The organism is Persicirhabdus sediminis, assembly GCF_016595495.1.
In the GTDB taxonomy this organism is placed as follows: domain Bacteria; phylum Verrucomicrobiota; class Verrucomicrobiia; order Verrucomicrobiales; family Akkermansiaceae; genus Persicirhabdus; species Persicirhabdus sediminis.
The window spans coordinates 56872-114542 of the sequence record NZ_JAENIM010000008.1; the positions used below are offsets into that span (position 1 = coordinate 56872).

Below are 57671 nucleotides of genomic sequence, written 5' to 3' on the forward strand. Positions count from 1 at the left end.
CACTTCGGGGTGGGAAATCTTCGTTGTCTCAGTCCAGTCATCTAGCGGCTCGACGATGCCGCGGCCAAACACATGGCTCCACAGCCGGTTGACGTAGACGGTGGTGAAATAGGGATTGTCGCGCGCGCTCAGCCAGTCGGCAAATACTGCGCGTCTATGTTCTGGCTGGAAATCAGCTGGATTATTGCCAAACAGCACCGCTGGGGTGACTTTTTCTCCAGGCTCACCGTCGTTGTATTTGTAGTCGGCTGGCAGTTTGAGTGCTTTGCTTGGATTTTCATAAATCGCATCCTTCTGCACATCTTTAAATAATGAGGAGAAATTTTTGTAGAGCACTTTGCTGCCGCGCGCGCCATTGGAGTTTTGCCCTTTACTAGCTTTAGGCGCGTTACCGACATTGGGCCGTTGGCTTTTCACCATGGCGGCGACTTGATCTTTGGCTTTCTCGCTGCGGTACTCGGTGCCAGCGGCAAAGGCAGCCATCTGGAAGTACTCTTTTTGCGTCATGTTCTCGAATGGATGGTCGTGGCACTGGGCGCAGCCAATGCGGTTACCTAAGAAAATCTGCACGGTATTGCTCATATTATCCAACAGCATGTTGCGGTCGCGTAGGTAATAACCAACCGCTGCATTTTCCGCAGCGTGGCCAGACGCCTTGAGCATCTCGCGCACCATTTCATCGTAGGGCATATTATTTTCCACAGCGTCGCGCAGCCACAGGTTCCACGCCAGCCCGCTGCTTTGGCCGCCGCCGGGGTTGGTTTTCACCCGCAGCAAATCAGCCCACATGTTGAAGAGGTGGCTATTCATTCCCGCTGAGCCGACGAGCTGGTTGACTAGACTGACGCGTTTATCCACGTCTGGGTCAGTTAAAAACTGCTTGGCTTCTTGGTGGGTGGGAATGCGACCAATGATATTGATGTACGCGCGGCGCAAAAAGGTGGCGTCATCGATCAGCGCGTTGGCGGTGACTTGATCGCGCTGGTTGGCCTTTTCCATCAGCAAGTCGAGGTTGAGAACGTGCTCGGTCACTTTGCTGTTGGCCATCTCCGCATGCAGCTGCAGCGGCTGGATGAATATGAGAGACAGGGCGAGTGCCTGTTGGGTGAATTTTAGGGTATCCATTGTACAGAGGTGGGTGGCTCAGTGGGGCTAATGGGCGGGTGAATAATTTAGCTTAACATTATATTAACGGTCATACAGATGGAAAAGTTGCGAAAAAAAGAGCCCGCTGGAAGTCAGCGGGCTCGCAAAATGACGATCAATTTCGCTAGTTTGAGGGCTATTGCTCAGCTCTGAGGAAGACTAGCTGGCCGTCCTTGCTAGACGCTGCATCGTAGACGTAGCCAGCTTCAGAGAAGTTTTTTAGCTCAGCGGGATCGGTGATTTTATTGCGGATGGCCCACGCCGCCATCAGCCCGCGCGCTTTCTTGGCGTAGAATGAAATGATTTTGAATTTGCCATTTTTCTCATCCTTAAAGACCGGCGTGATGATGGGAGCTTGCAAGTTTTTTGGCTGAATCGCTTTGTAATATTCGTTGGATGCCAGATTGACCACCGCTGGGTTGCTTTGGCCTGCGAGTTCGGCATTGAGCGCGTCCGTCAGCTGGCTGCCCCAGAATTTGTACAAATTCGCCCCGCGCTCATTTTCCAGCTTGGTGCCCATTTCTAGACGATAAGGCAGCATCAAATCCAGCGGGCGCAACATGCCGTAAAGGCCTGAAAGAATGCGAATCTGCGACTGCGCGCTGGCCAGCTCGTCGGCATTCCAGCTGGCGACGTCGAGCCCTTGGTAGACATCACCTTTGAACGCAAAGATAGCTGGGCGACCTTTTGGCGCGGTGTAGTTTTTGTGCCATTGCTCGAAGCGGCCAGCATTGAGCTCGGCGATTTTCTCTGACACTTTCATCAGCGCGGAGATTTGCTCCGGCGCATACTCAGCCAGCTGGCTGGCTAGAACCTCCGAGTCGTCGAGAAAGCTCGGCATACTGGCGGTCAGCTCGGGAAGTGGGGATTCGTAGTCGAGTGTCTTAGCGGGTGAGAGTAAGAAAATCATGCTGCTAGCAAAGCGCATCTATCTGCATTGTCAATGCAGGCTTTTTGGCTGATAGATGTTAGCCAGCGGGCTAAGCAGCGGAAAAAAAAAGCACTCGAGGGAATCATTACCCCGAGTGCTCGCAAATCTAGCTGGACTAGATCCAGCTGGCTGGAGAAGTTCTATCAGCTAGCCGCGGCGACGTCTAATCAGCGCGATTCCGCCCAGCGCTAACAAGCTCATGCTTGTTGGCTCAGGGATAGGATTAACAGAATCCCTAGCCTCCAGCTGGAATGATTGCCCGTAACCGTAGTTTAGATCAGAGATATACTTTTGCTCGCCTACTAATAACTCACCAACAGTGTTTTCCTCATCAACAGAGTATTCTGATAGATCCAATGTGGAGCCAGCCTGATCATGGAACACGGATGCTCTATATTTGTAAATCAAGACTTCTGAAGAGGACTCAAAAGTACTTCCATTGCCGATAAACAAATAGATACTTTTTCCATAAAAGCCATCGCCTTTTGTTATGTCTTGCTCTGTTGTGAAGTTATATAAACCAGGATTGCCATCTCTAGCGGTTTCTCCATCATATCCGAAAGCTGAGGTTTCGCCAACTTGATGGAAATGTTCGGCGAGCGTCTTAATGGTGGTCTCTTTGTCTTCGATTTCATCGTCCGCGATACCAAAATAACCGATACCAATGACGCCTGAGCCCTCCTCCATCGGCTTGTCTTTACTGTCAGCGATGCCGCTATACTTGGGGTTAGTGTTATATGGGTCCTCTTCTGCGTTGTAGATTTTGAATGTCACCATGGCTGCATTAAGAGTTGTTAGTGTGGTGATGAAAACAAAACCTACCAAGAGATTTTTTAGTGCGAATTTCATAGGATTTTTTGATATATAAATTAATAGACTGTCTATCTCTGCTCTAGCTGATGCATTTTGCTGGCTTAATGATGCTTTCTCCAAGTGCACAACTTAGTGCATTGGTCTGGTGCTTGGAGGATGCAAATTTTTTAGCAAGCGAGTGAGACTAAACCGCGTCACCTCTAATTCCTTTTTTGTTAAAAATGGCGACAAGTCAAATCAAGAAATAGAATACTTTATTTACAGGTTAAACGCTTGTAGTTGTGAGGAATAGTGGGGCAGACTGCCTGTAGCTCAATCAGCTAGGATTATGGGCAGAAAAAAGCACTCGAGGGAATCAATCCCCCGAGTGCTCGCAAATCTAGCTGGAATCCATCCAGCTGGCTGGAGAAGTTCTATCAGCTAGGCACGGTGGCGCAAAATCAGCGCGATCCCACCCAGCGTTAGCAAGCTCATGCTTGTTGGCTCAGGAACAGGGATGGCAGCCAGCCGTAAGGTCAGCTGACCATCGTCGTTTTGCTGGCTCTTGTAGCGGATATCTGAAACTAACAATTCGGCGACGGTGTTTTTTTGCCGATAGCTATTTGCAGCAAGGTGGTTGGTGGCGCCTTCAGAAAAAAGCTGGGTAGTTTCAAATTTATATAAAAGGACCTCCTTCATTTCATTGAAGCTGTCTTCGCAGTCTTCGCTGCCGATAATGAGGTAAACATTATCACCATGAAGTGGGTCATTTTCTACCATTTCTATATTTGCGGAAAAATCAAATCTTCCGGGGTCGTCTGAGTTCGACGCTCTGCAGTCGCGGCGTCGGTTGAAAGTAGATGTTTCACCTGCTTGCTGGAAGGCTGCCGACAAAGTCTCCACCGTGGTATCTTCTGATCTTTCGTCATCGTCACTAATATCAAGGTAGTCGATGCCAATGGCTCTTGTATTGCTAGGAATCAAGCCGCCGTCACTAGCTGCGGTGCCGTTGTCTCTGTTATTAGATAGCTGAACGTTGGTTACCGTTATGGTCGCGGCATTTGTAATTGCTAGACAGCTAAGCGAAAACAAACCTACCAAGAGTATGATTGCATATTCTTTCATTAACTTTGATTAGATGAAGTTGTAAATTCGAAGCCTTCGTCTATATTGACTGTCTATTTTTATGAATTAGAGCAAAAGGGAACTTGCACCTCATGATAGCCTCAATAGCTTAGGTTTCTTATTTGGGGGTACAATTTTCTAATCAAGTGGGGTTGACTAAATCGTTGTGGTGGCGGGCGCTTATTTGTTAAAATTCATGCTTTAGTCAATTCTAGAACCGTAAAACATTGTTTGAAATAGGAAACGCCAGTTTGGTGTTATAGCGGGGCTTAACGATTGCGCCTTAGCCTTATATGCAGGCACAAAAAAGCACCCGAGGGAATCATTCCCCCGAGTGCTCGGAAATCTAGCTGGCATAGATCCAGCTGGCTGGAAAGTTAGGCAAGTGCCTTGTTCCACTCAGCGATGCGGTCAGCCTGTGCAGCAAAGAGCGCGTCAGTAGAACCGTGGATTTCGATAGACTCGATCTTGTCGCCTTGAGCGATAGAATCAACAACGTCCTGACCTTCAGTAACCGCGCCAAATACTGTGTGGCGACCGTCGAGGTGTGGAGTAGGGCCGTGTGTGATGAAGAACTGTGAACCGTTAGTGTTTGGTCCAGCATTGGCCATTGAGAGGATACCTGCTTTGTCGTGTTTGTACTCAGCTGGCTTGCATTCGCACTCAAACTTGTAGCCTGGGCCGCCCATGCCTGTACCAGTTGGATCGCCACCTTGGATCATGAAGTTTGCGATCACGCGGTGGAAAACGATGCCGTCGTAGAATCCTTTGCTCGCCAGGTTAAGGAAGCTGGCGCAAGTCACTTGCATGTCAGCTGCAAACATAGTGAGTTTGATGGCGCCCTTGTTGGTTTTGATGGTGATGTCGATATCTTGGATGTCGCTCATAGTGCGCTGAGAAAATCACAGATCGGCCAGCTTGAACATGAAATTTTTATTTCTCCCCGCTGTGCGAATGATCCAGCTGTTTAGCGATTTACTTCTGCATCAAGTACAGCCCGCACGACGGGCAATGCTCAGCGGCATGTTTGCTGCGCAGCAAGGGTGTTTTTTCTGAAATGGGCACGCCGCCAAGAAGCATTTTGCGTGCCTTTGACTGCGACTCGCCCATCCAGCGTATGCTCGAGCTGGAGATCAGGTGGCCAAATTCCATCGCCTTGCCGCACTGCGGGCATAGCCGCTCCACGCTTGGGTCGGCGCTGGGCGTGGTATACATGGCTTCGTCTGAACTATTTTGCATGATGAAAATGAAAGCTAACAAATACGCCAGCTGCAGTCGATAGTGAATCTCCAGCTAGCTGGGAAGTTCAAGTCACGCTTGGCTTGAGGCGAAAGTGCCTTTGGCTGCGAGCTAGGCTCAGTGTTTACAACTTGTGAGTCAGCTAGCTATCAATGAGGAGTGCCTACTGGCTGGAACTTTGGGAAGTTCAGTTGTGCTTTCTAGCGTATAGTTCTTCTTATGTACTCGACGTACATAGTGCCCAGCATCTCTTCACCTGAGCTGAAGAACTCGTCTACATCTCTGGTCAACAACTCGTATTCCTCAGGCCGCTCCTCCATGAACTTATAAAATATATCTTCACGATCCTCTTGAGATTCAGGAAACTGCCCATCTGGAAAAATTCCACAAACGCTAGCTAGCTTGAGCCTAGAACCTTCAGCTCCTATTTCATCAAGAATGTTCATGAACTCTGGGAAGTGATCTCCGCCAGCTCCTACGATATACAGGTCTATACCCGTGCCATTAATATCCATGAGAAACCATGATATTAACCATACAGCCTTAGATACTCTGTCCAAGTCATCCACGGTACAGCCTGACATTATATATCGTTCATCTACATAATTTGCCGTGAAGGAAAAACCTTCCTTGATAAGCATTTCAGCTGTTTCGTTCATTCATTGTGAAAATTTAAGTTTTTGTCATTTTGCGGAGGAGCTCCAGCCAGCTGAGAAGTTTAATTCACGGTCGGCTTGAGGGTGAAGAGCCCCTTGGTGGCGTGGTAGGCGTCGCGCATTTTCATGGTTTTGAATTCGTGGCCAGCGCCCCATGAATCACTGAAGATGATTTTCTCTTGGTCATCGTTGTAGCCGATGATGATTCTCATGTGGCCGCCTTGTGTTTGTGGGTTCAAGTTAGGTTCTTCTTGGTATTTGCCTAGCTCGAGCGACCAGAGCAATGGCACGCCGATGTTGATAGAGTCGCGGATAGCTTTGAGGACACGGCGTTCGTCTAGCTCTTTGCCTTGGTAGTAGACATCGCGTTTTTGATCAACAGTGACCATGCGCCCGTTAGACCCCATCATGCCAATGATTTTGAGTCTGGTTTTGAATCGGTAATCGATGTCGCCGAGTGCGTCTGCCATTTTTAATGTATTGGTTCCCATCTGCGGGTCGGCATTGGTGATTTGAGCGAGTTGGTGCATGTCTGCGCCAATGCCAAAATGTTCAAATAACCGCTGTACGGAGGCGACCACACAGTATCCTTTGCGGCCCTGGTCAACCATAGGAATGCCCTTGATGAAGACGTTGCCTTCCTTGTCTTCGACGAGGAAATCTTTGAGTTTAGATGATTTGATAGATGCGCCACCACGGGAGTTGAGCATGGAGGCAGCCAGCCCGCTGCGGGCAGATTTATTGGCGACTCGGAGACGCAAAAATTCGGGTGTTTGTGATCCTAGTGCGCCCTCGTTGTATTCGAGCAGGGCGATGCCTTTGGGAGAATTCCAGCTGTATCCTTCGGTGAGTAGCCCGTTTCTAGGATCTGCTTTGCGTTGGTTAGGCCTGCATTGCAGCGCTTCGCCCATGCTTTTACCAGTGAGCATGTAGATTTCGTTGAGTTTGTCGCTGGAGATTTCGCCCATGTCACCGCGGTTGTAGATTGAGAAGGTGACGAGGTTGAGTTTATCATCAGCAAAATCGACAATGACTTCTTCGACTTTGAGTTTTTTATCAAACAGGTTGAGAACGATTTGCCCATTACTATGGGTGATGCTGTTCATCTTTGCGCGTGATTTGTCCGCGGTGAGCCATTTGTAATATTTCGATTTTCCCTTAGCGAATTCTTGCTCAAATTCCTCACTCGTCATTTCCCAGTTGCTTGGGAAATTAATCAATTCGTCCAGCGGCACGGAGGTTTTCTTTTTCCCGGCAATGGCGTGACTCAGCTGGAGGATGATTAATAGTGGTAGAAGGAATTTTAACATGTGAGTATTTGTATTTGTGTTCTTGCTAGATTTCTAACGAATCTAGCGGATTGACTCAAGTGAGAATAACAGTTTGCTCAATATCGAGCGTTTAATAATAGGGTGAGCTGGGGATATGAGAACAAAAAAAGCCTCGCTGGAAATCCAGCGAGGCTTGGTAAATTGTGATGAATTGGCGATTAAGCTTTTTCAGGCACTTCTTTTTCGATGCCTTCGAGCTCGTCGTCGTCATCGTGTTTGGTGATCTCAGCACGGAGGTCACCACCTTTGCGGCGGCTCCAGACGTAGACGACTGGTGCAGCGATGAAGATGGATGAGTAAGTACCGATGAGCACACCAATCATGATGGTGTATGAGAAGTCGCGCAGACCTTCACCACCGAAGATGAAGAGCACCAGAACAGCCACGAATGTGGTGAATGATGTCAGCACGGTACGTGAGAGCGTCGCGTTGATGGCGAAGTTCATGACATCTTTGATGCCGCCATCTTCTTGGTTGCGCAGTTCCTCACGAATACGGTCAAATACAACGATGGTATCGTTAATTGAGTAACCGGCGATGGTGAGGAAGGCACCAACGTGGATCAATGTAAGCTCTCCGCCTGTGAGAACGATGATGCCCAAGGTGATGACCAAATCGTGGAACAGAGCGGCACAAGCACCGAGTGCGAATGAGAACTCAAAGCGCAGGGTGATGTAGATGAGGATAGCAATGAGGCCAATGCCCAGCGCGCTAAGCGCGGTGATGAGGAATTCTCTACCCATAGTAGCACTCACCGTATCTTGGTCCGGCTGGTGGTCGGTAGCGATTTCGTCGTAGTTAGCCTGCATGAACTCGATGACCTTGTCTGTGTCAGCTGTTGCACAGCGAACTGAGAGGATGTTGAGGCCAACGTTAGTGGTCTCTTCCAGAGCGGTTACAGATTGAGTCAATTCGAGAGCATTGAGTTTGCTCTGAGCTTCTTCAGCGAGGATGTGGTCTTCGCCGAGGTCGAAGTGGATGATGGTACCACCAGTGAAGTCGATACCGAGCGCACTGTTACCTTTGACACCTACGCCGCAGACACTGCCGAGGAGAAGAACTCCTGAAATCATAGCGGCGATACGGCGCTTGCTGAGGAAGTCGAACTTACGCTTAGGAATGACATTGAGGAAGGTCATCTTGTCCTTGAGCAGCTTGGCGTCAGCCGCCCACCAGAAGAGTACGCGAGTGAACAGCAGCGCTGCGATCATGGATGCGATGATACCAATTGTCAGTGTCACGGCGAAACCTTTCACAGTACCTGAAGCACGCCAGAAAAGGATACAAGCAGTGATCAGGGTGGTGATGTTGGCGTCGAAAATCGCTGAGAATGCTTTTTCGTAAGCCACTTCGATAGCGTTTTTGAGTGACTTGCCATTGGCGAGTTCTTCACGCAGACGTTCGTAGATGAGAACGTTAGCATCAACGGCGATACCAATTGTCAGGATGATACCTGCAATACCTGGAAGGGTGAAGGTGAAGCCAAACAGAGCCATGGCTCCGAACAGGATAATGACGTTGAGAGTGAGGCCGAGAAGGGCGATCACACCAGCGAATCTGTAGTAGATCAGCACAAAGATCATGGTCAGCAAGAGACCTGCAATACCTGCGTAGATACCTTGGCTGACGGTAGAAGCACCGAGGCTAGCGGATACTGAGCGCATCTCGTCTACCTGCAGTGGGTTTTTCAGCGGGTTCATCAGAGCTGAGGACAGCGCCTGTGCTTCTTCGATGGAGTCCATGCCAGAGATCTGGAATAAAGAACCAAAGACACCATTGATGGATGGAGCTGAGAGAACTTCGCCATCGAGAACGATAGCCATACGTGTGTGGCCGATGTTGGCTGCACGTGTGGTAGCAAACATGAGGTCGCCACCTTCGCCATTGAGCTCTACTGCAATTTGGCCAGCGTCAGCACCATAGAGTGCTTGAGCGCGGGTGATGTAGGAACCATCAATAACGATACGGTTTCTGAGAAGTAGGTCTTCAGTTATCGCGCGACCATCTCTGTCAGTATTCTTGTACTGGTAGAGTTTGTAGCCTGGGATGATGTTGGTTTCTGGATCAGCAGCTACTTCTGGAGCTAGCGTGCTTGATTCTTCGTGAACCAGACGGATTTCCAGCTTCGCCACTTGCTCGAGCACGGTGCGAATTTCTTCGGCACGGCCTGGTTCCACACCTGGCATTTGCACGATGATGCGGTCGGCACCTTGCTGCTGGATAATGAGATCTTCAGTACCCATGCTGTTGAGGCGCTTCTCGATGGTGAGAATCGCTTGCGTCACCGCGTCAGCTGTGAGCGGCACAGGTTTGCCTGCTTCGTCGGTATTTGGCTGAACGCGCAGAGTGAATGAGGATCCACCAACCAAATCAATACCACCTTTAAGGGATGAGGCTTCATTGAAGGACTTTTTGCCTGAGAAGAGGTCGCCCATTTGACTAGAAGTCGGTGGGATCACGGCAAAGATGGAGAAGACGGCGATCATGGCCACGATGATGGTGCCCAGATTACGTTTGCGTTTTTGAATCTCGGTAGCGAAGTACCAGAAGAACAACCCAAGGAGCAAGAGTCCTGAAAGGAAGATCATCAGTCCGTCACCGGAGAATGTGTTAGCTATTGTCATGTGTGATTAGCAATGATTGCTGGTTGATTTATCCAGATGAGCTGACCACATAGCAGTTTGTGAGGCCTGCGGCTAGCTGGAAAGTGTGTATGATGGGCAAAAATTATTTTTTTGCGCCTTTCTGAGCGGCTTTTTCAGCGCTAGGGATGCTGGCGATGGCAGTCTTATCAAATTCGACATTAATGCCTTCAGCTACTTTTACAGAAACGGTGAGCTCGCCAATGCTGTGAACGATGCCGTGCATGCCTCCTGCGGTGACGACTTTATCACCTTTTTTCATCGCCTCGACGCGCTGGCGCAGTTCCTTTTGGCGTTTTTGCTGTGGGCGGAATAATACAACCCACATGATAACAACCATAACAATCATCATGATGAATGTGTTGGTTGGGTCTCCCTGTTGGCCTTGGGCTAGTGTTGAGATGATCATGCTCATATACTTAGTAGTGTTATTTTAAATTGGTTAGTTCAGCTGGGAATACGCGTGCACACGTCCTCCCGCCATGTGATTGAGGCGCAAAAGAAAATGCTGGTTACGCGAGGAAAGCAATCTCAAACTGATGATTTCCATGCGCCCGTGTGGACTCAACGAGTCGACTACGTTGGGCAAATCTACGATTTTGCATGATAACGCGCATTAAACGCATCTTTGAACTCAGTGAAGCGGTCGGCTTCAATCGCCGCGCGCGCGTCTGCCATCAGGCCTAGGAAGAAGTGCAAGTTGTGGAACGATAGCAAGCGTGCGCTTAGTAATTCCTTACTTCTGAATAGGTGGCGGATGAATGAACGAGAAAATCTTGCAACGTGCGGGTGGCTGGTTTCACACAGCGGGCGCTCGTCGAACTCAAATTGTTTATTTTTGATGTGGATTGGGCCGTCGAGTGTGTACGCCAGTCCGTGACGGGCGACTCGAGTTGGCAGCACACAGTCAAACATATCAACGCCTTGGCCAATCATTTCCAGCAGCTGCGGCGGTGTGCCGAGTCCCATCGCGTAGCGTGGTTTGTCAGCTGGCAGGTGAGGGGTGGCATTTTCAATTGCGCGGAACATCTCGTGCTCGGGCTCGCCCACGGAAACGCCGCCGATGGCGTAACCGTCGAAGTCCATGGCGACCAGCTCTTTAGCTGAGCGCTCACGCAAGTCGGCGTAGATGCTGCCCTGGACGATGCCAAAGTGCATCTGCTTGCCATTGCCTGATTTTGGTTCGTTAGCTACCACCCAGTCTTTGCATCGCTGCGCCCAGCGGGTGGTCAGCTCGAGTGATTCAGTAGCGTATTTCTCATCACACGGGTACGGCGGACATTCGTCAAAAAGCATAGCAATGTCTGAGCCGAGCACCGACTGAATCTGCATGCTGAACTCTGGCGTGAACATCATCTTGGCGCCGTCGATGTGGTTGGAAAAACGCACGCCTTCTTCAGTGATCTTGCGCAGCTTGGCTAAAGACCAGACCTGAAAGCCACCAGAGTCGGTGAGGATAGGTTTGTCCCAAGTAGAAAATCCATGCAAACCGCCAAATTTCTCAATCACATCCAGCCCTGGGCGTAAGTTAAGGTGGTAGGTATTGCCCAAAATAATCTGCGCACCCAGCAGCTCGACTTCCTCTGGGTGTAGTGTTTTCACCATGCCCTGTGTGCCTACTGGCATGAAAATAGGCGTCTCGATGGTGCCATGCGGGGTGACGAGTCGGCCACGCCGCGCTTTGGTTTTGCTATCGGTCTTTAGAAGTGTGAATGACATGGATTCGCTGAGCTCTCTGCTTTGATGCTCTGAGCTAGCGCCGCAGGCATCGATTGGCTAGCCTAATGTGCGTGCGGGGAAAGTCGAATCTTTTAAGCCAATCGCAGGTGGCCATAGACACAAGCGCCGCCAGCCAGCTGGAAATGGTCCAGCTAGCTGGCATGCCAATCAAGTCTACCATTGATCTCTACAGGCTGGGAACGTAGTGGATCCATCCTTGCACCAGCGGGTGAGCCGCTAGCTGCAGACCCAGCCAGAAGACGGCGAGCCAAAATGCCAGCTTGCCGACGATTTCCAGAAAACTATGCCGCGGAACTTGCAGGTAGCCAGTGGGCGAGCAGATCATGTGCATCAGCAGGTAGAGGTTATAAATTGGCACCAATAAGCCGATGTTGGCTTTGCGGGTATATCCTAAGTTCTGCAGCCGGCTGGCGCACACCATCAAGCTGACGGCGACAATGGCTGCCACACCAGCGTAGAAAATCAGCTGATTAGCTGGTGACCAAACCATCATGGCATAAACCAGCGCGGGAAGAATAAGACAAAGGTAGGCATTGTAAGAAAACCTGCCGATGCCACCGTAGTCGATGCACAAGCTCTCGTAGCCAACTTTATCTTTCAGGTAGACTTTGTGGCTATTTGAGTGCGGTGCTGGTTTGAAGTTTCCCAGCGAAGTCGCTGGCACCCATCCGTGCATGCCGTCGCGCCAAACCATAACTTCTTCATATAATTGGCGATGGTGAAATTTTCGTTTCAGCTGCTGTTCTGAGAATGGGCCAAATTGTTCATTTTGGTGCATGAGATACCATTCCTTTTTCTTGGCGGGGAAAATGTGGGGGTGAGCCAAGAATTCACCTACTGAGTGAAGACTAAGTTGCATTGTTTTTGGGGGTTGGTTTATTTTGTCTAAGTGCAGACAAAAGAGTAGTTTAGGGCTAGTTGGTGGGAGGGTCAAGCTAGGAGCTGAAAATTCAATCTGAACATGAATTATTCATGTAGAAGAATAAGTAAGCGATTTGGGGGTTGAAGTTTTGAGCGATTTGGTAATGATTGGCCGCGATGAGTTATCAACCTTTAAGCGGGAAGACGGCCGTAGTTTTCGGCGTAGCAAATAAGCGTAGCATTGCTTATGCTGTGGCTAAGGCCTGGCATGATGCTGGAGCGAATTTGATTTTGAATTACCAAGGTGAGCGCAACAAAGATAGCGTTGCTAAAATTGCTCAATCTTTGTCCGAAGATATTCCTGTCTATCCCTGTGATGTGAGTAGTGATGTTGAGTTGGATGAATTCTTCGAAAATGTGAAGAAGCATTCCGACACAATCGATATCGTTCTGCATGCCGTAGCATTCGCGCCACGCGAAGCTCTGGAAAACCCATTCATCGAAACTTCTCGTGAGGCGTACTCAATCGCTCACGACATCAGTGCTTATTCACTAGTTGCCATCGCTCAGCGCGCTGAGACTATGATGCCTAGCGGTGGTAGCATCCTTGCGATGAGCTACTACGGTGCTGCTAAAGTTATTCCACGTTACAACGTGATGGGTGTTGCTAAAGCTAGCCTCGAAGCCAGCACTCGCTACCTCGCTGCTGACCTCGGTGCCAAAAACATCCGCGTCAACTGCGTTAGCGCTGGGCCAGTTAATACACTTGCTGCTCGCGGCATCGGTGGCCTTAACCTCATGCTCAAGCATTACGAAAAATTTGCTCCACTTGGCCGTACTTGTACGCTCGAGGAAATTGGTGCAACTAGCCTGTTCCTCGCTACTGACGGAGCTGGCGGTATCACTGGTCAGACAATCTACGTCGACGGTGGTTACGAAATCAACGGCATGACTCTTGAAGAAGAAGTCTACCCAAATAAGTAAGTATTAGTTTGAATTAGCGTAGTATTCATCAGCTATGAGCCATTGGTATTACGCTAAAGACCAACAACAGCTCGGACCAGTTAGCCAAGAGGAACTTTCCTCAATGCTGGCACGAGCTGAATTATCACCTAACGATCTCGCTTGGACGGATGGAATGGCCGAATGGCTGGAAATTGGTAAAATTTCCCAGCTGGCCAGTCCTCCTCCTTCGCAGACAATTCCTCCGGCGGGCAAATTAGACCCGCCAGCTGGATCCATTTCTAGCGGATCCGCCGTGCCTACTTCGGCAGCTTCTCCCTATCAGACTCCCGTTAGTGGCCATGCTTATGCTCCGGGGAGTACGATCTATCAGCCACGTCCGGTGCAGTCAACCAACTCACTGGCCATTACTTCATTAGTGCTGGGCTGTTTGAGCCTAGTCGCCTGCGGTTTTTTATCCTCCATTCCGGGCGCAATTTGCGGGCACATCGCCCTTAGCCAGATCAAGCGAAGCTCACCTGAGCAGCCGGGCAGGGGCCTAGCCATCACAGGGCTTGTGCTCAATCATATTGTCAATGCTCTCTTGTTGTTAGTCATTTTGTTTTTCCTTGGCATGATGGTCTTAGGTTTGTCGCTGAGTGCCTCCGATTTTGAAAATCTCAATATCGACGACTCGGACTCTATTGAGGACTTTTTAGACAGCGAGTCTGAGCGCTTGATAGACGAAGGCGAAGCAAACTAATTAATGGAAAACTGGTATTATGCCGTGGACCAGCAACAGGCTGGTCCTGTTAGCCGAGAAATCATATTGGCGAAGTTAGATAGCGGTGAGCTGTCAGCGGATGACCTGGCTTGGAATGACAGCATGGACGAGTGGCTGGAAATTGGCAAAATCCCTCGGCTAGTCACGCCGCCATTTGTATCTTCGCCTCCAGCGGTGCCTGTGACTCCCTCGGCTAGTGCTGGTAAGCCTCCACATACAGGTTCGGCTGTGCCGCCTGTGTCCACTGCCGCGCCCGCGCCAGCTGCAGTAGCCGCGCAGCGTAACGGCGATGCCAGCTTGTCGCCTTACCAAACGCCTAAAACCGTTGGCCAAACTAATGTCTATCAGCATGGCCAAGCGCGTAAAACTAACGGCTGTGCCATTGCTTCAGTAATCTTAGCTTGCATTAGCCTATTGTCCTGTTGGTTTTTTAGCTCCATTCCGGGAGCGATTTTTGGCCATTTGGCACTCCGGCAGATCAAACGATCTTCGCCACCGCAGCCTGGCCGCCGGCTTGCGATAGCGGGCTTGATTCTCTGTCATTTAGTAAATGTGATGACCTTAGCTGCTATTTTCTTTGCTATTGGTGCTTGATTACTAGAATCTTAATGCCAGCAGCTAATCAATGGCCAATAGACACAACTTTGTTTAAAATTTAGATTACAATAAGATCATGAGTGAATGGTATTACGCAAAAAACCAGCAACAGCTAGGACCCGTTAGTAAAGACGAATTGTTGGCGAAGTTAGAAAGTGGCGAGCTAGCTGCTACAGATCTAGCATGGACTGATAGTATGGCTGAGTGGACTGCCATTGGTAAAATCTCCGCACTGCAGAGCGCCGCGGCAGCGGCTGTGCCACCTCCATCGGCATCACCAGCCAGCGCCGCATCAGCCGTGCCCGCTGCTGAGAGCACTCCCTATCAATCACCAAAAACATCCGCGGAGAGCGCTGCGCCTAGCTACCAGACTCCCGCACCACCAGCTGGAACTAACGGATTTGCCGTCACCACATTGATCTTAGGTTTTCTAGCCGTGATCTGCTTAGTGGTTTGTATTGGCCCGCTATTTGGCATCGTCGGTATCGTTTTTGGTCACATTGCCCTAGTGAAAATCAAGCACTCTGAGCCACGTCAGAGTGGCCGCGGACTAGCCATCACCGGTCTGGTTCTGAATTACCTCAGTGTGCTAGCGTGCGTTGTCATTGCTGGTTTCTTCTTCTGGCTGTTTTCAGGTATGGAAACTACTGGCCCTGACGGTCAGCCACTTCCTGAAGATGAGGTTATGGAAGTTGTTCTAGATCGGTTTGAGGAGGTATTTGGTACCGAAATTACCGAAGAAGTTAGACGTAGTGTGGAGCAGGCAGAAGCTGAAGCAGCCGAAGAGTCGGGCGAGGAATCATCAGCGCCGGCTCAACCAGCCGCTGACGAATAATGATGAAGGCGCGCGTAGCCTATCTGCTAGCGCCCGTGTGGCTCGTTCTGCTGCTTGGCATCCTCTATGGATTTGCTAAGTGGCAGCAAAAAGTCATGCCCGCATGCATGCTGCGCGAGCTCACTGGCTGGCAGTGCCCTGGCTGTGGCGGCACCCGCACTGCTAGGGCCATTTTATCTGGCCAGCTAGATCAGGCCTTGCAGCTGAATCCACTTCTAACGATCTTATTTGCCGCCGCCGTTTTGTGGAGTCTCTGGCTGAGTGTCGTGCACGGCATGCTCGCTAAACCGCGGGCTCATAAACCACTCGCTGGCGCCGTGCCTAGCTGGTCGCTCAATGGCAAAATCCTAGGCCTAACTCTAGCCATAGTTGTGCTCTTCGCCCTAGCTAGAAATTTCATCTAGCAATCGTCTGCCGAAGGCTTTGGAGTGCGGCGATCCTTCGCCGCTTTTTGTGGCGCTGGCGGTATTTTTTTCATCCTAACGACAGTCTAGCTGGGTGTGATGTTTTCAGCCACGATCCATTCTGCCTTCGGCAGATCATTGGTTGGTTGGGCTGACCACGGGTTGCACTCGCTAGGGCTCGTTGACCCGCGGCTAAAATCTTTAAACCCTCCGGGTTTGAGAATGGAACTGGGCTAGAAAGTTTCCAGCTAGGAGGTGGGGCTGCTAAACATTGCGCTGGCTGGAATATGTTTCGCCCCTTCAGGGCTTGGGTTTGAGGGTGGCGTTTTCCTAGGGTTGCGTTGCGCCTTCGGCGCTGCCTTACCCTAGGCTGGGCTGTTATACGCCTTCGGCGTCAAACCGAGTAATGGGTGAGATCGGAATTGGGCCAGCTAGGAATTGAGCCAGCTAGGAATTGGGCCAGCTAGGAATTGGGCCAGCTAGGAATTGGGCCAGCTAGGAATTGGGCCAGCTAGGAATTGGGCCAGCTAGGAATTGAGCCAGCTAGGAATTGAGCCAGCTAGGAATTGGGCCAGCTAGGAATTGAGCCAGCTAGGAATTGGGCCAGCTAGGAATTGAGCCAGCTAGGAAATTGAGCCAGCTAGTGGCTGGTGGATAGGCAATGTTTGGCGGAGTTGACTGTCGTCGGTTTTTGTATTCCAGATTATCGTTTAAGCTCTTGCTAGAGCAGTTTTTTCTATCTATGAAATTATTAGCTTTGGTTGCTGCTAGTTGGTAGCCTGAGGCCTTGATGATTATCTAATCTATTTGAAGCAAATGAATCTATCTATCGACAACGAGTCAGCCATTTATCTCATCGGACTATCAGTTTTGGCCGTCTGTCTCATTTACCTAGCGGTAAGAATTTTTAGAAGCGGGGGCATCTATCGACCTCTGTTTGTCTCGTTGCCGCTGGCGATGATGTCATTAGTATTTTTTTGTGGTCCTTTGACTGAAGTTAGAGCTGATGAGGCGTCTACGGATGATGTGGCGAAGGATGAGCTTGGCGGTTTATCAGTGACTCTTAGAGTGCTACCTCAAGCTAGCTGGGGCGATGAGGTAAAGCCGCTTGAGGCCGACGCGGTGAGCCAAGCGATTCTCACCATCGAGCAGCGCCTCAATAGCAGGGGTACTGAAGATCTGATCATCCAGCAGGAAGGTGCCGACCGCATCATGGTGCAAATGCCCGGTACTGAATTGGCTGAGGTAGAGGCGGTTCGCGTTTTGCTTGAGAGTATCGCTAAGCTGGAACTCCGTCTGGTTCACGAGGAATCACGCACGCTAGCTCCAGAAGTAGCTGCCGATCCACAAACCAACCTCATTCCTGGCTACAAACTCTATCATTACGAATCGACGGATAGGGATGGTAACGCAGTCACCGAAGACCTTCTGCTCAGAAACCGTACCGTTATTGATGGCTCCTACATCACCCGCGCTCAGGCACTTTATGGTGCTTATGCCGGTCAAATCGTAGTTGAGCTTAATGATGAGGGTGGTGAAATTTTGTTAGCTACAACCAAGAAAGCCAAGCCTGGGCAGACTCGTATGGCGATTGTGTTGGACGGTAAAGTGCTTTCTGCTCCGTCTATCAATGGTGTTTTTGGTTCTTCATTCCAGATCTCTGGCATGGACTCGCTCGAAGAAGCTCAGGCGCTGTCCGCTGCGCTGATGAACCCGCTGAAAAACCCTGTGACTATTGAAGAAGTCCGATGGTTGCCAGCGAAGTAGTAGATAGTTAGATCGGTATCTAGCATGAGTGAGAATATCTACAGCCCTCCAACAGCACCCGCTGAGCGACTTCGAAAGCGCAGTGCGAAGAAACTAGCTGTTTCTATTTTTGTGGGTGGGTTCATCTTATTTGTGCTGAGTTTGTTGCCAACTTGGAATTTTTCAGCGGAGATAGTTATAGCGTCTGAAGTGAATCCACTTTGGACGGAAGGTGGCGAGGTGATAGACTCTAACATGGGTGAGGGATTGGACTCGCTTGGCTTCACCTTCACCACAGGTATAGGGGCCGAGACTGAGGCTGGTCTTTGCTTTGGTGATTTCTCTGTAGATGAATATTGGGTGATTGAATATATGGCTGCGAGCAAACAGGTGAGAGCTAGTGCGTGGCTTCCTGAACTGAATTGGCTAGGTCATGTGTGGGCGAGCTATCGCTTTAACAAATTGTCTGAGACATTGGAGGAACATCTAGCTGGTGAGTGAGGATTTTTTGTTCAGGTTGTTAAGCAAGTTTATGAATGCGGAAGGAATTGAAATGTCTAGGCAAGGTAGCAAGTGTTGATGAAGCAGTGGATTAAAATAACTATCTTTGCCTCGATATTGTTGGGGGCTAGTTTGGGTCTTTTTTTCTATGTAGACTTTGTGCGTGCCGAGAGGGCGCGTATTTTTGCTGATGGAGATTTTGGTTTCGAGCTGATAGGTAATGAGGATGAATTCTCATATTTTGTAAATGCGCTAGCTTCTCATGCTGTCTCCAAGCCAGGGGTGTCTGGGCCGATTTATGAAGTTCCTGACTTGGGGGATTTTTGGCAAAAGAACAAAGATGGGATGCTAGGGGAATGCTATTTCTATCATCGGGTGATTGGAGATGACTATTTGATAGAAATTCCATTTGGCCGGCATGGTGTCTGGCTGATATCAAATATTGAGCTGGAGAAATTAGAAACGCCTGTAGCTGAATACAGTCAGCTGGTGCCATCTAGGCGTTTCGGCAAGGTATACTGCGCGAAGGCAAGGTAGGCGAAGTGAGCTATCTCGCCCCTTCAGGGCTTGGTAAGTTAGGAAAATTGGTTCCAATCCAGCGGCGTGTTTCAGACTCACGGTCCATTCTGCCTCCGGCAGATCATTGATTGGTCGGGCTGACCACGGGTTGCACTCGCTAGGGCTCGTTGACCCGCGGCTAAAGTCTTTAAACCCTCCGGGTTTGGCAATGGAGCCGGTCGTTCTGTGAAAGAATGCCAAGACTAACTTTAGCCGTAGTTCTTCTATTCACTCTAGCTAGAAATTTCATCTAGCAATCGTCAGCCGAAGGCTCTGGAGTGCGGCGATCCTTCGCCGCTTTTTGTTGCGTGTGCGGTAGTTTTTCATCCAAGGTCAGTCTAGCGGATTGTGATGTTTTCAGCCGTACGGTCCATTCTGCCTCCGGCAGATCATTGTTTGCTCGGGCTGACCACGGGTTGCACTCGCTAGGGCTCGTTGACCCGCTGCTAAAGTCTTTAAACCCTCCGGGTTTGGCAATGGAGCCGGTCGTTCTGTGAAAGAATGCCAAGACTAACTTTAGCCGTAGTTCTTCTATTCACTCTAGCTAGAAATTTCATCTAGCAATCGTCTGCCGAATTCATCTAGCAATCGTCTGCCGAATTCATCTAGCAATCGTCTGCCGAATTCATCTAGCAATCGTCTGCCGAATTCATCTAGCAATCGTCTGCCGAATTCATCTAGCAATCGTCTGCCGAAGGCTCTGGAGTGCGGCGATCCTTCGTCGCTTTTTGTTGCGCGGGCGGTATTTTTTCATCCTAGGGATAGTCTAGCGGGGTGTGATGTTTTCAGCCGTACGATCCATTCTGCCTCCGGCAGATCATTGTTTGCTTGCGCTGACCACGGGTTGCACTCGCTAGGGCTCGTTGACCCGCGGCTAAAGTCTTTAAACCCTCCGGGTTTGGCAATGGAACTGGGCTAGAAAGTTTCCAGCTAGGAGGTGGGGCTGCTAAACATTGCACTGGCTGGAATATGTTTCGCCCCTTCAGGGCTTGGTTTTGTGTCGGGCGTTTTCCTAGGGTTGCGTTGCACCTTCGGCGCAGCCCTACCCTAGGCTGGGCTGTTACACGCCTTCGGCGTTAGGCTCGTGTAATTGTTTAGCTAGCTAGACATTGAGCTGGCTGGAATGAGCTGGCTGGAATGAGCTGGCTGGAATGAGCTGGCTGGAATATGTTTCGCCCCTTCAGGGCTTGGGTTTGAGGGTGGCGTTTTCCTAGGGTTGCGTTGCGCCTTTGGCGCTGCCTTACCCTAGGCTGGGCTGTTATACGCCTTCGGCGTTAGGCTCGTGTAATTAGTTAGCTAGCTAGGAAATGAGCTGGCTGGGAATGAGCTGGCTGGAAATGAGCTGGCTGGAAATGAGCTGGCTGGAAATGAGCTGGCTGGGAATGAGCTGGCTGGGATGAGCTGGCTGGAATGAGCTGGCTGGAAATGAGCTGGCTGGAAATGAGCTGGCTGGAAATGAGCTGGCTGGGAATGAGCTGGCTGGGGGTGTTAGGGGAGGTTTTGTGGTCACGGTTGAGTTTCCAGCTAGCGGAGAATTTTCCTCTAGCTGAAAACTGAAAGCAGCTCACCAGTCTCGGAAGACTGAACTACGATCACTGGTCACTGCACACCGATCACAGTACACTAACAATCTACCTAGAAGGCATTTGTTGGAGTGTGAATCCTTTGAGGTATTCGGTCTCAGGGATGGCGGGGATGACTGGGTGGTCGAGGCGCTGGCCGTGAGTTTGGATGAGGCGTAGTGAGCGTTTGGCGTCGACGGATGCGTCGACGATGTTTTTGAGGAACAGCTCGCGGGTGGCGTGGTGTGAGCAGCAATAGGTGCTGAGAATGCCGCCTTGCTCTAGTAGCTTGATGCCGCGCAGGTGGATTTCTTTGTATCCACGCATGGCGTTGCTGAGCGTTTTTTTGTTTTTGGTAAATGACGGCGGGTCGAGAATGATGATGTCGAATGTTTCCTCACAATTTTTCAGGTAGTCGAAGGCATTGTGGGCGATGGCGTTGATTTCTACACCATTGAGTTCGGCATTGCGCTGGCACTGGGCGATGGCTGATTCTGAGACATCGACGGCGGTGACGCTGGCTGCTCCGGCTTTGGCGCAGGCGAGGGCAAAACCACCTTGGTTGCAGAAGCAGTCGAGTACACGTTTGCCTTTGGCGTATTTGGCGATGGCGGCGTGGGCGTCTAGCTGGTCGAGGTAGAGGCCGGTTTTTTGTCCGTCTAGCAGGTCGATTTCAAATTTGATGCCATTGGCTTCGATAATGAATTGGCCTGGGTTTTCACCGTGGACGAGAGCGACTTCTTGTGGGATGCCTTCGGCAATGAGAGAAGGCGCATCGTTGCGCAGGATGATGGATTTTGGTGCAAGCTGCTCGACGAGTGCTTCGACGATGACTTCGCGCACGTTGTACATGGCGAGTGTGAGTGTCTGCAGCACGAGGTGGTCGCCGTAGCGGTCGACGACGATGCCAGGCAGGGCGTCGGATTCACTCCAGACGATGCGCGCGAGCTCGGGGTCGAGGCCAGCTGATTTGCGGTATTCGATGGCTTGGCCGATGCGGCGGGTGAAGAACTCGAGGTCGAGTTTTTGTTTGCGGCGCGAGAACCTGCGCGCCACGATTTGTGAGTTTGGATTGTAAATAGCGGTGCCCAGCGGGCGATCGCGGAAGTCTTTCATCGAGATGACATCACCAGCTTGTGGGTTGCCAAATGTTTTTCTGATCTCTGATGCGTAGACCCAGTCGTGTCCGTGGAAGATGCGCGAGCGTGGTTTTACAATGATACCTGCCATGGGGCATGATGTAGCACGGAATTTCCCCGCTGGCTACTGTTGAATTTTGAGCAAATTTTCAGCTGAATGCAGCCAGCTGGATATCTTCATAGAGGCAAGATTGACAAAAACTCATCCAGCCTGCATTTTGTGATGAGGCATTTGACGATGGGTAGAGATGATATCATGTATGCGATCGCGCGGATCGACTTGGCAAAGGTGGCTAGCTTTGGCTGGCAGGTCCGTATGCAGCGGCGCGGCGTGAAGTATGGGAAATTTTTCTCTGATCGCAGTTATGGTAGCCGCGAGGGATCATTGCGTGCGGCTCAGCAGTGGCGCGATGCCTTGGTGGCTGAGCTGGCCTCGCAGACCCGCGTATGCACACCGTCGCCACGCAATCGCAGTGGGGTAGTGGGCGTGTCTAAGGTGAGTGTGATAGGCGCCAACGGGAATCATTATTTTTTCTGGCAGGCGACGTGGTCACCGGAGCCGGGACGCCGGCGATGTGTGAAATTTTCCATCCAGCGCTACGGTGATGATGAGGCATTCCAGCTGGCGGTGCAGGCGCGTGAGCGCGGTGTGCAGTAAGTAGGAGTTAATTTGTGTTTCTTCAAATTCAACATTTGTTAAATGTGATTTGATTTTTCCAGCGTGCTGATGAGCAGTCTTTTAGGTGGCTTGGATTTGCTTTTTTTTGTGATTTTCTGAGCATGAGTTTTGGGAAACTGATTGCAGAATAGTGAAGTTCAGCGTATGGGTTTTGGCGTCTGCTGTGTGCGTCAGATATTGGTAGCATGCCCGAACCGATGTTTACGTCCTGGGGGCGGCCCCGGCTATAGAAGATCATGCCTTGTCAGGAAGATCGACTTGTGACGGATGTCCCCAACTTGATGAGTTACGGGAACGTGGCTCTGCACCAATGACGGCACGGCGGATTTTTTATTTTCCAGCTGGCGGTAGACAATGGTCACGGCTTTGAGCTGGTGATTGACCAGCGGGATCCAGCTAGCTGGCAGGCATTAATGCAGATCTCAGCGCATTATTTTATCGTAAATCGGCCTCAATCCGTGCTTAAACGTGGCCGTGTTCGCAGAGAAGCAAAAGGTAGAGACCCAATTCGTAGAGTTTGGTAGCATCGATGAGCCTATCGTCTTGCGCCGTGGTGGTGAGTTGCCGGGTATCCGGTTGGCTTACGAAATGTGGGGCGAGATGAATGAGGATAAGTCGAATGTGATTTTGCTTAACCACGCACTTTCTGGCTCACATCATGCAGCTGGTTTCAACCCAGCCATTCCTGAAGTGGGTGAGCTGTGGCAGCCCGAGCTGGAAAATGGCTGGTGGGAAGATTTTCTCGGGCCAGGCAAAGCGCTAGATACCAATCGCTATTGTGTGATTTGCCCTAACTACCTTGGAGGTTGTTATGGCACGACGGGGCCGGCATCTATCGACCCGCGCACTGGTAAAGAATACGGATCTAATTTCCCTCATCTAGCAGTGGCTGATCAGGCAGATATTCAGGCACGTCTGCTAGACGCGCTTGGCGTGAAGCGACTGAAGGCAGCTGTGGGGCCATCTGTAGGTGCGCTGATCACTCTAACTTTTGCGACCCGCTATCCAGATAAAGTGGAGACGGTGATTCCGATGTGTGGTGGCTTTAAGACGACGGTGTATAACCGACTGATTTTGTTTGAGCAAATTCTAGCGATTGAGAATGACCCGCATTTTAATGGTGGTGATTATTACGAGGGAACTAAGCCAGATTATGGATTGGCGCTGGCTAGAATGATTTCGCATAAGACATTTGTGCATCTCGATGCCATCGAGCGCCGCGCGCGCAGTGAGGTGCGTCAAGATACCGAGACTCTAGCGTGGTACAAAGTACAGGATACTTTCCAGAGCTATATGCTGCATCAGGGGAAAAAGTTCGTGAAGCGCTTCGACGCCAATACCTACCTACGCATCATCGACATGTGGTCTAACTACGATGCGGTGAAGGAAGGTGATGCCGAGAGCCCAGCTGATTTGTTTAAAGCCTGCGCTGAGAATAATCAGAAATTCCTCATCTTCAGTATCGACTCAGATTTTTGTTTCTACCCTGAAGAGCAAGCTGAGCTGGTTGCCCATCTGGAAAATAGTGGGGTGAAAACCATGCACATCACGGTGCACTCAGATAAGGGGCACGACTCGTTCCTGCTGGAAAATGAGTTCTATACTCCACATATTTCTTACGCACTAGCTTCGAGTTAGGTCTGGTGATTAGATTCTTGATGACAGCTGTAAGTGCTTGTGCAATAGTTACCTATTATGCAGGCAAATTTACACGAACCGATAGAGTCTCTTTTATGTGCTCCGCTGACAACGAAGCGGCGCTTTTCTGATTGCCTAGTAGCCAACCACACCTTGCACGAGTTTCTCGAAAATGAACTCGTTAGAGCTGGCTTCGAAATGGTAGACGACGCTCATTCAACCGAGCGTACATTGCATTTACCTCTGGATCATTGGATTGATGTGGGCGCGCTCTGCATGCTAACACGCAGCACCGAGCCAACTAGTTTGTTTGACTCGCGTGGCGACCTCGTTGCCTGGCGCGGGCATAAAGATCCACGTCAGTGCACGGGTAAGATGGTGACGGAGGCAAATTGTTTCCGCATTCGTTACGCATGGGATTTCCTCCAGCTGAATGAGGAAGTGCTAGATGTTATGGGGCTGAGTGATATTCGCGGTGAAATTAGCCAGCTGGCTGAAGTGCGAGGCAACCTCTATCTTGGTAACGGTTCAGTAGTCCAGCCAGGCTGCTTTATTGAAGGAAATGTGGTGATTGGTGAGAACTGTGTGATTGGGCCTAACGCCTATATTCACGGTAATACTAGTATTGCTGATAATTGCCATATTGGTCACGGTGTAGAAGTCTCTAACTCAGTTTTTTATGAACACGTCACGGTGGGTCATAACGTCTACGTTGGCGATAGCATTGTAGGTAATCATGCTCTGCTAGGAGCTGGCACGGTGCTTTCTAATAAACGCCACGACGGTAGAAACCAGCGAGCATTGATTCGTGGGGAATTGATTGATACCGGTCGCCAAGAGCTCGGTGCAATTATCGGCGACGGCGTGCGAACTGGCGTCAATACTACGGTATTTCCCGGTAGAAAGATTGGCAATGGCCGCACCACCAGACCCGGTGCTTTGATCGAACATGATATGATGTAAATTTCTCTCTATACCTGAAATTGAGAAGTGTGATTATTGATACAAAAATGAGATTGTTTATTTGTTAGGTTGTGTTCTCAGGGATGACAAAGCAGCTTGTAGGCCAATAACTGTAACTATCCCTGATGAATAATAATTTCTCATGTAAAATCACCTTGACGAGCATCGCCAGCGGAATTTTAGCCGTGGGCGCGATTTCCGCAGCGTCTCGACCGAACTTGGTATTCTTGTTAGCTGATGATATGGCATCGGCCTCAGCTGGCTGGATGGGCAATGAACAAGCGAAAACTCCGCAGCTGGATAAGCTGGCGAGCGAAGGGTTAGTTTTGCGCAACCACCATAATACCACCTCTATCTGCATGGCTAGCCGGGTGTGTATCATGACGGGGAATTATGAATTTGTTCACGGGGTAAATTTTGGCCGCGGCAAATTAAAAAAGGAACAATGGGCGCTAACGTACCCAATGTTGCTGAAGCAGGCAGGCTATCGGGTTGGCTTTGCTGGAAAATTTGGTTATTCAATCTCAGGGTTGAATAACCCGGATGATTTCGGCAAATTGAAAGACTATCCAGTGAACGAATTTGATTGGTGGGCTGGCTGGCCGAGTCAGGGGACATATAAAACAGCTGGAAATGAATACCTCAAACAATATGCCGAGAAGTACCCACATTCGACACGTGCGCTGGGCGCGGCTGGGGCGGATTTCATCAGTGAGTCAGTAGCTGCAGGCAAACCGTTCTGTCTATCTATCAGCTTCAAGGCGCCGCACAGCCCGATGTCGTCGGATCCATTTTTCGAGCAGGTTTACGAGGGAGTTGTTTTTAACAAACCAGTAAATTACGGCAAAGAGGGAAGCCAACATCTAGCTCCGCAGTCAGGGCTTGGCCGCCAGCGCTCGATGTTCAAATCTAGCTACGAATCTGACAAGGACTTCCAGAAGACGATGGGTATTTATTTCCGCCAAGTCTACGGCGTGGATTATGCCGTTGGCATGATTCGTGATTCCTTAGAGAAAAATGGCGTGGCGGACGAGACCATTTTGATTTTCACATCAGACAATGGATACTTTTTGGGCTCACATGAATTTGGTGGAAAAGTTCTCCCTTATGAAGAGGCCACCAAGGTGCCGGGCATTATTTATGACCCGACACGCAAGCATTCTCATGGCAAGCAGACGAATGGGCTGACGTCGGGAATTGATATGGCGCCAACTTTGTTAGCATACGCTGGAGTAGAAATTCCAGCTGGCATGGATGGCAAATCATTGATCTCCGTAGTTGAAGATGAGAACTACCGTGTGCGCGAGGAACTCTATCTGACGCAGGTGTGGAACCAAAACCGTGATGATATCATTGGGGCCCTCACCGTGCTCACAGAGAAATACCGCTATAATTACTGGTATTATGCAAATGAGAAAATGCCTCCATCTGAAGAGTTATTTGATAGAAAAAATGATAGCCACGAAATGACTAACTTGGCGAGTTCGCCTGAAGCGACACCTGCACTCGAAGAGATGCGCGCGCGCTATGACGCTAAGCTCGAGTTATGGAAAAAGCGCCGCAATCCAGATTATGGATATGACCGCTATGATGTACTCGCTGATCGTAATGTGCCATGGCAGGACAAAGAGTTCATTGCCAAGTTTATGGACTATGATAGCAAAAAGAACGTTAAAGGTGAAAAGAAAGTCAAAAAGGTTAAGTGATGGGCCAGATTTGGTAACAAGAGTTGCAAAATCGGAGGCGTATCAAGCTCCAGTACTCTAAATCTTGAACAATGAAACTTAAGAAAAAACTTATAACCCTAGCATGTGGCTTGCTAACGATGGTGGCCCATGGTGAAAACCAGCGTCCTAACGTTCTGCTGCTCTTTGCTGATGACATGCGTGCAGATACGATCAACAACCCTGAGGTGCTTACTCCTACTTTAGATAAGTTAGTGAGCGGTGGCTTTGTTATTGAGAGCCTGCACAACTTTGGTGGTAACACAGGTGCTGTTTGTATCCCTGCGCGTAACATGCTGATGACTGGTAAGTCATGGATGCGTTTTGATGCGGGTCCTCGCGATAAAGGTTTAGGGGCAACTTTACCAAAAGCATTTAAAGCGGCTGGCTATCAGACATGGTACCGCGAGAAGAGTGGTAAATCTAACCTTCCTCACATTCAGAAGCAGTTTGATGAATATGCTGATATTCACATGGTGAGCGAACTGAGAACTGGTTACGCCTGCCGCAACGTTGCTAACGAAGCAATCGAGTACATTGAAACAGGCCGCGATAAAGCTAAGCCGTTCTTCATGTACATCGGTCTGCCTGCTCCACACGATCCACGTTTCAATGCTCCTGAGTTTATCGAGTTGTACAAAGACAGAAAGGTTTCACTGCCAGACGATTTCCTGCCAATGTACCCATGGAACCCATCAGACAAAGCTGTCTACGTTCGTGCTGAGCACCACACTGCATGGCCACGTGACCCAGAAGTAATGCGCGGACACATTCGTGATTATTACACACTGATCACTAACATGGATTACGATCTGGGTCGTATTATCAAATCTCTGGAAGAGCAGGGCATTAGAGACAATACAATCATTCTGTTCAGTGCTGACCAAGGTCTAGCAGTTGGTAGCCAAGGCATGATGGCTAAGCAAATGACACATAGTAGTTTCCAACACGTACCATGTATCTTCAACGCTCCTGGCCTGGAAAAAGGTTCATCAAAATCACTGGGTTACACCTTGGATCTATTCCCAACATTGTGTGAGCTAGCTGGAATCGACGCGCCTGAAAACATTGATGGCAAAAGCTTAGTTCCAGTCTTACGCGGTGAGAAAGAAATGGTCAGAGACCGTCTGTTCTTCGCTATGTACAATAACCAGCGCAGCCTCCACAAAGGTGATTGGAAATTGATCCAGTATGCTGAAATCAACAAGACTCTGCTTTTCAACAAAGCTAAAGATCCATACGAAACTGAGAACCTTGCTGATAACCCAGAGTTTGCTAGCACAGTTACAGCTATGATGGAAGAGCTCCGCGCTGAGCAGGGCAATTGGGGTGATGAGGCTCCTCTGACAGTTGACAATCCACGTGACCCAGTATTCGTGGTCAACAAGAAGAACGCTGATAAGGCTGCTAAGTACCCACGTGAAAAAGTAGGTGGATTGGCTCCAGAATGGAAGCCAGGTAACGAAGTTGACCTATCAGGACCTGAGTACCGTCAGTAATTGCTGAGCTTACGCAATTTTCAAAATTAGCCTGTTGGCAATTAGAATAGACCAACAGGCTAACTAATGAGCTAATGCTCAAGCTGGTGACGATTGATTCGTTGCTGTGCTTGGGCATTAGCTTTTTTATTTTCCGTGGGATAAAAGCTTGGTCGATCTGGCTGTTATGCTTAGCTGTGGCTAATGATGAGTTCATTAGTAAGTGTGCATGAGGCTTGGACGAAGTTAGCCGAGAGAGTCGATAAGCTCGACTCCGAGCTGGTAGATATCACGCATGCACATTCACGAGTGCTGGCGGAGCCAATTTTGGCTGATCGACCATTGCCGCCATTTGATCGTGTGATGATGGATGGCATTGCTATTCGACTGGCTGATTATTCTGCTGGCCAAAGGAGCTTTGTTATTGATGGCCTGCATGCCGCTGGTGATCCGGCGGTGATGCTTATTGGTGAGGCGCTGGAGGTGATGACGGGAGCGATGCTACCGTCTGGCGCTGATTGCGTGATTCCCTACGAGTTGGTTGACCTCGCTGGTGGCGTGGCTCAGCTGGACGATGGCATGCCATTACAGCCGATGCAGAATATTCATCTAGCAGCTAGTGATAGTCCAGCTGGTGTGAGCATTGTAAAATCTGGCCAGCTGATTGGGTCCGCGGAAATTGGTGTTGCGGCTTCATGCGGCGCCAGCCAGCTAGCTTGTTATAAAATCCCAAGCTTGGCGGTGGTGACTACTGGCGACGAGCTGGTTGATGTTAGCGAGAAGCCACTGGCGCATCAGATTCGCCGATCTAATGGATTGGCAGTGAAGTCGGCATTAGAGGCTGAGAAGTTAGCGGCGGTTGATTGTTTGCATTTGGCTGACGACGCTGAGGTTCTAGCTGAGTTTGTAAATTCATCGGACCACGAAATGTTAGTTTTTTGTGGTGGCGTTTCTAAGGGAAAAAAAGATTACGTTCACCAGGTGTTGAGCGAGCTAGCTGGCGAGCCGATTTTTCACGGTGTTGCGCAACGTCCGGGCAAGCCGATGGGATTGTGGCAGCTGGCTGATGGGCGCCTAGTGGTGGCGCTTCCCGGTAATCCAGTAGCGGTGTTAGCTGCGATTCACGTTTACCTCAAACCAGCTCTGAACCTGATGCGTGGGGTGGTGGTGAATGCGCAAATGGTGAGGCTCAGCGAAGAATTTAGCGGTCATGCTGCATTTATTTTTCATGTGCCAGTAGCTGTGCTTGGAAATGCTGGCGTGGTAAAGGTTTTGCGGGCAAAGAATTCGGCTGATTACGCGGCAGCTGTTGGTGCTGATGGCTTTGTCTCAATTCCAGCTGGCGGCGCTGGTTTCAATCAATCTGTGCCGTGGTTTAGATAAGCTGTCTAGCTGCTGCTGTGCTTTCTGATACCATTAGAAAATTGTCAGCTTATGGTTAACGTTAGATGGCTGCAGTGTATAGATAGTTAGCATATGGCAACTTTAAGAAAACTACAACGTACGCTGGCTCTCGGCGCGATGATGCTTGGTGTGAGTTCTGCGATGGCAGCGGATAAGCCGAATCTGATTTTGATGATGGCGGATGACTTGGGCTGGGGAGATACTGGGTTTAATGGCAATACCATCATTAAGACTCCGACTCTGGATAAGATGGCTGCTGAAGGCGCGGTGCTAGAGCAATTCTATGCAGCTGGCCCAGTTTGTTCTCCTACCCGTGGCACATTTCTCACGGGTCGGCATTTTTGGCGTTACGGGATTTGGACCGCTAACAAAGGTCATCTACCAAAAGAAGAAATTACTTTAGGAGAAGTTGCTCAAGCGCAAGGGTACATGACCGGTCACTTTGGCAAGTGGCACCTAGGCACACTCAGCAAAACCATGTCCTCTAAAGGGCCTGGCCGCAAACCTGAGATTAACTATGCACCAGCGTGGGAGTACGGTTATGATAAGACATTTGTCACCGAGTCCGCTACGCAAACATGGGATCCGGGTGAGGGTAAGCGCAGTAGAAATAATCCATTTTTTGAAGATGGCGAAACCACCATGGAAGGTTTGAAGGGCGGTGACGGCCACGTGCTGATGAGCCGCGTGATTCCTTTCATCGAAGATGCGGTAAAACAGGACAAGCCATTCATGGCGGTGATTTGGTTCCACGCGCCACACGCAGATGTGCTCGCTGGCCCTGATTATTTAAAAATGTACGAAGAGTACGGTACCTCTGGGCATTATTACGGCTGCATCACCGAGATGGATGATTCTATTGCCCTCATGCATGCGAAGCTCAAAGAGCTCGGTGTTTACGACAATACCATCCAGCTGTACACCAGTGACAACGGACCTGAAGGAAAAGATCCAAAGCCGGGCTCAAGAGCTGCTGGCGTGACTGGCGGACTTAGAGATCGCAAGCGTTCTCTGCATGAAGGTGGTGTGCGTGTGCCTACTGTAGCGGTTTGGCCAAATCACATCCAAGCTGGATCTACGATCAAGGTAGCTGGATCAACCATGGATATTCTGCCAACGGTTGTGAGTATTCTTGGTTATGAAATGCCAGATGATCGTCCGCTTGACGGCATTGATTTGACGCCAATTCTCAAGCAAGATGTGACTGAGCGCAGCAAGCCAATTCCATTCCGCTATGGAAGTACCTTTGGTCTGATCAAAGGTGACTACAAGCTGCTTACCAAATCACTAGGTGATTGTTCCCAAGACGAGCTGTACAACCTGAAAGAAGATCGCGGCGAGCAAAACAACATCGCGCAAGATAATCCAGAGCGCATTGCTGCGATGAAAAAAGAGATGGCAGCCCTGCAAGATTCATTTGCCAATAGCCACTCAGGTAATGATTACGTTGGGGTTGATTATTCTCCTGATTCTGAGTTCAAGCCAATGGGCGCTGAACCCGCAAAAGCTGGTAAGGAAAAAAAGAAAAAAGGTAAGAAGTAATCAGCTATATAGGTAATATAACGACAGCTGTATGACGGTTCATCGGCTGGACCTATAGATCAAAACAAGCCTCAAAAAACCATGAGGGTGGCGGGATATAATGACTTCCGCCGCCCTTAGTACGATATGAAAAAGAACTTATTAGCACTAGCTGCAGCGGTGAGCTGTAGTTTCAGCCAAGCCGCTGAGAAACCAAACATTGTCTTCATTTTCACCGATGACTACTCGTACGAATGCCAAGGGCATTTGGGCATGGAGGCTATTCAAACTCCTAACCTCGACCGTCTCGCCAAAGACGGCACGCAGTTTACCAACAGCTACAACATGGGTGCGTGGGCCGGAGCCGTCTGTGTGGCTAGCCGCACGATGATCAACTCAGGCGCCTTTGTGAACCGCGCTCAGAAGACGATTGTGGAGCAACCGCAGTGGGCTGAACTGATCCGCGATGGTGGTTACAAAACTTACATGACCGGAAAATGGCATGTAAAAAAGGAACCTGCATTTGATGTTGTCAAAGACGTGCGTGGTGGCATGCCAAAAGGATCTGGCTACAACCGCCCGGTGAGCCGTGAAGATTTTGAAAATGGCTGGCAGCCGTGGGACATCGGCGAAGGTGGATTCTGGAAAGGTGGCACTCACTGGACAGAAGTAGTTGGTGATAACAGCGTGGAATTTATCAATCAAGCAGCTGAAGAGGAGAAACCATTCTTCATGTATCTTTCCTTCAACGCACCGCATGACCCACGCCAGTCGCCTAAAGAATACGTCGACATGTATCCTGTCGACGACATGAAGGTGCCGGTGAACTATTTGCCAGAATACCCGTACCGCAAAGAAATCGGCCTGCCTGATAATTTCCGCGACGAGCGCCTCGCTCCCTACCCGCGTACCGACTTTGCCGTGCAGGTGCACCGCCGTGAGTATTTTGCCTCCATCACCTACCTGGACTACCACATGGGGAGAATCCTAGACGCGCTCGAAGAGCACGATATGATGGACAATACCTACATCATCTTCACTGCTGACCACGGATTGTCTGTCGGTCACCACGGACTGCTCGGTAAGCAAAACATGTACGAGCACAGCATGCGAGTCCCCTTCATCGTCAAGGGACCTGGCGTGGAAAAAGGCAAGAGCATCGATACGCCAATCTACCTGCAAGACGCCATGCCAACCACACTTGAGTGGGCTGGTGTGGAAATTCCCAAGCATGTCGAATTCAAGAGCGTGAACGCGCTGATTGCAGGTGAAGCAACTGAGCATTATCCTGCGATCTACGGCAAATACATCAACTTCCAGCGCATGATCCGCAAGGGTGACTGGAAACTCATGATGTACCCAAAAGCGTCTAAAAAACTGCGTCTCTTCAATCTCGTTAAAGATCCTAACGAGATGAATGACCTCGCTGATAACCCTGAGTATACCTCGAAAATTGAAGAGCTCAAAACCGACTTCAAAGCACTTCAGGACGTCATGGGCGACGAGCTGGATCTAGACAATCCAACAGCACCACGCGCCAAAAACAAAAAATAATCAGCTAACTAGCTGACAAATAAATCTGCTAAATGCCCAGCTTGCCTATCAAGCTGGGCATTTTTTGTGTATCGTTTCCAGCTCGGCGGAGACAAAAAAATCCCGGCTTCGTGATGAAGCCGGGATGGATGTTGGATTGATCTAGCTGGAATATCTAGCTGGCTTAGTTAGCCACGATATTGACGAGGCGGCCAGGCACCACAATCACCTTGCGGATGGTTTTGCCGTCGATGAACTGCTGCACGTTTTCGTGTGCTTTGGCGAGTTCTTCGATGTCTTCTTTAGCTGCATCTTTGGCGACGGTTAGGCGAGCGCGCAGCTTGCCATTCACCTGCACGATGAGCTCGATTTCGTCTTCTACCAGATAAGCTTCATTGCACACTGGCCAGACTTGCTCGGAGAGCAGCTCGGCATCCAGCTGGAATTTCTCACCGAGGCGAGCGTAGACTTCTTCAGCGAGGTGCGGAGCAAATGGGCTGAGGCATTTGAGCAGAGTGACGATCAGCTCTACAGGCAGCTGCTTGGCTTCACCGAGTGCTTTGGTACAGATCATCATCTGGCTGATCGCGGTATTGAAACGCAGTGTTTCGATCGCTTGGCTGACCTTCTGGATGGTTTCGTGAACTACCTTAAGCAGCTTTTTATCAGCGCATGGCTCAGCAGTGAGCTTGTCGCTCAGCTGGTATTCGCCCGCTTGGTTTTTCTCGATGGCGAGGCGCCAGACTTTTGCGAGGAAGCGGGAAACGCCTTCGACGCCTTTCATCTGCCACGGCTTCACTTGCTCGAGTGGACCCATGAACATTTCGTAGAGGCGCAGTGCGTCCGCACCGTACTCAGAGACCACGTCATCTGGGCTGACTACGTTGCCAAAGGATTTGGACATCTTACGGTTCACTGGTTCCAACTCGATGGAGGAGCCTTTTTCTGTGAATTTGTTTCCATCAATAACGATGTTTTCCAATTCCACTTTGACAGCTCTGTAGTCAGTGTCAGATCTACGTTCTTTAAAATGGACGACTTCACCCGCTGGGTCAGTGTAATAGAAATACTCGGTTTCACCGAGAATCAGTCCTTGGTTCACTAACTTCTGGAATGGCTCGATGGTATTGACGTGTCCGAGGTCGAACATCACCTTGTGCCAGAAACGTGCGTAGAGCAGGTGGAGCACGGCGTGCTCAGTACCACCAACGTAGAGGTCGACGGCGCCTACTGTGTCGTCGCTGCCACCCATCCAGTATTCTTCGGCTTCTTTAGAAATGAAGCGCTCGGTGTTAGTTGGATCGCAGTAGCGCATGTAGTACCAGCATGAGCCAGCCCACTGTGGCATGGTATTGGTTTCGCGCTTGGCGGTTTCGCTGTAGTTGATCCACTCGGTAGCTTTTGCTAGAGGACCTTCTGGTGAGCCAGTTGGTTTGAAATCATCCATCTCTGGCTGGAGAACTGGTAGCTCGTCGTCGCTAACAGCGCGGTGCTGGCCGTCTTCCCAGAGGATTGGGAATGGCTCGCCCCAGTAGCGCTGGCGTGAGAATAACCAGTCGCGCAGCTTGAAGTTCTCCTTAGCTTCACCTTTGCCTTCAGCTACTAACCATTCGATCATTTTAGCTTTGGCTTCGTGAGTGGCTAGGCCGTTGAGGAAATCAGAATTGATAGCTACACCTTCGCGAGTGAAGGCTTCTTCGAGCTCGCTGCAGCATGTCGCGCTGTTGCCGCCAACGGAGCTGGCGTCGGCAACTACTTGCATGATTGGTAGCTGGAATTTGGTCGCAAATTCAAAGTCGCGCTCGTCGTGAGCTGGCACAGCCATGATGGCGCCGGTGCCGTAGCCCATCATCACGTAGTCAGCGATCCACACTGGGATCTTGCTGCCGTTGACTGGGTTGGTGGCGTAGGCTCCAGTGAACACACCGGATTTGTCTTTGTTGAGGTCACCGCGCTCGAGGTCGGATTTCAGCGAGCAGGCTTTGATGTAGGCTTCTACTTCGGATTTCTGCTCAGCGCTGGTGATTTCAGCCACGTATGGATGCTCAGGTGCGAGCACCATGTAGCTAGCGCCAAATAAGGTGTCTGGGCGAGTGGTGAAAACGTCGATGTCGTGGCCGTCGATGTCGAAGGTGACTTCAGCACCTACGGATTTGCCGATCCAGTTTTTCTGCAGCAGCTTGATGGACTCAGGCCAGTCGAGCTGGTCGAGTTCGTCGATCAGGCGGTCAGCGTATTTCGTGATGCGCAGCATCCACTGGCGCAGCGGGCGGCGCTCGACGGTGTGGCCTTTGGATTTCCACTCGTCGACTTCTTCGTTAGCTAGAACGGTGCCGAGATCTGGCGACCAGTTAACTGGGGCTTCGCTGATGAAGGCGAGGCGCTCGTTGTCGATTTCTTCGCGGCTGAGGCCTTTTTCTTCCAGCTCGCTGATTGGGCGTGCTTTGTTGGTTTCGGCGCAGAAATATGAATTGTACAGCTGGAGGAAAATCCACTGTGTCCAGCGCACGTAGTTTGGCTCTGTGGTATTGATTTCACGATCCCAGTCGTAGGCGAAGCCGAGTGATTTCAGCTGGCGGCGGAAGTTATCTACATTCTGCTCGGTGGTGATGCGTGGGTGCTGGCCAGTTTTGATGGCGTATTGCTCAGCAGGCAGGCCAAATGCGTCCCATCCCATTGGGTGGAGCACGTTGAAGCCATTCATGCGCTTGTAGCGGCCGAGGATGTCAGTAGCGGTGTAACCTTCTGGGTGACCGACGTGGAGGCCGGCGCCAGATGGATACGGGAACATATCTAAGACAAAGTACTTTGGCTTGCTGGCATCGAAGTCGGCATCACCTGGATTTGGTGTGCGGAATGTTTTTTGTTCGTCCCAGCGGGCTTGCCACTTGGGCTCGAATTGGTCGAATGGAAATGGTTTGGACATAGTGGTGTCGATTTGTGGGCGGGAATGTATCGCATCCGCCACGGTGGTAAAGAAAAACCCACTCAAGCGGTGATGCTTTGAGTGGGTTGGTGAATTTCTAGCTAGCTGTGAATTACAGCGTCTCAGGGTCGACAACTTTATCCCAGCCACCTTGCAAGTAGCGGTAGGCAATGATGTAGCTGAGCGTGGCGGTCGGGATGGCCCACAGCAGGCCGATACCAAAGCACAAGGCTCCGAGGAAGATCACGATTTGGGCGAGGATGTTGAGGCCAAATAGTCGCCACCAATTGCCTTTGGTAATTTTCCAGCTGTAGATGAGTCCAGCAATGGCGCCCATTTTGTATTCAATGATAGCCAGCGGGAAGAAAATGCAGCGGACAAAGATGAGCAGGGTGGGGATGACTACCGTCAGAGTCGCCAAGGAGATACCGCTGGCAATCAGCACATAAGGTGGAATTCCTAGATCAGTAATTGATGGTAAGCCGATGCTTAAAAGTACCGCGATGAACGCACCCGCAACGATGAGTGGGAGCAGGTATAAAAATGAAAAGAGGATGTAGCCAACGAGTACGGCGAGCACGCGACCTGCTTGAGTGAATAGATCGAGCATGCCGGCTTGCTGGCCTTTGACCAGATGGAGACAGAAGTTAAGAAAGCCCAGCGTGAGGTAGATGGGCAAAATGAACATGGCTGCCGAGATTAAGCTTTCAGCGAGCAGTTGTTGATTGTTGATCTGTCTATCCTGCCAGGTGGATTTCATATTCTCGATGATCTGGTCGAGACCGCTAGCATTTTTGCCCTCGGTATCTGCTTGGTCATCACTAGCGTCAGCTGGAGCTTCTGCAGGTGTGCTGGCCATAGCTGGAGCTGCGTTATTGGCAGCTGGAGCTGGTGGAGCTGCGGATGGGCTCGCTGGCTGGGTGTTTGCTGGCCCAGCTGGAATGACTTCTGGAGCGGCTGGTGCCGCTGGGCTAGCTGGCTGAGCGGTGGATTGGCTGGCTGTCGTGGGCTCTGCCGCTGGCTGATTTTCTCCAGCGATTTGTTTATTGGTTGGGTTGGCCCTATTGATGGTCTCGGCGGCTTCGTCTAGCAGGTCGCTTTGTGGTGGTGTGAAGTTGCCCGATGGCAGCAAACCAAATGAGGTGACGGCGATGCCGGTGCCTATGCTGAGTGCGGCAATGGCCATTTGCTGGAGAAGTAGCACTCCCCAGAAGGTGAAGAATTTTCTTTTAGCATATCCATAAGCGATGCTGATGCAGCCAGTGACATCTAATAATACTGGCTCAGGTGGCAGGCCGTCTTCGGTTTCGTGAAACTCTGAAATGATTTGAGCTTCTGGGCTGCTGTATGGATCTGCCGATGGCTGGGTATTGAGCGCTTTCTTTTGCTTTTTAGCGGGCTTGGGCGCTTTGGTCGCAGGGGCAGCGGGTGGTGAGGCGAGGGTAAATTCTTTGAGGCTATTGGGTTTTACCCATTCGGCCATGCCTTTTTTCCAGACGAGGTCCTGATCAGGGTTGAGTCGGTTGCCTTTGATCATCGACTGCAGCTGTTGCAGTGACACGGGGCCGTCTTGTGTGCCCCCTTTGGCGTAAAACCATTCTTCCTTCGCTTTGCTCATGTATGTGTATTCGAGTTAGGGTTGGACAGAAGCTAGATCAGCCGAGATCAACCCAGGGGAGATCAGACAGGCGACCGCCGGGGCGATGCACGTAGCTTTGTCTCGATTATATGTAGTTTTAGGGGTTGCGGCGATAACTTCCTCGTAATGAGACTCAAACGTTGTTTGGGTTTTGTTACTTAAAAGTAAAAGGAGAGTTATTTTTTTCAATGAGAACCTCAGATGGCAGACGCGAGGGGTAGACGCTGTCTCTTTTGGAACGAGTTGCTGGAGCCGTGAATGCCCCTCATTTGCTACTCGAACCAGCTATCTTCAATGCACTTCATTGTTTGTCGATCTGACTAAGATATTTACGAGAATAAATAAAAAAGCCCATGCGTCGATGATTATTGACGCATGGGCTTATGGAAAACTAAAGGGTTTAGTCTGACTGCTTGAGCATGTGTGGGTGACGGCGGTGCGTGCCCAGAATCTAATTGCTCGAGCTAGCTAGTTTCTTAGAAGTGGATGGCGTGGCCGTCCGCGTCTAGAGTAGCTTCGTGTAAGGCTTCAGCCAGTGTTGGGTGGGCGTGGATGGTGGAGTGGATCTCCTCAGTGGTGCACTCGAGCTCGAGAGCGAGGCCCATTTCTGCAATCAGCTCAGTGGCGTTGTCGCCAATGATGTGAGCGCCGAGAAGCTCGCCGTGTTCTTTGCCGTAGATGAGTTTTACAAACCCTTCCGCATCACCAGCTGCTTGCGCTTTGCCGATGGCTGCAAATGGGAATTTGCCCACTTTGTATTCAACGCCTTCTTCTTTGAGTGCGCGCTCGGTTTTACCAACGCTAGCTACCTGTGGATGGCAGTATGTGCAGCCTGGGAAGTTGCCCACTTTGCGAGGTGCATGACCATCTACAAAGAGACCTTCAACACACTGGATCGCTTCGTAGCTGGCGGTGTGTGCCAACCATGGTGGACCAGAAATATCACCTACTGCGTATACATTCGGGATAGAAGTTTCGTAGCGGTCGCCGATTTGGATAAATCCACGATCTGTAAGAGCTGGCTGCTCGCCGCCAGGAAGTACTGGCTGCACGCCGATGGCCACGAGGCAAACATCAGCAGTGAGAGTTTCGGCGCCTTTAGGGCCTTCTACTTCGATAGTCACGCCATTGCCATCTTCGCTGGTGCTGACCACTTTGGTATCAGTGAGGCAGCGGATGCCTTGTTTTGTGAGTGATTTCTGCAGCTCTTTGCCAATCTCGTCGTCTTCTACAGGAAGTACCTGAGGCAGCATTTCAACGATAGTTACCTTGGTGCCAAAAGCATTGTAAACATAAGCAAACTCAACGCCGATGGCGCCAGCGCCGATGACGATCATTTCTTTTGGTTGCTCAGGCAGAACCATAGCTTCTTTTGAGCTGATTACGGTAGTGCCATTGAATGGGAATGGTGGCAGCTCGCGGCTCTTACAGCCGGTAGCAATCATCACGTTAGCTGTCTCGTAGACAGTGGACTCGCCATTGGCGTCTGTCACGGCTACTTTGTTGCCATCAATGATGGAGCCGTAACCTTTGATGTAGTCGATTTTGTTTTTCTTGAAAAGAAACTCGATGCCGCCAGCGAGACGGTCAGAAACTTTGCGTGAACGACCAATCACTGATGACCAGTCGTACTCTAGGTTGTCGAATGAAAGGCCAAACTCTTTACCCTTCTTAGTAAGTGTCTGGTATAGCTCGGCATTCTTAAGAAGTGCCTTAGTTGGAATGCACCCCCAGTTAAGGCAAGTACCGCCTGCGCGGTCTGCTTCTACTACAGCTACCTTTTTACCCAGCTGGGCACCGCGAATAGCTCCTACATATCCTGCAGGGCCTCCACCAATAACAATGAGATCGTATGACATGATAGTGAAAAATTTGTGGTTCGAATCAAATTCTGCGCGAGACAGTGGGCGAGGTGGTAACAAAAGTCAACAACCGGATGAATCAACAAAGCCAGAATCTGTCGCTGCAAATTCTGGCTTTTTCTTCGCTCTGTTTGCGAATGATCGAAATTATCGTTCTAGTGGGGCAAATTAGGCGCGCGAAGCAATGCCCATAAGCGCGTAGGCGAGCTTTGCCGCAGTGTAGTCGCAGCTGTGTAGCTCAGGTCTTGGCGCCAGCTCAACCACGTCAATGCCGAGGATTTTGCGTCCACCAGCAGTGCAGGCTTCCACCGCATCTAGCGCTTGCCACCAAGTGAGACCACCCGGCTCAGGCGTGCCAGTAGCAGGCATCAACGAGGCGTCCAGCCCGTCGACGTCAAAGCTGAGGTAAATATTCTTAGGGAAATCTTCCGGCAACAATTCAGCAGGGATGCCATTTTTAGCGATCTCACGCGCGTCGAGGTAGCCGACACCGCGCTTGGTTCTTACTTCAATCTCTTCTTTGCACAAGTTGCGGATGCCAATCTGGAAAAGCGGAATGTCGAGGTCGAGAATGCGGTGCATCACCGATGCGTGGCTGTACGGGTCGCCATTGTAATCTTCGCGTAGGTCAGCGTGGGCATCAATCTGCACGACGCCAAAGTCACGGCGAATATTTGCTAGCGCGCGCACCGGTGCCTGCGTGAGGCTGTGCTCGCCACCGAGAACGACAGGGATTTTGCCCATATCAAATACGGTCTTGCAGGTTTTCTCGATGTTGCTGAGCGCTTGCTCAATCTTGCCTGAGCAATCAACGGCAGGAGTGGTGAATAGACCGAGGTCGCCAGGGTAAGATTTGCCGTCGAAGGCCTCCAGCTGATACGCAGCATTTAAGATAGCCTGTGGGCCATTTGCTGTTCCCGCACCGTAGCTGACGGTTTTCTCTAGGGGCGCAGGAATGATGTGGAAAAGAGCATCTGCTGGGCTAGTCGGCTCGTATTCTGAGCTCAAGAAATAAGAATGAGTGCTTTTTGACTTACCGTGATAGATCATAATTTAATATAGGTCGGCATTCCCCTAGCAAAAATAGCGCCAAATCCCTGACAGTCATTGAACTGTCAGCATTTTTCGTTAATGTGCATGGGGAATTCGATTTAGCAGATACGGGTTTTCTTACCGTATTGCAAACTTATCTTTCGCGATTTTATCTGCCGCCAGCCATGCATAGAAATTTTAAAAAATAGCCAGTTTATTTTACTGCAATTGCGAGCACCCGCTGGCTCATGGATTCATTTCTGCGCGTATCTTGCTGCGGTTTTTTTAAAATTTCCCCCAGCTAGAGGTGTGGCTAACAGCTGAGAAAAAAAGTATACCCCAAAGCGTGGTGGCCAGCTTACTCGTGGCTAGTTGTTAGTATATGTGCTGAGACGCTTGTTTTTGTGATGATTGAGGGCGAATAGCTGGCTAATTCCAGCCATCTGTATGTCGGCTGGAAAAGGGTCAAATATACCATATGTTGTATTGTGAATAATTTGTGGATACTACATGGCCATTTTTTGGTAGCATTTATCAACAAGTTCATGCAACGTACCTAGCCTTGAGGGCGGGCGAGAAAACAAGCATTTCTATCCCGCTAAGCTTCTGCGAGTCCCGCAGAATCCGCTCAATCACCCTATCCCACCAGACAATGGCAGACATCATTAAAGTTACCCTAGGCGATCGTGTCTTCGAGTTAGACCGCGAAAAAGCTGAAGAAGGCTACGCAGCAAAAAAGGTGATCAATGGTCGCCAATCGATGTTTTTTAATATTCTGCCGCTCAAGTACACCTGGGCATACAATCTGTATAAACAGATGAAAAATGACCACTGGGAGCCAGCTGAGGTGAACCTGACCCAAGACGCTGTGGCGTGGAAACAACTGCCTGCTGAAGCTCAAAAATTGGTAAAAATGGCGCTCGGTAGTTTTGCTTTGTCGCAGAACATTTTTGCATCTCAGGGTATCTACGTGCTGCGCGATCTCGTCACCGCTCCCGAGCTGAAGCTAGTATTTGGCCGCTACGTTCACGAGGAAAATACCCGCAGTGACGTGCTTGTTTACCTATACGGATCGCTCGGGCTCGACCCGCTAGAATGCCAAGACCTCGCATCCGCCTCAGGCCATCACCGCCAAGTGGAAGAATTTGCCCAGCAGAATATCAGCCAGCTGACCCGCAACTCCGATACCAAGGAGCTAGCTAACAAGCAGGCATTTGCGCGCAACCTTTTCCTCTACAACCAATGTCTGGAGGGCACACAGTTCTTCAGCCAGTGGGCATGTTTGTTCTCACTCGCATCGCAAAACAAACTTCCAGGAGTCGGCCAAATCCTCAGCAAACTATTACAAGATGTGCTCTACCGCATCGAGCTGTTCAACCAGCTGCTCAAAGAACTCGTCTCAGAAAATCCTGAGCTGTGGACAGAGGAATTCCAAGCTGAGCTCGTCGACATCATGAAACAAGCCGTCGAGCTTGAGCAACAACTCATCAGCCAACTTCCAGTCGATAAAGTTGGTTTGCAAGCTGAAGCACTCAGCCAGTACATCGAGCACCTCGCCGATGAACGCCTATCCGCTTGTGGGTTAGCTCGCCAGTACTTCCACCATTCCAGCCCGCTGCCGTGGCTGGACGAACAGATCCACATCAATACAGGCACTCGAGTCGCTCCAGTTCAGACGGCTGTGTTAGATGCTTTCGACGACGACGACCTCTAAGTTTTTCCCGCACAAACTAACTGAACTCAAACGAGATTCCCTATCATCATGTCAAAACTCAACGTACAACTTGACGATCATTCGATCCCGCTCGACGAGAGCAAGGCAGCTGAGCTGCTAAGCGCGAAGCGTGTGATTGGTGGTCAAACCGTTCGAGGATTTGGTCTCCTGCCACTCAAGTACCCTTGGGCGTGGGAGATTTATTCCGATATGCGAGCGAACCACTGGGAGCCAGAAGACATCCCGATGCAGAAAGATGTTGAGCAATGGCGCAGCAACGAAGTTTCAGATGTTGAGCGATGGATCATCAAAATGGGCATCGGTTATTTCTCCGCAGCTGAAGGCATTGTTGGAGATAACATCATCCACGTGATTCGCGATCAGGTCACAGCTCCCGAGTTAGAGTTAGTATTCCGCCGCCACGCCCATGAGGAAAATATTCATGCCGATTCATTAGTCTACATGGTGAGCTCGTTAGGCCTCAACCCACACGAATGCGAAGCCATCTTTGAAGGCGTCAAAACCGTGCAGGAAAAGACCGACTTTGTTGTCTCTAACTCGCGCTCACTGCGCCGTGACATGGACATGTCACTAGTGGAGAATAAACAAGCACTAGCCCGCAATGCTTTCATTTTCGGCCAATGCATGGAAGGCACTCAGTTCTATGGATTGTTTGGCATGATCCTCTCTCTCTACCGGCAAAATAAATTCCCAGGCATCGGCCAGATGTTCCGCTACACGCTGCGTGATGAGTCTAACCATATCGAGCTGCTGCGCAACTTGTTGATGGATCTGGCTAACGAAAACCCAGAAATCTGGACTGACGAGTTCAAAGAAGAACTGCGCCAGACCATGGCCGAAGCTACCAAGCTGGAGAAAAATTTCATCCGCGACTGCCTGCCAGTTAGTGCTGTTGGATTGTCTATCGAAGACTTCCACCAATACATCGACTACATCGCCGACCGCCGACTCGAGTCATGCGGGCTCGAGCCACTCAACGACCAGCTAGAAAACCCATTCCCGTGGCTGGCTGAAATGATGGACATCAAGAAGGAGCAAAACTTCTTCGAAGGCCGCGTCACCGAATACCAAAAATCCACCGCCCTAGGCAACATCGACGATGATGATCTTTAGGATAGTGATTAGTTTTCAGTGTTCAGTTTTCAGACTGCCTTAAGGCGCATCTGAAACGCTAAGCTAGCAGAGAGATATCCCCATGTCCCTACACACTTTTGAAGACCTCGAAGTATGGAAACGAGCCTCTCGTCTGGCTGTGGATGTCTACGTTGCTACCTATCAATCTAATGATTTTGGCCTAAAGAACCAGATGCAGAGAGCTGCGGTTTCTATCCCATCGAATATTGCGGAAGGCGCTGAGAGAGACTCAGCTGGAGACTTCATTAGATTTCTCAGAATAGCCAAAGGGTCATGCGCTGAGCTAAGAACCCAGCTATATATTAATCAAAAAGCCAGCCAAGAGTTGGCCATTTCACCATTCAACAACATTGATCAGCTAGTTCGAGAAACTAAGGAGATAGCATCAATGTTACATGGTTTAATTCAGTCCGTTCAAAAAAACAATACCTCCAAATAAGACAGCAGTGATTCTGAAAACTGAACACTGAAAACTAACAAACCTGCCCACATTCCTATAAGCCAATGTACCGTTCCATATCACTCGAAGAAGATTTAGCCCTGAAGCGCGTTATCACTGATCGCGGAAATTCTAACTCAGACAGATTCGACTGGCGTAAAGCGCTGGGCGATAAAGTGCCTGAGCGCGTGGCTCAAATCTGGGTGACTCGTGGACAGCAAGAAAGCGAACTTTGCCTCACCGAACTCGCTGAGACCATCGGTACTGCGCTGGCTAACTTGCTAGAATCTCGCAAGCAATCTGAGGAAGCCATCTACAGTGAAGAAAACTGCCTGTTTGTTTCTAACGTGGCTCATTCAGTTGCCAAGGCTCTGACGGATCAGGTGCAAGACGGCGGCCAGCTGAGACTTTCTCAGCACGATCTATATTTGTTAATCGAGCGCGCATTGATTGAAAATGACGCACACGATGTAGCCAAGTCATTAGTCTTTACACGTTCGCTAGAAAAGAATGGCGAAGTGATTGTTAGCGAGGAGCCACAGGAAATGCCTGTGCGTCTGATTCGCCGCAATGGCAAAGTCGTTCCATGGAGCCAGACAAAAATCGAGATTGCGGTGCGCAAGGCATTGCTCTCTATCAAAGAAGACCCAGAAGTAGCGGTAAAAGTAGCCGCGGGCGTGACTGAAAACATCCGCCTCGGTGACCGCGCCTTTGCTCACATCGAGTACGTGCAAGATCTCGTGCAGGAAGAATTGATGCGTCAGGGGCTATTCAAAGCTGCTGAAGCCTACATTCTCTATCGTGCCCAGCGCGCACAGATGCGCATTGATGAAGCTCCAGTAGACGACCCTAACCAGGAGTCTATGGTGGTGGTGACTACCAAAGATGGATCGACTGAATTTTGGGATGGCACAGAGCTCAAGCGCCGTATCGAGTTTGCCTCAATCGGTCTGGACCTATGTCTCAGCCCAGCGCAGATCGAGCAAGAACTACGCCGTTCTGTGGGCGCGGAAATCACAGCAGCCGATCTCAAATCAACCATCACGCTGAATGCCAAATCACTCATCGAGCGTGATGCTGATTTTGCTAAATTTGCCGGTCGCATTCTACTCAGCTACATCTATGAAGAAGTGCTCGGCTGGGATATCGTCAAAGACGGCATCAGCGGGCTGAAGGCTGTGCACCGTGAAGGGTTCAAAAAGTATATCCAATACACCGTCGGCATTAAGCGACTTTCTCCTAAACTGATAGAAAAGTACGACCTCAACAAACTGGCTGACGCGTTAGATCCAACAGCTGACCTCGACTTTGACTACCTCGGTGTGCAAACTCTCTACGATCGCTACCTGATCGTCGACAAAACTCAAGCGACTCCACGTCGATTAGAAACCCCACAGTTTTTCTGGATGCGTGTGGCCATGGGCCTATTCCGCGCTGAAAAAGAAAACCGTGATGAGTGGTGTATCCGCTTGTACTCACTCTACAAAGGTCGCCGCTTCTGCTCATCCACGCCTACCTTGTTTAACTCCGGCACACTGCACAGCCAGCTGTCATCATGCTACCTCTACAAGGTGGACGACTCTATCGAGAGCATCATGATTCGTGGCATTGCTGAGAATGCATTCCTATCAAAATGGGCTGGCGGGCTAGGTGGCTCATGGACAGCTGTGCGCGGCACTGGTGGTTACATCCAGGGCACTAACGGTGAGAGCCAAGGCATCATCCCATTCCTCAAGCTACACAACGATCAGTTAGTAGCTGTTAACCAAGGCGGTAAGCGCCGTGGCTCTGGCTGTGCCTACCTCGAGAGCTGGCACAACGACATCGAAGATTTCCTTGAGCTGCGCAAAAATACCGGCGACGAACGTCGTCGCTGTCACGACATGAACACCGCTAACTGGATTCCAGATCTGTTCATGAAGCGCATGGAAGCTCGCCAAGGGTGGACACTTTTCCGCACTAACGATACGCCAGACCTTCACGACCTCTACGGCAAAGCATTTGAGCTGCGCTACATCGAGTATGAAAAGTTAGCCCAAGAAGGAAAAATCTGGAGCAAGCAAATGCCAGCGATTGAGCTGTGGAAGGGCATGCTGAAGATGATTTTCGAAACTGGCCACCCGTGGATTACATTCAAAGATCCATGTAACCTGCGCTCACCGCAAGATCACGCTGGTGTGATTCACAGCTCTAACCTGTGTACTGAAATCACCCTGAATACTTCGGACGAAGAAACCGCTGTGTGTAACCTAGGTTCCGTAGTTCTCGATAGCCACATCACGGCTGATGGATCGCTCGATCACGAATTGCTCAAGGAGACCATCACCGTTGCTATCCGCGCGCTGGATAATGTGATCGATATTAATTTCTACCCAACAGAAGCCGCTAGAACAGCTAACAGCCGTCACCGTCCTATCGGACTTGGTGTGATGGGGCTGCAAAATGCCTTGTACAAAAAGGGCCTAGCCTTTGCTAGCGACGCAGCTGTTGACTTCAACGATGAGTTTATGGAGGCGATTGCCTACTACGCCTACAATGCCTCATCAGATCTAGCTGGCGAACAGGGAACTTATTCTAGCTACAAAGGATCTAAGTGGGATCGCGGTCTCTTGCCGCAAGATACTGTTGATATGCTAGAAGAAGAACGTGGGGTGAAAATCGACGTGCCTCGCGGTAGCAAGATGGACTGGACGCACCTGCGTGAGAAGATTGCCAAGCAAGGCATGCGCAACTCTAACGTGCTCGCCATCGCTCCTACGGCAACCATCTCCAACATCATGGGAACTACTCCGTGTATCGAGCCTAACTACAAGAATCTCTATGTGAAGAGCAACTTGTCTGGTGACTTCATCGTGCTCAACCGTCACCTGGTAGAAGACCTGAAAAAAGAAGACCTGTGGAACCAAGACATGCTCGACCAGCTGAAGTACTTCGACGGCGAGCTAAGCGAAATTGAAGGCATCCCTGACCACCTCAAGGAGAAACACAAGACGGTCTTTGGCGTTGGCTACGAGGCGATTGTTAATGCAGCTGCTAGACGCCAGAAGTGGATCGACCAATCACAGTCGGTCAACTTGTTCCTCGCTGAGCCAGACATGAAAACGCTCAGCCACATGTACCGCCGCGCGTGGCACACCGGACTGAAAACTACTTATTACTTGCGTACTCTGCAGGCGTCTAACATTGAGAAGGCGACTGTGGGTAACAAAAAGGAAATGCGAGGAGTGGTCGGCAGTGGAGCCGCAGCAGCCAAACAATATACCGCAGCAGAAGTGAAAGCCTGCAGCATCGAAGCTATGATGAATGGCGAAGAATGCGAAGCCTGCCAGTAAGAGGTCAGACTTATATATATGGACCCAATAATTAAAGCAACGATCGCAGCTGGCGTTCCTTATGCGGTGAATATCATAAGAGATATTCTAGAGAAAGTTCCTAACATTGCAGGTAAGGGAAGAGCAGCAAAGAAGAGGAGGAATGATCTTGAAGATAGGTTAAACAAGTATCTATCAAATTTATATGGTACTTGTAGCTATCTTCAAACTATAGCTTTTGCCAGTAATCCGAAACCACTGGAAGATCTTTATATTCCGACTAGTTTGGTGCATGTAAGTGGGGAAGAGCTCCTTATTGATAAACTAACGAATATATTTGAAAAGTCTTCAACAGTTGCCGTGTTTGATTCAGCTGGTATGGGGAAATCTACGATCGTTAAGAGGTTAGTTTTGAATGAAATTGTATCTGCTAACAGTTTGCCGGTTTTGTTTGAGCTTAGATCTTTTAGAGAAAATGACAAGTTGGAAGAGGAGCTCCTTAAGCTATTAAAAATACAAGGTTTGTTGCCAGACGAGGGACTCATTTTTGTTGATTACCCTGTGTCTATTTATTTAGATGGACTAGATGAGGCCCCCGCTGACTTAGCGGCAGAGATAACGAGACAATTATTGGCATTTCATGAGAAATATCCACGAGTGCGAATTCTCGTCAGCTCAAGAAGACAAACTGAAATCTCAGTTCTGTTGAGCTTTTATTGCTATGGAGTGAAGAATCTAACTGACCAGCAGGCGTTTGAGCTAATTGAGCGATATGATGAAGGAGGGGATTTAAGTAAATCACTAATTAAGGCTATAAAGGAATCTAGTTTTCCTAAAATCAGAGCATATCTGAGCAACCCTCTATACGTATCATTATTATTTTGTGCTTATCGACATAAACCATCGTTACCTCAAAAAATGAGTATTTTTTATGAGCGTGTATATGCGGCGCTTTTTGATCAACACGACTTAACTAAATCTGCTGACTATACCCATTCGTTGAAGACTGGTCTAGATTCAAGAGAGTTTATGTTAGTCTTGAGGAAGTTGGCTTTCAAATGCGTATTGGATGGGTATAGGGTCGAGTATTCAAAAATCGATTTCGAAGAGAAGGTCTCAAGTGTTGTCAAATCTATCGAATACCATAAGATTAAAGTTTCTGATTTTCTCCGGGATAGTACAGTTGCCGTACCGCTTTTTATAGACGATGGTCATACTGTTAGATGGGCCCACAAATCACTCATGGAGTATTTCGCAGCTCTGTTTATTTGTTACGACACAGAAAACAAAGACGGGGAGTTTATGCTTAAACTAGTTCAAGACAGCAATGCTTATAAGTATAAACATATTTTAGAAATGTGTGCAGATGTGAAATATCCAAGTTTTCGAAAAACTGTAGCTAAGTACGTATTAGGTGACTATGTCCGACACTGCGACTCTAAATATCAAACGATAAGCAATAGGAGGATCAAAAAGCCTGATGTTCTAAGTAGAGTTCAAGCAACATATGGCATTAAGGCTTTCCTAATGCTAAGCAACGAACTTTCAGTATCTAAAATTAGCTCAGGAGGTCTTTCAATTAAGCTGCCTTGGAAGAATGGAACTGTAGCTAATGAGGTTGCTCCACAAGGCAATTGTTCCAAGACTGAGCAGCAAAATATTGGGGTAGAGGGATTGGTGGGAATGCTATCTAAGATCTGTGATCCTGATTGTAATAATAAAAACTGGTTTCCTGCGATGAATCTTCAAGTTGATGATGAGGTTGGCTTGCTGTGCTTTAAGAAAGAATCGGTTAACAGATGGTTACTTAGGGTCATAGCTGAGAAGGAATCTAGTGAGGAATCTTCTATAATTGAAATTACGCCAGACGTAGCACTAGGGAATTTGAGTATTTCTAAAGGTACGTTTTACAAAATAACTGATGATCCTAAAGAAAAGTACAATAATTCGACCAATTTTAAATTGGTAACTGGGGTTTTAGGTGACGGGCTATGTGTGACTATAGCTGAAGCCAAATCAATACTCGAAAGTATAGAGGCTGACACGAGTTCCACAGATTTAGCTGCTATGTTAGAAGCAATAGGCTAATTTAAATTTGATGTATTATAGCTCAAATAATTTGGTAGTAGAGACTTCTAATGAAGTTGTTGTAAGAATTATTTTAAGGCATAAGTGAGTTCTTTTTTATTTACCGGCTAGTCTGTTATCGATGATGAAGTGGTCGCGAGTCTCTAGCTGGAGCTGTGAGAACTCCGGGTGGGCGGGATTGATGAGGTAGTTCCAGCCGTCTTCGATGATCACCGATGGGACTTTGAGCACGACATTCCATTGGTCGTGGACAAATTGCTCGCCGACGTCACGCGTCCACGAGCAGTCCATTTGCCAGTTTTTTGGCATGCTAACGATGTCAGCTAGCGAGCTGTGTAGTTCTTCGGGCATTTTGGCGATGCCGTGTGCGTATTTACCTATCAGCTGGATCAGGCCGACGTGGACGGATATTTCCAGCGCTGCTAGAGCGGGGTGCTCTGCGGCGTAGAGAATATTTGTACCCGCATGATTCCAGCGGCTGGCTTCAGCCGTTTCAGCTGGCACATAGCCAAACCAGCAGCTGTCCTTGAACCTCTTGGGCACCAGCCTGTGAATGGTTAGCATGGCTAGTTAGGCAAATACACCTTGTTGGATTTTGCGCAGCTCCTGAATGACTTTGGTCGTTCCTGGCTCGTGCAATAAGATATGAGCTGGAATGCCTGCTAGCTCGGCGCTTGGGTATTTCAGCCACAGCTCAGCGTCCTCTTCACTATCAAAGGTCTGATAGGCGGTATTGATGGCACTTAAAATGCGGTAAATTTTTTCAGAGCTGATTTGGCTGATTGAGCTATTGGGCGTGCGCTTTAGCCGTGCGTAGGTACTCAGCGAGATTCCCAAGGCAGAGGCCATTTCTTGGTCGGTACAGGCCAGTTTTTGTTTGATGTTCTCAACCAAAGTAAATGCCAATCCCTGCTGCAGGGTAGCTGAAGACATGTCATGGGTATCAGACCAATGAGCGTGAGCTTTCTGAGTTCTTCTGATTTGGATTTTTTCTTTGAGAGCCATAAGCGGAGCTGTAAGTTAATCTAGTCTGCATCAGCTATCAGGGTGTGTCAAATGACAATATTGTACTGTCATTTGATGTTTTGGTGGCCTGCCGCCATGCATTTCTGTAGTAGCCAGCCAATGAAGATGCCGGTGCTATAGCAGATGAGGTCGCTGGCGAGAAATCCACGGCCAAAGACTAGCGCGCCGATGGTATGGCTGCGGATGGCATTGGCCCAGTCGGCTTGATAGAGCTGGGAGAATTCGATGGCAAAACAGAAGGCCAGCGCGGCGAGGGCAATTTTCCAGCTGGCTGAGCGGGGCGCAACAAAGGCAAATGCCCAGAAGATCATCAATGCCCACAGTGTATCGCCAGCGTATGTTGCTAGAAAACTCGGTCGCGGCATGTAGCTGGATCTCGTGAGTAAACCTGCTGTGATTGTTAGGATCGTGAGTGCGAAATAGATCCACCTGAGTTTTGTATGAGCGGTGAGCATCATGGCTTTAGATGACTAGCTGACTGGTATGTTCATATTTAATGACTAAGGGCTGGCTGATAGAGCACAAAAAAAAAGCCCGGGCGGTGTGCCCGAGCTTTACTGAATGATTCGAGAAATTAATCGATACGGAAGTGGTAGCGACCTTCTGTTGGGCCGGAGGCAGATGCCTTAGCATCGAACTTGATCTCGTAGCTAGCGCCCATTGCGTGCTGATTGATGGAGAATTTATAAGTAGTTTGCTTATCGTCATTTTTATCAGCAGCTAGAGCTGTGCCTTCGCTAACAAGAAGACCGTTTTCGTAGAGCTTGAGGTTTTTCAGAGCTGGGGAAGGACCGAAACTAGTAACCACACTGAAGATATAATCACCTTGGCCTGTGATGTTTTCTGTCACATCTATCGTTACAGGCTTGAACTTGTTAGTGTAGCTTTTCTTTGCCCATGTAGCTACTTCTATACCTAAATCAGGGTGTACAAGTGCTGGGTATTCTGGAGCGTGATCAGGCAGTGCCATCAGCTGGCTAGAGTATTTATTGAACAATGATTGTGCAATTTCACGGCTGTCACCAATTGCTTCGCTAGAGAGTTTTGGTGGGTTAGCACAATAGGCCATTTCAAAATCAGCCATCTTGCTATGGATGTCATCACCACGGAAGCTTGCTCGCCCGTAGCTGTCGTTAGGTGGGTCTGCGTATCTTTCACCAGCGGCTAATTTCGCATCGAGCTCTTTGATCCATAGTTTCCAGCGCTCTTGGTAGAATGTGGAAATCAGGCCGCCCCATTCGCGCCACGCGTAGTCGTAGAGTGAGTTGTCCGGATTGTCAGTTCCCCAAATTGTTGGGAGAGTGGCAGCAGTGGTATTGTAGTAGGCTCTCTCTTCATCGTTAGTGGCCCAGTCCATGGCGTCTTTTTGCCACACACCCATGAGCATCTGTGGGCAGCTACTTACCAGTTTGTCGATGTCGCCAATCAACTCGACCATCTCTTGGCCAACTTGATTGAGCTTTTCTCGATCACCTGCTTCAAATGCTTTTGTTAGCTCAACTTGTTGGTAAGCAACTAAGTTAGACAGTGACTGGCGAGAAACGTCAACGAGGTCGAACTGGAAGCCTGCTGACTGCATAGCGGCTGGGTCAACTGCGAGCAGTTGCTGCCAAGCGCGCGCGAGTAATTTGCTATCGTAGGTGTAGCTACGAGCATAGGACTTATTCGGGCCTGCACTAATGGGTCTGAGCCCTGGACGTCCAGCTAACATGGATGAGTAACCAAATCCCCCCATGCTGTAGGGTCCATCTAGCAGGTATTGCCAAGCTTTCTCAGCAGCAGCACTTTTCAGCCCGTAGCGACGTTGGGTGTATTTATTGAGCCACTGCTTGAGGTCGATCGCTCCTTCGGCCCAATTCATCTCTAACGCGAGATGATAGTTAACCGGGTTATCATTGATGCCCTCTGTCCAGTTACCCACCCCAACGCAGTATTCAGAACGTTTTCTCACCGTGCTGTAGAGGTCTTGAGCGACTACTTCGAGGTCGCCGTGCATGAATGTTCTGCCACCAAAGTTATTCAGTTGTCCCTGAGTGAATGGGTAGCCCCAATCGGCTAATTTCTCCCAGCGGTTACCATGCAAGTTCATGATGAGCAGCTTGTCTTTGGCTACAGCTTTAGCGATTGGCTCACGAAGTGACCATGTCTGCATAACCCAAGTCGCGTTAGGGTCAACGGAGGTAAATAGAGCGGAAATCGATTTGCCGACCTTGGCAAGGTATTCGTCACCTTGGACAGGAGGTGAACCTTCGTGGAAAGGGTCACTCATGTAGTAGCCAGCTGTGCCTAGCAACTTAATCTGGTTATTGAGGTAGATGGCTCCAAACTTATTAAATAGTGGGTCCATTGGGTCTAGCTGAGCTGCTGGGTCGAAGCTTCCGCGTGCCCAGCCGTGTTTTAGATCAACTCTAGCATCTGGAAATTTCTCTTTGAATAGACGTGGAACGTGACCGCTGAATCCGTGAACGATAGGTGTCATGCCTAAGCTCATCTGGCGGTCCATGATTTGCTTGCCTAAAACAATGTGACTGTCGATATAGCTTTTTGGAATTGGGCCGCCTGTGCCTTCGAGGTTGCTCATCCACTGCCAGTTTAGGTAGGTAGGTGCGGCAATGAATTCTCTAGCTTCTTGATCTGTAAAGCCAACTTCTAGCAGACTGTGGTACCAAACACCCTCTACGCCGACAATAGCAAGCGGCATATTGACGCCGTGCATGGCTAGGATATCGATCATTTTCTGCCAGCGGTCCCAGTTCCACCAAGTCGCTGTGTAGTTGAATGTGCAGTAATTGAAGAAGTGTCTAATCTTGCGTGGGTTCACTACTCGTACTTTTTCAGTAGGTATCGGAAGGGTAGCTGGAAGGGCCATCTGGTCGCCCCACAGTGAGTAGAGCACATTGCAGTAGTCACCGAGGTAGCGGTTATACGCGGAGGCAATGCTGATGCCATTATTTCCTCGCAGCACGATTTTGCCATCTTTGCTGTCTAGTTCATAGACATCTAACCCGTCAGCAGCTGGGATGATTTCCAGTTCAAACCTATCGACCAGGCTTGGCGTTACGCGTTTAATTAGCTCGTGAGCAGCCTGTTGCTGTCCAGCGCTGTCTTGTTGCGCCTGAGCTGTTGATAGGCTTATGGCTGCCAAGACAATCAGCGCACTGATTATTTTGCTAAGTCCTAGGATGTATGATTTTAACATGTTAGTAGCGTCCAGCTGCTGCTGGCAGGTGTTGTTCATAATAAAATACGCGTGTGACATGCGATTTTTACAGGTGCCAAGACGGCGTAATTAACATTGCTGCGGCTCTTTTAACAACGGCAGCAGATTGATTTGGCTGGGGTGTTTTGCTAGGTGTGAAGGCAAAAGAACTGCAGGTGAAAGGATTGTGAGAGGTGTGGGTTTGTTGTGTGATAGATCTATCAGATTGCATGACTTGAGAAAACTTGTTGCTCGAGATTGTGGCACATCCAGTGCTATGTTGGTGGTGCTATGAATGATAATATTCATCAAAAAGTTGGTTTTCTCCTCGATATGGACGGTGTGATCTATAAGGGCAAAAAGTTGATCGATGGCTCTGCAGAGTTCATCGCCAAACTCAAGGAGCATGATATACCCTATTTATTTCTAACCAATAACAGTCAGCGTACCCGCCGCGACCTCGCTCTCAAGCTGACTCGTATGGGACTAGAGACTGAGCCTGAAAGCATTCTAACGTGTGCGATTGCTACAGCTAGATTTTTAGCAGAAAAGAAGCCTGATGGCACGGCTTACGTGATTGGTGAGAATGGTCTAGCAGCCGCGCTCGACCGCAATGGCATCACGGTGGTTGACGATGATGCTGACTTTGTGGTGGTTGGTGAAGGGCGTACCATTAACTTTGAAAATATTGAAAAAGCAGTGCGCTTAGTAGCCAAAGGAGCGGCATTGATTGCGACTAACTTAGATACTACTTGCCCAACTGATGAAGGCATTCGTCCGGGTTGTGGTGCCATCGTCGCGATGATTGAAAGTGCCACCGGCATTGAGGCATTTTCCGTTGGCAAGCCGAGCCCAGTGATGATGCGCATGGCGCGTAAAACCATCGGCCTGCGTACTGACGAAACCATCATGGTGGGGGACACCATGTACACCGACGTGTTAGGTGCGGTGCAGATGGGTTATCGATCTGTACTGGTGCTCAGCGGACATACCCACGAAGAGGACGTGAAAAAGTACGCTTACAAACCAGACTTGATTGCGTCGAGTCTTGGCGGAATCCCCGAGGGATTCTTCATGATCAAAAAACCAGAATAGCTGCTAGCCAGCTGGAAATGAGATTATCGCAGCATTCACTGCGCTAATCTTCACATTTGAGCCGCGACGGAGTGATTTTGCTTTTCTGTCGCGGCTTAGTTGATTATTTGAGTGTTTCCACTATTAGTTGCCATGGCCAAAAAGAACCGAAATAAGATCCCGATCAAATCCGTTGCTGATGTTAAGAAGATGCGTATTGCCTGCGAAACGGCGAGCACCATTCTGCAGGCAGTGGCCAAGGAGATTAAAGCTGGTGTAACCACTGGTGATATCGACCAATATTCGCGTGATCTCATGGCGCAGATGGATGTCAAAAGCGCCTTCCTCGGATACCGTGGATTCGCCGGCAACATCTGCATTTCTGTAAACGAAGAAGTGGTTCACGGCATCGGCGGCAGCCGTCCAATCCTCAGTGGCGACATTGTTAGCGTTGATATCGGCGTGGTGCAAGGTGGCTGGATTGGCGACAATGCCACCACTGTTGGCGTGGGTGAAATTGATCTGGAAACCAAGCGACTTCTCGCGGTGACCGAGCAGTCACTCTACGAGGCCATCAGCTTTGCCAAAGAAGGCGAGCGCCTCGGTGACCTCTGCGCAGCGGTTGAAGATTTTGTCGTTCCGCATAAATTCAGCATCGTGCGCGAGTTTGTTGGTCACGGCGTAGGTCGCCGTCTGCATGAAGAACCACAAGTGCCTAACTACCGCCCGCACGGTCGCTCACCACTGCTCAAAGAAGGTATGGTATTAGCCATCGAGCCTATGGTGAATGCCGGTGTACCAGGTGTGAAAATCCTCGAAGATGGCTGGACAGTCATTACTAACGACAAGAAGTATTCCGCTCATTTTGAGCACACTGTGTTAGTGACCAAGAATGGTCCAGACATCCTCACTGCTAGACCGCGTGAGGCGACGCCTGAGATCCTCGGCATCGAACTGTAAGCCAAGCGCCCAATAACAAAAATTTCCAGCCAGCTCGTCTCATCACGAGCTGGCTTTTTTATTGTATGGAAGCTTGTCAGCGTAAGGTCTTAAGGGGAAACAGGGCTAGCTCTGAAATTAGTAAGTGTGTTCAAATTCCCAGCTGGAATTGAGATTTCTAGCAGCTATACGTAGATCTTCAAAACTAGACTCAGACTCCGTACAAATAGTGATAGTCTGAATTTTAGATAGATTTTCTAGCTGGAGCACCTTGTCCAGGAGCATTAGGAAGTCAGAGCTCTCTAGGTCTCCGTAGCCGGTACCTAATGCGCTCATAAGAATGGATTTGAAACCTCTTTTGTCGGCATCTTGAAGAACCTTTCTAAGCAAGCTCTCAATGATAGCCGGCTCTGTGTGGTACATCGGGTCAGCTGCCACACAGTGATAGATGACTTGCCATTTCTCGTCTGTTAGCGGCGATAGAAATAGGTCACCCACATTAGCGAGAGCTGAATTATCGAGCGCATTTCTCAACTCAGCCTGAATCTGGCTACCTAGCAGCTGGAGCAATGTGCCGCCCACGCCTCCGCTCATCATCAACTGGACGTTGGTAGAGTAGACTAGCGCGTCAGCTGGAATGTTGATGATGTTGTTGCGCAAGATGAGCTTTTTCATGATTGCTTATGGATGAGTGATTTTAGGTAGAGCAATGGTCTGAGGAAGATATGCACGAGCACGATGAAAAAGAAGAGGAGGTTCCTGAGCAATAGCATGGGGGACCAGCTAGGGCGGATAGTCATAGGCTGACTAGATGTGATTGCTTCGGATAGTTTTGCCAACTTTCCAGCTGAGCAGGGAAACTCGGCAATGTGATTACTCCAGCTGGCGGGAATGTCTGCAGCTCCATGAGCGGCTCCACATAGCGCTCCAGCAATGGCTGCAGTGGAGTCTGTATCTCCTCCAGCAGCGATGAGGTCTCTGATGACAGGTTCAATTTTCCATTGGTGATAGAGTCCGATATAAATGACAGCGGGAACGGTTTCGTAGGTGTATCCTGAGATGCCGTTCTTTGGTTGTCGTAGTAGCCGAGATAGATAATTGTCAAAGCTGTGTTTGCTAGCTAACGAACTCTTAATCTCTAGCAAGATAGTTTGCCATTCAGCTACAGCTTGCTCATCAGAGATAGGATCTGTAATGTTTTCTAGCAGTTCTATAATTTCAGAGTTTGTCGGCAGCTGAGCTTGTTGAAGAAACAGCGCGGCAATTTCACAAACAGCAAGTGAGCTGATCAGGGCTCTCGGGTCAGTATGGCTGGTCTCCGTGTGCGACTTTGTTAGCTGGTAGCGTATTTCTTTGTTGTCGGGGGAGCAGGCTGCGACAATGGCAGCTCTCATTGCAGGGCCATTGCCAGCTGAGTAGACGCCTGATGATTTGGCCGAATAGCCAAGACATAGTTTGATGAGTGATTTTGCCGTGGCCAAACCTACTCCTGATGGAAAACCAAATAACCAAGCACGCAGCTGCCAGCTGAAGTTTCGGCTACATTTCTCGACCTCACCATTAGCTTTCAGCCAAGCTTGTGAGAGCATGATGGTGTGCTCGGTATCGTCACTCCACATACCACGGCCAAGGATGAAGCGCTGTTTCAAATTTTTGTGCCAGCCAAGTCGTCTAATCATGGCTGGTTTGAGGCCCTCAGACGGCAGCCCTAATGTATCCCCAACGGCTGTCCCTAGCAGGATGCCGTAGACTTTATCTTCGTTAATGGTCATCGGATTGTTGTGGTGAGAATTCATAGGTCTAATAGGCCTATTCTTGATAGGGCCTTATAACTGTTTGCTATCAATCATAGTGCAGCCAGCTAGCTGCATTTCTTGGTGGGCGTTTTGTTCGTCAGTTGGCTGGAGGTTGACGGCGCGGCAGGCGTCTTTGATTAGGGTAGTTTTGTAGCCTAGCTGGAGGGCGTCGAGCACGGTGAATTTCACACAGTAGTCGGTGGCCAGACCGCAGACGTGTAGCTCGGTGGTTTCTAGTCGTTGAAGTAGCTGGTTGAGGCCGGTATCGTTTTGCTGGTGGTTGTCAAAGAAGCCGCTGTAGCTGTCGACTTGTTGGATTTGTCCCTTCCTAACGATGTGGTCGATTAGTCCACTATCTAGCTGGCTGGCTAACTGAGCGCCGTGAGTTCCTTGTACGCAGTGGTCGGGCCAGAGGATTTGTGGTTTTTCAGCTAGCTGGGTGATGTCACCGACCGCTTTCCCATTGTGCTGGCTGGCAAAGCTGGCGTGATCGGCAGGGTGGTAGTCTAGAGTGGCGACGACGTGGTCGTAGCTGTCTATCAGCTGGTTGATGACGGGAATGATTTCATCTCCACCTGCAACGGCAAGTGCGCCGCCGGGCAGGAAGTCGTTTTGTACATCGACGATGAGTAAGGTTTTCATTAGGTGAGGAAATGGGTGGTGGCGTTAGAGCTCAAAGTTGATGCCTTGTTTTTCTAGCTGCTGGTAGTGGGCTGGATCGAACTGGTAGAGTCTAGCTGCGCGGTGGGCGACGTCTTGCTCGACTTCGTCGGTTTCTATCAAGATGCCTAACTTGATGACTTTTTTGCGGAAGTTGCGTTTGTCGATTTTTTGCTCGAGGATGATTTCGTAGAGTTTTTGCAGCTGGGTGAGGGTGAATTTTTCTGGCAGCAGCTCGAAGCCAACTGGCTGGTAGCGGACTTTGCCACGCAGTCGTTGGCGCGCAGTTTCGAGAATGGTTTGGTGGTCGAAGGCGAGTGAGGGCAGGTCGTCTAGCGAG

General features: G+C 49.7%; 50 protein-coding genes and 1 other RNA gene (2 of these 51 only partly in view). 24 read left to right on the top strand and 27 right to left on the bottom strand.

Features of this window, described 5'->3' with window-relative positions; translation table 11 throughout:
• From JIN82_RS00610 to JIN82_RS00665, 12 genes are all read right to left on the bottom strand, one after another.
• Positions 1-1125: the 5' portion of a DUF1549 domain-containing protein gene (locus tag JIN82_RS00610; RefSeq protein WP_200309671.1), read on the bottom strand. 927 nt of this gene lie to the left of the window's left edge; 1125 of the gene's 2052 nt are visible here — the first part of the coding sequence; it begins with the start codon at positions 1123-1125; its stop codon lies off the left edge, out of view.
• A gap of 157 nt (positions 1126-1282) precedes the next feature.
• Complete coding sequence (gene yaaA / locus JIN82_RS00615) at positions 1283-2056, bottom strand: peroxide stress protein YaaA (RefSeq protein ID WP_200309673.1); 774 nt, start codon at positions 2054-2056, stop codon at positions 1283-1285.
• A gap of 168 nt (positions 2057-2224) precedes the next feature.
• The gene (locus tag JIN82_RS00620; protein WP_200309674.1) at positions 2225-2926 is read right to left on the bottom strand and encodes a PEP-CTERM sorting domain-containing protein; all 702 of its coding nucleotides are present in this window, start codon (positions 2924-2926) and stop codon (positions 2225-2227) included.
• Between the two features lie 384 nt (positions 2927-3310).
• Complete coding sequence (locus JIN82_RS00625; protein ID WP_200309675.1) at positions 3311-3994, bottom strand: PEP-CTERM sorting domain-containing protein; 684 nt, start codon at positions 3992-3994, stop codon at positions 3311-3313.
• Between the two features lie 377 nt (positions 3995-4371).
• Positions 4372-4881 (bottom strand): peptidylprolyl isomerase, encoded by a 510-nt coding sequence (locus tag JIN82_RS00630; protein WP_200309676.1) that lies wholly within the window; start codon positions 4879-4881, stop codon positions 4372-4374.
• 88 nt (positions 4882-4969) lie between these two features.
• On the bottom strand, positions 4970-5233 hold the full coding sequence (locus tag JIN82_RS00635) for a PF20097 family protein (protein WP_200309677.1): 264 nt from the start codon (positions 5231-5233) through the stop codon (positions 4970-4972).
• Positions 5234-5433: 200 nt separating this feature from the next.
• Positions 5434-5892: a DMP19 family protein gene (locus tag JIN82_RS00640; RefSeq protein WP_200309678.1), complete on the bottom strand. Its 459-nt coding sequence runs from the start codon at positions 5890-5892 to the stop codon at positions 5434-5436.
• A 59-nt stretch (positions 5893-5951) separates the two neighbouring features.
• Entirely contained in the window at positions 5952-7199 is a 1248-nt protein-coding gene (locus JIN82_RS00645; RefSeq protein WP_200309679.1) for a C39 family peptidase, read from the bottom strand.
• Between the two features lie 179 nt (positions 7200-7378).
• Entirely contained in the window at positions 7379-9844 is a 2466-nt protein-coding gene (secD, locus tag JIN82_RS00650; protein ID WP_200309681.1) for a protein translocase subunit SecD, read from the bottom strand.
• Between the two features lie 103 nt (positions 9845-9947).
• Positions 9948-10277 carry a preprotein translocase subunit YajC gene (gene yajC, locus JIN82_RS00655; protein ID WP_234041673.1) on the bottom strand — a complete coding sequence of 110 codons (330 nt, stop codon included), beginning with the start codon at positions 10275-10277 and terminating at the stop codon, positions 9948-9950.
• 176 nt (positions 10278-10453) lie between these two features.
• Complete coding sequence (gene tgt, locus JIN82_RS00660) at positions 10454-11581, bottom strand: tRNA guanosine(34) transglycosylase Tgt (RefSeq protein ID WP_200309685.1); 1128 nt, start codon at positions 11579-11581, stop codon at positions 10454-10456.
• A gap of 187 nt (positions 11582-11768) precedes the next feature.
• The gene (locus tag JIN82_RS00665) at positions 11769-12461 is read right to left on the bottom strand and encodes a DUF4339 domain-containing protein (RefSeq protein ID WP_200309687.1); all 693 of its coding nucleotides are present in this window, start codon (positions 12459-12461) and stop codon (positions 11769-11771) included.
• A gap of 179 nt (positions 12462-12640) precedes the next feature.
• Here JIN82_RS00665 and JIN82_RS00670 point away from each other — a divergent pair, with 179 nt between their 5' ends.
• The 8 genes from JIN82_RS00670 (at position 12641) to JIN82_RS00705 (ending at position 18809) form a co-directional block, all read left to right on the top strand.
• Entirely contained in the window at positions 12641-13447 is an 807-nt protein-coding gene (locus tag JIN82_RS00670; protein WP_200309689.1) for an enoyl-ACP reductase FabI, read from the top strand.
• Positions 13448-13481: 34 nt separating this feature from the next.
• Positions 13482-14168: a DUF4190 domain-containing protein gene (locus tag JIN82_RS00675; RefSeq protein WP_200309691.1), complete on the top strand. Its 687-nt coding sequence runs from the start codon at positions 13482-13484 to the stop codon at positions 14166-14168.
• 3 nt (positions 14169-14171) lie between these two features.
• Positions 14172-14783: a DUF4190 domain-containing protein gene (locus JIN82_RS00680; protein ID WP_200309693.1), complete on the top strand. Its 612-nt coding sequence runs from the start codon at positions 14172-14174 to the stop codon at positions 14781-14783.
• A 79-nt stretch (positions 14784-14862) separates the two neighbouring features.
• Entirely contained in the window at positions 14863-15621 is a 759-nt protein-coding gene (locus tag JIN82_RS00685) for a GYF domain-containing protein (RefSeq protein ID WP_200309695.1), read from the top strand.
• Positions 15621-16025 carry a DUF2752 domain-containing protein gene (locus JIN82_RS00690; RefSeq protein WP_200309697.1) on the top strand — a complete coding sequence of 135 codons (405 nt, stop codon included), beginning with the start codon at positions 15621-15623 and terminating at the stop codon, positions 16023-16025. The genes JIN82_RS00685 and JIN82_RS00690 overlap by 1 nt, the downstream gene beginning before the upstream one ends.
• 816 nt (positions 16026-16841) lie before the next feature.
• Entirely contained in the window at positions 16842-17792 is a 951-nt protein-coding gene (locus JIN82_RS00695; RefSeq protein WP_200309699.1) for a preprotein translocase subunit SecD, read from the top strand.
• A 24-nt stretch (positions 17793-17816) separates the two neighbouring features.
• Positions 17817-18272 (top strand): hypothetical protein, encoded by a 456-nt coding sequence (locus JIN82_RS00700; protein WP_200309701.1) that lies wholly within the window; start codon positions 17817-17819, stop codon positions 18270-18272.
• 78 nt (positions 18273-18350) lie between these two features.
• The gene (locus JIN82_RS00705) at positions 18351-18809 is read left to right on the top strand and encodes a hypothetical protein (protein WP_234041674.1); all 459 of its coding nucleotides are present in this window, start codon (positions 18351-18353) and stop codon (positions 18807-18809) included.
• 271 nt (positions 18810-19080) lie between these two features.
• Here the strand turns inward: JIN82_RS00705 and JIN82_RS17050 are convergent, their stop codons facing one another.
• The 3 genes from JIN82_RS17050 to JIN82_RS00715 form a co-directional block, all read right to left on the bottom strand.
• On the bottom strand, positions 19081-19338 hold the full coding sequence (locus JIN82_RS17050) for a hypothetical protein (RefSeq protein ID WP_234041675.1): 258 nt from the start codon (positions 19336-19338) through the stop codon (positions 19081-19083).
• 784 nt (positions 19339-20122) lie between these two features.
• Positions 20123-20398, bottom strand: a complete 276-nt coding sequence (locus tag JIN82_RS00710; protein ID WP_200309705.1) for a hypothetical protein — start codon at positions 20396-20398, stop codon at positions 20123-20125.
• 63 nt (positions 20399-20461) lie between these two features.
• A complete protein-coding gene (locus JIN82_RS00715) occupies positions 20462-21622 on the bottom strand; it encodes a class I SAM-dependent rRNA methyltransferase (protein WP_200309707.1) in 1161 nt (386 codons plus the stop codon).
• 66 nt (positions 21623-21688) lie between these two features.
• Between JIN82_RS00715 and JIN82_RS00720 the strand changes: the two genes are divergently transcribed.
• The 9 genes from JIN82_RS00720 (at position 21689) to JIN82_RS00760 (ending at position 32492) form a co-directional block, all read left to right on the top strand.
• Positions 21689-22189, top strand: a complete 501-nt coding sequence (locus JIN82_RS00720; protein WP_234041676.1) for a hypothetical protein — start codon at positions 21689-21691, stop codon at positions 22187-22189.
• A gap of 173 nt (positions 22190-22362) precedes the next feature.
• A non-coding RNA gene (gene ssrS / locus JIN82_RS17680) (6S RNA) lies at positions 22363-22542 on the top strand.
• A 142-nt stretch (positions 22543-22684) separates the two neighbouring features.
• The gene (gene metX / locus JIN82_RS00730) at positions 22685-23848 is read left to right on the top strand and encodes a homoserine O-acetyltransferase MetX (RefSeq protein ID WP_200309712.1); all 1164 of its coding nucleotides are present in this window, start codon (positions 22685-22687) and stop codon (positions 23846-23848) included.
• Between the two features lie 153 nt (positions 23849-24001).
• On the top strand, positions 24002-24811 hold the full coding sequence (locus tag JIN82_RS00735; RefSeq protein ID WP_234041677.1) for a DapH/DapD/GlmU-related protein: 810 nt from the start codon (positions 24002-24004) through the stop codon (positions 24809-24811).
• Positions 24812-24936: 125 nt separating this feature from the next.
• Positions 24937-26517, top strand: a complete 1581-nt coding sequence (locus JIN82_RS00740) for a sulfatase-like hydrolase/transferase (RefSeq protein ID WP_200309714.1) — start codon at positions 24937-24939, stop codon at positions 26515-26517.
• 71 nt (positions 26518-26588) lie between these two features.
• Positions 26589-28034: a sulfatase-like hydrolase/transferase gene (locus tag JIN82_RS00745; protein ID WP_200309715.1), complete on the top strand. Its 1446-nt coding sequence runs from the start codon at positions 26589-26591 to the stop codon at positions 28032-28034.
• Between the two features lie 183 nt (positions 28035-28217).
• Positions 28218-29396: a molybdopterin molybdotransferase MoeA gene (locus tag JIN82_RS00750; RefSeq protein WP_200309716.1), complete on the top strand. Its 1179-nt coding sequence runs from the start codon at positions 28218-28220 to the stop codon at positions 29394-29396.
• 93 nt (positions 29397-29489) lie between these two features.
• Positions 29490-30959 (top strand): sulfatase family protein, encoded by a 1470-nt coding sequence (locus JIN82_RS00755; RefSeq protein ID WP_200309718.1) that lies wholly within the window; start codon positions 29490-29492, stop codon positions 30957-30959.
• A gap of 126 nt (positions 30960-31085) precedes the next feature.
• On the top strand, positions 31086-32492 hold the full coding sequence (locus JIN82_RS00760) for a sulfatase family protein (RefSeq protein ID WP_200309719.1): 1407 nt from the start codon (positions 31086-31088) through the stop codon (positions 32490-32492).
• 163 nt (positions 32493-32655) lie between these two features.
• Here the strand turns inward: JIN82_RS00760 and leuS are convergent, their stop codons facing one another.
• The 4 genes from leuS to speB all read right to left on the bottom strand — a co-directional run bounded on the left by leuS (position 32656) and on the right by speB (position 39948).
• Positions 32656-35397, bottom strand: a complete 2742-nt coding sequence (gene leuS / locus JIN82_RS00765; protein WP_200309720.1) for a leucine--tRNA ligase — start codon at positions 35395-35397, stop codon at positions 32656-32658.
• A gap of 112 nt (positions 35398-35509) precedes the next feature.
• Positions 35510-37015 (bottom strand): DUF975 family protein, encoded by a 1506-nt coding sequence (locus JIN82_RS00770; protein ID WP_200309721.1) that lies wholly within the window; start codon positions 37013-37015, stop codon positions 35510-35512.
• 497 nt (positions 37016-37512) lie between these two features.
• Positions 37513-38895: a dihydrolipoyl dehydrogenase gene (lpdA, locus tag JIN82_RS00775; protein WP_200309722.1), complete on the bottom strand. Its 1383-nt coding sequence runs from the start codon at positions 38893-38895 to the stop codon at positions 37513-37515.
• A gap of 171 nt (positions 38896-39066) precedes the next feature.
• Positions 39067-39948 carry an agmatinase gene (gene speB / locus JIN82_RS00780; protein WP_200309723.1) on the bottom strand — a complete coding sequence of 294 codons (882 nt, stop codon included), beginning with the start codon at positions 39946-39948 and terminating at the stop codon, positions 39067-39069.
• A gap of 634 nt (positions 39949-40582) precedes the next feature.
• Between speB and JIN82_RS00785 the strand changes: the two genes are divergently transcribed.
• The 5 genes from JIN82_RS00785 (at position 40583) to JIN82_RS00805 (ending at position 48637) form a co-directional block, all read left to right on the top strand.
• The gene (locus tag JIN82_RS00785) at positions 40583-41644 is read left to right on the top strand and encodes a ribonucleotide-diphosphate reductase subunit beta (RefSeq protein ID WP_200309724.1); all 1062 of its coding nucleotides are present in this window, start codon (positions 40583-40585) and stop codon (positions 41642-41644) included.
• Between the two features lie 48 nt (positions 41645-41692).
• Positions 41693-42778, top strand: a complete 1086-nt coding sequence (locus tag JIN82_RS00790; protein ID WP_200309725.1) for a ribonucleotide-diphosphate reductase subunit beta — start codon at positions 41693-41695, stop codon at positions 42776-42778.
• 82 nt (positions 42779-42860) lie between these two features.
• The gene (locus tag JIN82_RS00795; RefSeq protein ID WP_200309726.1) at positions 42861-43238 is read left to right on the top strand and encodes a four helix bundle protein; all 378 of its coding nucleotides are present in this window, start codon (positions 42861-42863) and stop codon (positions 43236-43238) included.
• A 65-nt stretch (positions 43239-43303) separates the two neighbouring features.
• Positions 43304-46570 (top strand): ribonucleoside-diphosphate reductase subunit alpha, encoded by a 3267-nt coding sequence (locus JIN82_RS00800; protein WP_200309727.1) that lies wholly within the window; start codon positions 43304-43306, stop codon positions 46568-46570.
• Positions 46571-46588: 18 nt separating this feature from the next.
• Positions 46589-48637, top strand: coding sequence for an NACHT domain-containing protein (locus JIN82_RS00805; RefSeq protein ID WP_200309728.1), 2049 nt, complete (start codon positions 46589-46591; stop codon positions 48635-48637).
• A 96-nt stretch (positions 48638-48733) separates the two neighbouring features.
• On the opposite strand, the gene JIN82_RS00810 is transcribed toward JIN82_RS00805, so the two are convergent.
• From JIN82_RS00810 to JIN82_RS00825, 4 genes are all read right to left on the bottom strand, one after another.
• Positions 48734-49201, bottom strand: coding sequence for an RES family NAD+ phosphorylase (locus JIN82_RS00810; RefSeq protein ID WP_200309729.1), 468 nt, complete (start codon positions 49199-49201; stop codon positions 48734-48736).
• A 6-nt stretch (positions 49202-49207) separates the two neighbouring features.
• Positions 49208-49642: an antitoxin Xre-like helix-turn-helix domain-containing protein gene (locus JIN82_RS00815; protein WP_234041679.1), complete on the bottom strand. Its 435-nt coding sequence runs from the start codon at positions 49640-49642 to the stop codon at positions 49208-49210.
• Positions 49643-49710: 68 nt separating this feature from the next.
• Complete coding sequence (locus JIN82_RS00820; RefSeq protein WP_200309731.1) at positions 49711-50121, bottom strand: ribosomal maturation YjgA family protein; 411 nt, start codon at positions 50119-50121, stop codon at positions 49711-49713.
• 116 nt (positions 50122-50237) lie between these two features.
• Positions 50238-52901 carry an alpha-N-acetylglucosaminidase gene (locus JIN82_RS00825; RefSeq protein WP_200309732.1) on the bottom strand — a complete coding sequence of 888 codons (2664 nt, stop codon included), beginning with the start codon at positions 52899-52901 and terminating at the stop codon, positions 50238-50240.
• Positions 52902-53153: 252 nt separating this feature from the next.
• On the opposite strand from JIN82_RS00825, the gene JIN82_RS00830 reads away from it, so the two are divergent.
• Together JIN82_RS00830 and map are read left to right on the top strand one after the other, a co-directional pair.
• Positions 53154-53957 (top strand): HAD-IIA family hydrolase, encoded by an 804-nt coding sequence (locus tag JIN82_RS00830; RefSeq protein ID WP_200309733.1) that lies wholly within the window; start codon positions 53154-53156, stop codon positions 53955-53957.
• Positions 53958-54089: 132 nt separating this feature from the next.
• On the top strand, positions 54090-54896 hold the full coding sequence (gene map, locus JIN82_RS00835; RefSeq protein ID WP_200309734.1) for a type I methionyl aminopeptidase: 807 nt from the start codon (positions 54090-54092) through the stop codon (positions 54894-54896).
• Positions 54897-55013: 117 nt separating this feature from the next.
• Here map and JIN82_RS00840 read toward each other — a convergent pair whose 3' ends face one another.
• The 4 genes in view from JIN82_RS00840 to JIN82_RS00855 are tightly spaced (at most 30 nt apart) and all read right to left on the bottom strand, a layout consistent with a single transcriptional unit that may run on beyond the window.
• On the bottom strand, positions 55014-55550 hold the full coding sequence (locus JIN82_RS00840) for a macro domain-containing protein (RefSeq protein ID WP_200309735.1): 537 nt from the start codon (positions 55548-55550) through the stop codon (positions 55014-55016).
• Positions 55547-56671 carry an ADP-ribosylglycohydrolase family protein gene (locus JIN82_RS00845; protein WP_200309736.1) on the bottom strand — a complete coding sequence of 375 codons (1125 nt, stop codon included), beginning with the start codon at positions 56669-56671 and terminating at the stop codon, positions 55547-55549. The genes JIN82_RS00840 and JIN82_RS00845 overlap by 4 nt, the downstream gene beginning before the upstream one ends.
• Before the next feature lie 30 nt (positions 56672-56701).
• Complete coding sequence (pncA, locus tag JIN82_RS00850) at positions 56702-57313, bottom strand: bifunctional nicotinamidase/pyrazinamidase (protein ID WP_200309737.1); 612 nt, start codon at positions 57311-57313, stop codon at positions 56702-56704.
• Between the two features lie 24 nt (positions 57314-57337).
• Positions 57338-57671: the final stretch of an NUDIX hydrolase gene (locus JIN82_RS00855; RefSeq protein ID WP_200309738.1), read on the bottom strand. The gene runs 353 nt beyond the window's last position; 334 of the gene's 687 nt are visible here — the last part of the coding sequence; its start codon lies beyond the right edge, outside the window; the stop codon is at positions 57338-57340.

Excerpts from the sequence above, each read along its gene's own strand:
- JIN82_RS00715 (WP_200309707.1), bottom strand. The coding sequence starts at position 21,622 with ATGGCAGGTATCATTGTAAAACCACGCTCGCGCATCTTCCACGGACAC.
- JIN82_RS00770 (WP_200309721.1), bottom strand. The coding sequence starts at position 37,015 with ATGAGCAAAGCGAAGGAAGAATGGTTTTACGCCAAAGGGGGCACACAA.
- JIN82_RS00640 (WP_200309678.1), bottom strand. The coding sequence starts at position 5,892 with ATGAACGAAACAGCTGAAATGCTTATCAAGGAAGGTTTTTCCTTCACG.
- JIN82_RS00630 (WP_200309676.1), bottom strand. The coding sequence starts at position 4,881 with ATGAGCGACATCCAAGATATCGACATCACCATCAAAACCAACAAGGGC.
- JIN82_RS00840 (WP_200309735.1), bottom strand. The coding sequence starts at position 55,550 with ATGAAAAAGCTCATCTTGCGCAACAACATCATCAACATTCCAGCTGAC.
- JIN82_RS00720 (WP_234041676.1), top strand. The coding sequence starts at position 21,689 with ATGCAGCCAGCTGGATATCTTCATAGAGGCAAGATTGACAAAAACTCA.
- JIN82_RS00750 (WP_200309716.1), top strand. The coding sequence starts at position 28,218 with ATGATGAGTTCATTAGTAAGTGTGCATGAGGCTTGGACGAAGTTAGCC.
- JIN82_RS00700 (WP_200309701.1), top strand. The coding sequence starts at position 17,817 with ATGAGTGAGAATATCTACAGCCCTCCAACAGCACCCGCTGAGCGACTT.
- JIN82_RS00705 (WP_234041674.1), top strand. The coding sequence starts at position 18,351 with ATGAAGCAGTGGATTAAAATAACTATCTTTGCCTCGATATTGTTGGGG.
- JIN82_RS00620 (WP_200309674.1), bottom strand. The coding sequence starts at position 2,926 with ATGAAATTCGCACTAAAAAATCTCTTGGTAGGTTTTGTTTTCATCACC.
- JIN82_RS00805 (WP_200309728.1), top strand. The coding sequence starts at position 46,589 with ATGGACCCAATAATTAAAGCAACGATCGCAGCTGGCGTTCCTTATGCG.
- tgt (WP_200309685.1), bottom strand. The coding sequence starts at position 11,581 with ATGTCATTCACACTTCTAAAGACCGATAGCAAAACCAAAGCGCGGCGT.
- JIN82_RS00830 (WP_200309733.1), top strand. The coding sequence starts at position 53,154 with ATGAATGATAATATTCATCAAAAAGTTGGTTTTCTCCTCGATATGGAC.
- JIN82_RS00760 (WP_200309719.1), top strand. The coding sequence starts at position 31,086 with ATGAAAAAGAACTTATTAGCACTAGCTGCAGCGGTGAGCTGTAGTTTC.
- JIN82_RS00845 (WP_200309736.1), bottom strand. The coding sequence starts at position 56,671 with ATGAATTCTCACCACAACAATCCGATGACCATTAACGAAGATAAAGTC.
- speB (WP_200309723.1), bottom strand. The coding sequence starts at position 39,948 with ATGATCTATCACGGTAAGTCAAAAAGCACTCATTCTTATTTCTTGAGC.
- JIN82_RS00755 (WP_200309718.1), top strand. The coding sequence starts at position 29,490 with ATGGCAACTTTAAGAAAACTACAACGTACGCTGGCTCTCGGCGCGATG.
- JIN82_RS00745 (WP_200309715.1), top strand. The coding sequence starts at position 26,589 with ATGAAACTTAAGAAAAAACTTATAACCCTAGCATGTGGCTTGCTAACG.
- JIN82_RS00790 (WP_200309725.1), top strand. The coding sequence starts at position 41,693 with ATGTCAAAACTCAACGTACAACTTGACGATCATTCGATCCCGCTCGAC.
- JIN82_RS00825 (WP_200309732.1), bottom strand. The coding sequence starts at position 52,901 with ATGAACAACACCTGCCAGCAGCAGCTGGACGCTACTAACATGTTAAAA.
- JIN82_RS00800 (WP_200309727.1), top strand. The coding sequence starts at position 43,304 with ATGTACCGTTCCATATCACTCGAAGAAGATTTAGCCCTGAAGCGCGTT.
- JIN82_RS00625 (WP_200309675.1), bottom strand. The coding sequence starts at position 3,994 with ATGAAAGAATATGCAATCATACTCTTGGTAGGTTTGTTTTCGCTTAGC.
- JIN82_RS00785 (WP_200309724.1), top strand. The coding sequence starts at position 40,583 with ATGGCAGACATCATTAAAGTTACCCTAGGCGATCGTGTCTTCGAGTTA.
- JIN82_RS00670 (WP_200309689.1), top strand. The coding sequence starts at position 12,641 with ATGAGTTATCAACCTTTAAGCGGGAAGACGGCCGTAGTTTTCGGCGTA.
- JIN82_RS00635 (WP_200309677.1), bottom strand. The coding sequence starts at position 5,233 with ATGCAAAATAGTTCAGACGAAGCCATGTATACCACGCCCAGCGCCGAC.
- yaaA (WP_200309673.1), bottom strand. The coding sequence starts at position 2,056 with ATGATTTTCTTACTCTCACCCGCTAAGACACTCGACTACGAATCCCCA.
- JIN82_RS00685 (WP_200309695.1), top strand. The coding sequence starts at position 14,863 with ATGAGTGAATGGTATTACGCAAAAAACCAGCAACAGCTAGGACCCGTT.
- JIN82_RS00815 (WP_234041679.1), bottom strand. The coding sequence starts at position 49,642 with ATGGCTCTCAAAGAAAAAATCCAAATCAGAAGAACTCAGAAAGCTCAC.
- JIN82_RS00810 (WP_200309729.1), bottom strand. The coding sequence starts at position 49,201 with ATGCTAACCATTCACAGGCTGGTGCCCAAGAGGTTCAAGGACAGCTGC.
- JIN82_RS00680 (WP_200309693.1), top strand. The coding sequence starts at position 14,172 with ATGGAAAACTGGTATTATGCCGTGGACCAGCAACAGGCTGGTCCTGTT.
- JIN82_RS00740 (WP_200309714.1), top strand. The coding sequence starts at position 24,937 with ATGAATAATAATTTCTCATGTAAAATCACCTTGACGAGCATCGCCAGC.
- JIN82_RS00795 (WP_200309726.1), top strand. The coding sequence starts at position 42,861 with ATGTCCCTACACACTTTTGAAGACCTCGAAGTATGGAAACGAGCCTCT.
- JIN82_RS00690 (WP_200309697.1), top strand. The coding sequence starts at position 15,621 with ATGATGAAGGCGCGCGTAGCCTATCTGCTAGCGCCCGTGTGGCTCGTT.
- yajC (WP_234041673.1), bottom strand. The coding sequence starts at position 10,277 with ATGAGCATGATCATCTCAACACTAGCCCAAGGCCAACAGGGAGACCCA.
- JIN82_RS00695 (WP_200309699.1), top strand. The coding sequence starts at position 16,842 with ATGAATCTATCTATCGACAACGAGTCAGCCATTTATCTCATCGGACTA.
- JIN82_RS00665 (WP_200309687.1), bottom strand. The coding sequence starts at position 12,461 with ATGCAACTTAGTCTTCACTCAGTAGGTGAATTCTTGGCTCACCCCCAC.
- JIN82_RS00645 (WP_200309679.1), bottom strand. The coding sequence starts at position 7,199 with ATGTTAAAATTCCTTCTACCACTATTAATCATCCTCCAGCTGAGTCAC.
- leuS (WP_200309720.1), bottom strand. The coding sequence starts at position 35,397 with ATGTCCAAACCATTTCCATTCGACCAATTCGAGCCCAAGTGGCAAGCC.
- lpdA (WP_200309722.1), bottom strand. The coding sequence starts at position 38,895 with ATGTCATACGATCTCATTGTTATTGGTGGAGGCCCTGCAGGATATGTA.
- pncA (WP_200309737.1), bottom strand. The coding sequence starts at position 57,313 with ATGAAAACCTTACTCATCGTCGATGTACAAAACGACTTCCTGCCCGGC.
- JIN82_RS00820 (WP_200309731.1), bottom strand. The coding sequence starts at position 50,121 with ATGATGCTCACCGCTCATACAAAACTCAGGTGGATCTATTTCGCACTC.
- secD (WP_200309681.1), bottom strand. The coding sequence starts at position 9,844 with ATGACAATAGCTAACACATTCTCCGGTGACGGACTGATGATCTTCCTT.
- map (WP_200309734.1), top strand. The coding sequence starts at position 54,090 with ATGGCCAAAAAGAACCGAAATAAGATCCCGATCAAATCCGTTGCTGAT.
- JIN82_RS00675 (WP_200309691.1), top strand. The coding sequence starts at position 13,482 with ATGAGCCATTGGTATTACGCTAAAGACCAACAACAGCTCGGACCAGTT.